The following is a 57,671-nucleotide window of genomic DNA, read 5'->3' as shown; positions in this document are numbered from 1 at the left end:
CGCCGCCCTGGACCTGTATGCGGGACCTATCACCCATGACAGCCATCAATACCTCTATAACACCCTGTTTCGGGTGCTGCTCACTGAGAGCGTCCTGCTGGGCCTGCTGTGTGCCCTGTATCTGGTGGGGTATGAGGGCCTGAGCGGTACCCAATCCCTGACCTGTTCCAGCCGGACGGGAAGGGGATTGTGGCGGAGCAAGACGCTGGCCGCTCTGGCAGCCGCCCTGGGGCTGTATGCCCTGCTGGCGCTGCTCACCCTGGGGCCCTACCTGCTGCTGTGGGACTACGGCGGCATCTGGGACAGCAGCGTATCCAGCCAGTTCAACTATTTTGTGGATATGCTGTACTCCCGCCCCTTCCTTACCTGGACGGACTTTACGGTGGGGAGCTATTTTGCCGCCATGATCGCGGCTGGGGGAGGGCTGGTAGCGATCTTTACGCTCATGGGGGCTGTGGCGGGGCTGCTCATCCGGCATACCTATGGGGCGGCCATCGCTGCGGCAGCCTTCTGTGCCCTGCTGCTGGGCCTGTCTTCCGCTCTGGCCAATCTGGGGATGTGGAGCGCCTATTTGCTCACAACCTTTTCCCCAGTGTGCCTGTGGCTTGCCATCAACGGCTGGTTTACCGAGCTGGGGCAGAGCGGACTGGTGCCCTGGCAGGAGACGGTGGGTCTTGCCCTGAACCTGCTGATATGGGCTGGGCTTGTTCTGCTGGCCCTGAGGCGGTTTGGACGAAAGGATGTGGCGTGAATGGCCCTGTTGAGATGGGAACTGAAAAAGATCTGGCGGCCCGGCCTGCTGCTGGCCATCGCCCTTATCGGAGTGGTGTTTTACCAGGTCCGCACCGGCTTTTATTTGGAGCATTTCAGTACCAGCAACGACCGGGGAGGGACCCAGGTCCAGCTGGCCTCCGGTTGGTTGGAACGCTATGGTACCACCATGGAGCCGGAGGAGCGGGCAGAGTTGGACGGCCAGCTGGAAGAGCTGGAGGCGGAGTTTGCCCGGCAGGTGGCCCAGATTCCGGGGGCGGCAGAGGCGGGGATCACCGATTATGAGAGCTATGGGGCCTGGAGGGAGGCTTACCATGACCGTGCCCGGGCGGAGGAACGGACGGAGGAGGAATCCGACCTATATTGGAGCATTTACTATGACACCAACTTAAACATGGTGGAATCGCTGCTCCAATTTATGCAGGAGTATGACAACCTGGCCGGTGGAGGGTCGGCGCTGGATTGGGGCGGAGATGTAGGGTCCTATTCTCCGGCCCATGAGGCCAGTATCCGGCGGATCGAGGGGATAGAGGCGGAGGGAGTCTACGGTTTTTTGTCCAGTACCATGATCAACAACACGGATGAGTTCTTTCACTATTTTGCCATCTGGTGTGCCTTCAGTGGGGTGCTGCTGCTGTCCCCCACCCTGGTGCGGGACGCCTTACACCGTACCAGGGCCATGCAGTGGACCTCCCGTCGGGGGCGGCGGGTGCTGAATGTCCAGATGGGAGCGGCCCTGCTGTCCGGGCTGCTGCTCACGCTGCTCAACTGCGCCGTCTACCTGGGCCCCTTCCTGGCTACCGGCGCCCTAACATTTTGGGACTGCCCCCTGGTCACCGTGTGGCCGGGGACCTATCCCTGGTTCGACTGGACCTATGGCCAGTACCTGCTGGCCCTGCTGGGGCTGACCGCTGTGCTCACCCTGGCGGCCTGCGGCTTTACCGTGGTCCTCTCTCAGTTCAGCGGCAGTTATGTGGCCATGCTCCTCAAGGCCATTCCGCTGATCGTAGTGCTGTGCTGGGGACTGGTACCCTGGGTGATGATGGGAGCGGGACGGTTTTCCGGGAGTCCTGTCCGGCTTACCGGCCTGCCCGGGACGGAGTTTGTATGCGGCGTGCTGGCCGCCCTGGCGGCGCTGGGGCTGTGCGGCTGGACCTGCCTGCGGCAGCGGCGGCGGGAGCTGATGGAATAAAGCATGGTTTGCACCACAAAAAGAGGTCTCCCTTCATGGGGAGACCTCTTTGTTTCTGTGTAAGATATTTTGGATGTTCAGGTCAGACTGCCAAGAGCGGCAATGATCCCGGTATAGGTTTCTTCCAGAACCGGCATCCTGGCCTGGGCCGCCGGAAGGTCCTGGCTGCGCAGATCCTCCACCAGAAGGCTCACCTGCCGAAACAGGCCGGTCATGGCCAGGTTGCCCGCCACGCCCTTGAGGGTATGGGCCGCCTCAAAGGCACGGGCGGTATCTCCGCTGTCCATGGCCTGTTTGAGGAGGGGAAAATTTTGATCCTCAGGGAAGCGGAGCAGAAATTTGAGCATCAGCCCCTCGTTGTCCATGAAGCGGGCCAGGGCGTCCGCCACGTCGATACCGGCCTCCTCCAGCCGCTGTTTTTTCTGTTGGTCCACGTCAGCCCACCCCTCTCATAGGCGGATAAAATTTACGCAGCAGCGGCTCCGCCTGCTGGAAGTATTTCAGAAGTTTGGGATTGAAGACGCCGCACTCTCCCCCCAGAATCATATTCATGGCGGTCTGGGCGGAGAAGGCGTCCTTGTAGCAGCGCTTGCTCACCAGCGCGTCGTATACGTCGGCCAGGGAGACGATCTGAGTCCAGATGGGGGTCTGGTCGCCCACCAGATGGTGGGGATATCCGCCGCCGTCCCAGCGCTCATGGTGGTGGAGGGCGATGTCGTAGGCGTAGGCATAGGCGGCGTGCTCCCGCATCTGGGGGATCCTGGAGAGCAGCTCGGCCCCCTTGACGGTGTGGGACTTCATCAGCTCAAACTCCTCCGCCGTCAGACGGCCTTTCTTGTTGAGAATGGCGTCGGGAATGGAGATCTTGCCCACGTCGTGGGTGACCGCCCCCAGGCCGATCTGGCGGATCTGATCAGGGGACAGCCCCTGGCCCAGGGGCGTGTTCTGCAGCAGGTAGCAGGTGATGTCGTGGATGCGGTGTACATGCTCCCCCGACTCATCGCTGCGGAACTCGATGGCGGTGGCCAGGGCCTCCACCATGCCGATGCCCATTTCAGCCAGCTGCTGGGCCTGAAGCAGCAGCTGATCCCGCTGCCGCTCCACCTCCGCGTTCAGCCTGTGCCGGGCCCGGAAGAGCTCCACTACCGAATTGACCCGCCGCCGGACCACATAGGGGACCACGGGCTTGAGGATCACATCCATGACCCCCAGGGCGTAGGCCTCCCGCATGGTTTCGCTGCCCACGTCGGCGGTGATGAGAAAAACCGGGATGCGCTCGGTCAGTCCTACCTGGTGGAGGCGGCGAAGCACCTCGATGCCGTTGAGCCGGGGCATGACCACATCCAGCAGGATGGCACTCAGCGTGTTTGTGTTGGCGCAAATGGCGTCCAGACCGGCCTGCCCGTCCTCCGCCTCCAAAATGGTGTACTCGGAAGAAAAGATGTTGGCCAGTATGGCCCGATTGATCTCCTCATCGTCCACAATCAGGAGGTTATCTCCCTTCGCGTCGCTCAATTTGCCCGTCCTCCAATCTTGTGCATGGCTGTGCATTACTGCGGAATATGCCGCTGGGACTCCCACTCTGAGATCAGCTTTTGCAGAAGCAGCTTCAGATGCTTGGTGTCGATAGGCTTGGACACATGGTCGTTCATGCCCGCCTGGGTGGTGCGGGAGATGTCCTCTGCAAAGGCGTTGGCGGTTACTGCAATGATGGGGATTCCGTCAGAATCCGCCCGTCCGGAACTACGGATGGCGGCCGCTGCCTGACAGCCGTCCATCTCCGGCATCTGCATATCCATCAGAATGGCGTCGATAGAAAAGGGCGGCGCGGCCAGGAAGGTATGCAAAGCATCTGCGCCGTTGACCGCGGTGAGCACCTCGGCCCCGAACTGGTGGAGAACCTCGGTGATGATCTCCCGGTTGAGCTCGTTGTCTTCCGCCGCCAGAATGGTCCTGCCTGTCCAGTCGAAGGAGACGTTCAGCTCCTCCAGGCTGTGATCGGGAGAGGCATCCTCCGACCGGTGTATGGTCTTCAGCGGGATGGTCACCGTAAAGCGGGTGCCTTCCCCCAGAACGCTGTCCACCGAGATCTCGCCGCTCATCTGCTGAACCAGACTTTTCACAATGGACATGCCCAGACCGGTGCCCACCGTGGGGTGGGAGGAGAAGGTGGTTTCCCGGGAGTAGGGGTCAAACAGGTGCTCCAGGAAGGTGGACGACATGCCCACTCCGGTATCTTCCACCACCACCTGATATTTGTTGTGCTGCTGGAAGGAGAACTGGCGGGCCTCCAGATAGATCCGCCCGCCGGGGTCGGTGTACTTGACGGCGTTGGACAGCAGGTTGTTGATGATCTGGGTGAGCTTTTTCTCGTCGCCCATCACCACCGGGTCGGGGAGATCGATGTTGATTTCCAGCCGCGTACCCTCCTCCTGGGCGCGATCCTGGAAGATATCGGCCACCTTGAGCAAAAGCGCGCTGAGATCCAGCTCCTTCTGATCCAGGTGGTTTTTTCCGGCCTCCATTCTGGACAGCTCCAGGATGTCATTGATGAGACTGAGCAGCTGATCGGCAGAAAACTGGATCTTTTTGATGTACTCCCATACCTTCTGGCTGTTTTCCGTTTCCCGGGTCTTTTCTGCCAGATTGCAGCAGCCGATGATGGCGTTGAGGGGGGTACGCATGTCATGGGACATGTTGCTGAAAAACTCAGACTTGGATTTGGTACTCTTCTGGGCGGCGTCCAGGGCGTCCTGAAGAATAATGGTATGCTGGAGCTCCCGGCGTTTTTCCTCATCCACATCCCGGAAACAGAGGATCACCTCATCGGGCGCCAGCTCCGGATCATAGAGGGTGCGGATATTGACCCAGCGGTAGCTCTCTCCAAACAGGCGCTGGTAGTCGCCGCCGTAGTCGGCCACGCCCTGCTCCATCCGCTGGCTGATACTGTCCAGGGAGAAGGCGGTTACAAAGGCCTGGTAGATGCTGGGCTTCACCACAGGGCGTATGGCCTCCAGCAATGCGGGGTAGGCTCCCTTCATAGGCACTTTGCCCTGGAGGTCTTCATAGAGCTTGAAGCACTCATAGGTGCCGGCCTTGACGTTGACTCTGTAAATGGAGTAAAAGGAGTCACCCAGCATATGGGCGGTGTCGTCGGCCTTTTTCATCACCCGGCTCTTGAGCATGTCCTGGATGGTCATAAACATCAGGATGAGGAATAGGACGATAGCCACACTGGACAGAAGGAGAATGACGGTGCTTTCTTCCCCCATCAGGATCTGCTGGATGGGTATGGTCATGATGACTGTCCAGCCGTTATTCATGTTCTGATAGTAGATGCCGCGGGTGACTCCCTCCGGGTCCTGGACGGTGGCGTCGTAGGCCAGAAGGGAACCGTCCGAGATGCCGGACATCAGATAGTCCATATAGGACTGCATGCGCTGGTTTTCCACGTTCCATTTGGTCATGGAATAGAGCAGCACGCCGTTTTCATCGCACAGGTAATAGGAGGAATCCTCGGGCAGGATCTGGGCGTTGTTGTGAAGGGAATCGTTCTGGATGTACACATCCATGGCGAGCACATTCTTTTCGCTGTTCAGCGATTTGGAGATGGTAAAGATCAGCTGTCCGGTGATGGCGTCCTCATAGATCTTTCCGTGCACGATCTGGCCGTCCGCCGCCAATGCGTCCCGGTACCAGTCCGACTCTTCATAGGGATAGGTCTCGCCCCCCTCCCAGGGGTTGGATGCGATGATCTTTCCGTTTACCACGGCGTAGAAGCCGGCCACGTCCATGCCCATGGTGTCGGCGAATTTATGAAAGTAGCCTGTCAGCCAGGTCTGAAGCTGGTCGCAGCTGTTTCCGGCGGCGATCATCTCGTCCAGATATTTCCCTGCAATATTGAAGTGAGTTTCCAGAGCGTGGATATTCATTTCCTCTTCCAGGGCATAGCTGTGGACCAGCGCCATACCCAGGTCCTGGGCATTCTGCAGCAGCTTGGTGCGTACCAGCACAACGGCAAATACCAGCAGGGCCGCCACAAAAACCAGCAGGACGCCGTTCAAAATAGGGCGGAGTCCTCTGAGATGGATTTTTCGCTTCATCATGTCGAAGATACTCCAATCACCTGCCTGCTACTGCGTACCGCCGCCGGGACCCATCCCGCCGGAGACACTCAGATAGAAGGCCTTTTTCTCCTGATACATAGCCCGGTCCATATCCTGAAAGAACTGAAACAGGTCGGACTGGCGCAGCTCTGAGATCCCGGCGGAGAAGGAGACCGGAAGGGGAGCTTCACCGGAGTTATTGTATTGGCAGAGTTCCTGTTCAATGCTGTCTTTGATGCGCTGGACCTCCGCGGGCTGTGAGGCAGGCAGTAGAACGAGAAATTCATCGCCGCCGTACCGCACTACCGCTGCGCGTCTGTCACTGGCGGCACGGAGCAGGATTTTGCCCATGGCACAGAGAACGGCGTCTCCCTGTATGTGCCCGTAGGTGTCGTTGATCTGCTTGAAATTATTGATATCCAGCAGAATCCCTGTGATATGCATTCCAGCCCGGGTCTGTCTGGGGATCTGGTCCATGTAGTGCATGAGGTAATTGCGGTTATACAGGCCGGTCAGGGGGTCCAGGTAGGTGTCCTCGCTTTGCAGGCTGATGTACAAAAAGGTGAGGCCCAGGGCCACCGACACCCAGATCAGGGCGATGCCGTAGCAGAGCAGCTGAATGATGCTTCCCAGATACACGGGGATCAGGAAGGAGAGGACCGGCATGAAGATATATTTGTCCGATTGTCTCCGATACCGGTAGGACAGCACAACCCCGTAGGTGATGTAGCAGTACATCACCGCGCAGGGCAGCAGGAACAGGGAGGTGCGGTAGTAGACGTTATCCTCTGTGACCCAGAAAAATATGCCGAAAAACTGATTGCACACGGCGGCCAGACAGATGAGCACGGCGGGAATGGCTGCAAAGGGATAGTACTTTTTCAGACGGACATGATCCTGAAACAGCCGGTAATCCACATAGCAGATCCAGAGGAAGGAGAGAATGGCCGCCAGGCACAGGTTCAGGACACTGCACAGAATAGACAGCTGACGGGCGCCGGAAAACAGCCGCTTTTCCAGCAGGAAGCCCGCCGTTTCCGATGTGCAGAGGATAGTACAGAGCAGGCACATGATGTAAAAGAGTTTTCCATCGACGGAGGTCATTCTGGTTCGTCTGTGCTTGCTGAGCAGGACGGCCAGCATGAGGCAGCCCCCAAGCCCGTTTGCCACCAGGACAGCGGGCATGTTGATCTGAGAAAGACTGTAATTTTCAAACACGGGAGCGTCCTTTCCCCACGCATAAACTGTTAGAAACTCTGGCTTCTTATACAGAAAATACGAAGAATAGGTGGTTTTCCCTGAGCCTTTCCCCGATGAGCTTCGGGACAAAGCGGGATGACAGAGCGGTTCCGCGCCGGAAGAGCACCGATCTGCAGGGGTAAACGGATGATGAATCCTATTTATAAATATAGCATAAAAATTAGACCTTGGAAAGGGATCTTCCAAATATTACAGGCAGAAAGAGAGGGCAAACTGCTCCGCTTTGGAGCGGGAAGAGATCTCTTGACAAAGCCAGGCGTCCGTGATATAAAAGAATATCATATGACTGACGGATAATGTGGAGCCTACCACATGGAGTATGATAGTTGAAGCCGACCGTCTGGGCGAGAGAAGCCCGGATTGTCGGCTTTTCTTTGTGCAAAAAAGGAGGTATGGTTCCACATGACACAGGGGAGGGTCCACTCCCTGGAATCCATGGGGCTGGTGGACGGCCCCGGCATCCGCACGGCGGTCTTTCTGCAGGGCTGCGCCCTGCGCTGCCGCTACTGCCACAACCCGGACACCTGGTCAGGGGAGGGGACGGCGGAGACGCTTACTCCCCGGCAGCTGGTGGAGCGGCTGGAGCGGTTCCGGCCCTACTACGGCCGTGAGGGCGGGGTCACCTTCTCCGGCGGGGAGCCTCTGCTCCAGCCGGAGTTTCTGGCCGAGACCCTGGCGCTGTGCCATGAGGCGGGCATCCACACCTGCCTGGACACGGCGGGGTGCGGCCTGGGGGAGTACGGGGCCATTCTGGCCCACACCGACCTGGTCCTGCTGGATGTAAAGCACTACACCCCGGAGGGCTGGCAGCAGGTTACCGGGGGCTCCATGGCGGCCTTTGACCGGTTCCTGGAGCAGGCCCAGCAGGCAGGGATTCCCCTGTGGGTGCGCCACGTGGTGGTGCCCGGCCTCACCGACGGGGAGGAGCACCTGGCAGGGCTGGAGGGATATCTGAAGGGGCTGAAGCACATTCAGCGGGTGGAGCTGCTGCCCTACCACACCCTGGGAGTCCACAAGTATGCCGCCCTGGGCCTGGCCTATCCCCTGGAGGGAGTGCCCCCCATGGACGGAAAGATTCTGGAGCAATGGAACAAGCGCCTGAACCGTACCTGCGTCCAGGCGGACAGGTCATGAGAAAAGGAGTCAGCATATGAGCATTGATGTAAATTGCACCGCCTGGCAGGGGTTTCGCACCGGCGAGTGGCGGCATTTGGTGAATGTCCGTAATTTTATTCAGAAGAATTACACTCCGTATTCGGGTAACGGGGAGTTTCTGGCCCCTGTTTCCACAAAAACGGAAAAAGTGTGGAAAAAAGCCGAGGCCCTCATCATTGAGGAAGTGAAGAAGGGCATCATTGACGTGGAGACAAACGCCGTCTCCGGTATCGATAATTTCGCCCCCGGCTACATCGACAAGGCCAACGAGGTCATCGTGGGCCTCCAGACCGACGCCCCCCTCAAGCGGATCGTCAACCCCTTCGGCGGCATCCGCAACGCCACCTCCGCCCTGGAGCAGTACGGCTATCAGCTTAACCCGGAGATCGAGCGCCACTTCCGGCTCTACCGCAAGACCCACAACGAGGGCGTGTTCGACGCCTACCCCCAGCGCACCCGCCTGGCCCGGACGGCTGGCCTGCTCACCGGCCTGCCCGACGCTTACGGCCGGGGCCGCATTGTGGGCGACTACCGCCGGGTGCCCCTGTACGGCACCGACTTCCTCATTGAGGAGAAGAAGGCCGACCTGGACCGCATTGACGGCCCCATGACCGACGAGCGCATCCGCCTGCGGGAGGAGGTCCAGATGCAGATCCGTGCCCTGGAGCAGATGGCCTCCATGGCCGCAAAATACGGCTGCGACATCACCCGCCCGGCGGAGAACGCCCATGAGGCGGTGCAGAACCTGTACATGGCCTACCTGGCGGGCATCAAGGAGAACAACGGCGCCGCCACCTCCCTGGGCCGGGTGTCCACCTTCCTGGACATCTATATCCAGCGGGACCTGGACAACGGGGTGCTGGACGAGCGGGGGGCCCAGGAGCTGATGGACCAGTTCGTCATCAAGCTGCGGCTGGTGCGCCACCTGCGTACCCCGGAGTACAACGAGCTCTTCGGCGGCGACCCCACCTGGGTCACCGAGTCCATCGGCGGCATGGGGGTGGACGGCCGCACCCTGGTGACGAAAAACTCCTTCCGCATGCTCCACACCCTCACCAACCTGGGCACCGCCCCCGAGCCCAACCTGACGGTGCTGTGGAGCCCCCACCTGCCCCAGGGCTTCAAGGACTACTGCGCCAAAATGAGCATCGACACCGACTCCATCCAGTACGAGAGCGACGAGCTCATGCGGCCCATGTACGGCGACGACTACTGCATCGCCTGCTGTGTGTCCGCCATGGCGGTGGGCAAGCAGATGCAGTTCTTCGGGGCCCGGGCCAACCTGGCCAAGAGCCTGCTGTACGCCATCAACGGCGGCGTGGACGAGAAGAAGGGCATCAAGGTGGTGCCCGAGATCCAGCTGGACACCGACGAGGTGCTGGACTACCCCAAGGTGTTGGGCAACTATAAAAAGGTGCTCTCCTACGTGGCGGAGCTCTATGTGGACACCATCAACATCATCCACTACATGCACGACAAGTACGCCTACGAGAGCAGCCAGATGGCCCTCCACGACACCCTGGTGGAGCGGCTGGCCGCCTTCGGCGTGGCGGGCCTGTCCATTGCCGCCGACTCCCTGTCCGCCATCAAGTTCGCCAAGGTGCGCCCCATCCGCAACGAGAACGGCATCGCCGTGGACTTTGAAGTGGAGGGGGACTTCCCCAAGTACGGCAACGACGACGACCGGGTGGACGACATCGCCGTGGAGCTGGTGTCCTACTTCTCCGCCGAGCTGAAGAAGCACCCCTTGTACCGGAACGCCATCCACACCCTGTCCGCCCTCACCATCACCTCCAACGTGATGTACGGCAAGAAGACGGGAGCCACCCCCGACGGCCGCAAGGCAGGGGAGCCCTTCGCCCCCGGCGCCAACCCCATGCACGGCCGGGACAAGAACGGCGCGCTGGCCTCCCTCAACTCGGTGGCCAAGATCCCCTACCGGGCGGTGTGCCAGGACGGCGTGTCCAACACCTTCTCCATCGTGCCCGCCGCCCTGGGAAAGACGGAAGAGCAGCGTGTGGACAATCTGGTGCATATTCTGGACGGCTACTTCCTCCAGGGGGCCCACCACCTGAACGTCAACGTCATGAACCGGCAGCTGCTGGTGGATGCCATGGAGCATCCCGAGCAGTACCCCACCCTGACCATCCGGGTGTCCGGCTACGCGGTGAACTTCTCCCGCCTGAGCCGGGAGCAGCAGCTGGAGGTCATCAAACGCACCTTCCACGAGCAGATGTAACAAGAACAGGCCCCCGGAACTGGGTTCCGGGGGCCTGTTTGATGTGTGGTTCAGCCACAGCCGCCGCAGCGCTGGCAGGCGGAGGGGGTGGCGGCGCAGCCGCCCAGGGCGGTCTCCCGCAGCTCGGCGGGCAGGTAGCGGCCCACCCGGTACATGGCTGCCAGCATCTCGTCAAAGGGAATCAGCTGCTCCACGCCGCTGAGGGCGATCTCGGCGGCAATGAGGGCGTTGGCCACGCCGGCGGCGTTGCGGTTCTGGCAGGGGTATTCCACCAGCCCGCCCACCGGGTCACACACCAGACCCAGCATGTTCATCAGCACGGTGGCGGCGGCGCTGAGGCACTGCTCCGGCTGGCCGCCCATCAGCTCCACCGCGGCGGAGGCTGCCATGGCGGCGGCCACCCCCACCTCGGCCTGACAGCCGCCTACCGCACCCGCCACCGTGGCGTTGCGCATGGCCAGATAGCCGATGGCGCCGGCGTTGAACAGACCGTCCAGCAGCCGCTGGTCGGAGATGTGATACTCATCCTGAAGGGCCAGCAGCAGGCCGGGCACCACGCCGGAGGATCCGGCGGTGGGGGCCGCCACGATGAGGCCCATGGAGGCGTTGACCTCCAGCACCGCCATGGCGTAGGTGATGGCCTTTTGGAGTACCGGGCCGCAGAGGTCCTTCTTCTCCTGGGCCCGGGCGGCCAGTTTTTTGGCCTCCCCGCCGATGAGTCCGCCCATGGAGCGGACGGGACGCTCCAGCGGGATGGTGGCTGACTGGCGCATGATCTCCAGGGCACGGGCCATGCGGCGGTCCACCGCCTCTTCTGTGGTTTCACCCTGGACGATCTCCCGGCGGCGCATGATCTGGGAGATGGGACAGCCCTCCTGGCGGCACAGCTCCAGCAGCTCTTTGGCGTTTTTGAACTCCATGGTGTCCCCTCCTTACGACTGCACGATCATGACGTCCCGGATATAGGGGTTGGCCCGCAGCTCCCAGTCGATGCCGTCGGGCAGGGTGCCGTCGGATTCGATGATGCTGTAGGCGGTGTCCCCCTTGCCCTCCCGGAACAGGCGCATGAAGGCGATGTTCACATTGCGGTCGCTGAGCACGCGGGTGAGGTGGGCCACCACGCCGGGCTTGTCCTGCTGGATCACCACCACCGAGGCGTACTCGCCGCTGAAGTCCACCCGGACGCCGTTGATGCGCACAATGTGCATCTTGCCGCCCCCCAGAGACTCGCCCCGGACGGTCATGACCTGCCCGGCGGCGTTTTCCATGCGGATGTCCACCGTGTTGGGGTGGATGTCGGTCTCGGTCTCATTGGGGGTAAAGGAAAAGGTTAGCCCCCGCTCTTGGGCGATGGAAAAGGAGTCCCGGATGCGCAGATCATCGGTGGAAAAGCCCATGATGCCCCCCAGCAGAGCCCGGTCGGTGCCGTGGCCCTGATAGGTCTTGGCAAAGGAGCCGTAGAGGGTGAAGTCCACCTTCTTCAACGGCGGGGCCAGCAGCTTGTGGGCCACGTTGGCCATGGCCACGGCTCCCGCGGTGTGGGAGCTGGAGGGACCCACCATATTGGGACCCAGTACATCAAAGACGCTGATAAACGACATGGGATCACTCCTTCACGGCGGCAGAAGATTTCTTTAGTATACCATTGCCCAGCCGTGAAATCAAACAAATCTCATATTTTATCCCTCCAGCGGGAAGGTGACCTTCCAGTTCCCTTGGGTATGGCTTCCGCTGAGGAAGAAGTCCCCCGTCAGGCGGCAGCCTGCCGCCTCCTCCGGGGAGAGAGAGAAGACATACTCCTCATAGCTGTCCCCGCTGCCCTCCTCTGCCCAGAAGGAGTAGGAGGCCTCCGGCTCCACCACGGTCCCGTGGGCCCCGGTCAGATAGAGCTGGGCGTGGTTGTCGTTGTCCAGCAGGTCGTCCACCAGCAGCTGGACGTGGAGCCTGCCCTCCACCCAGCCCAGGCCGGTGAGCGTGAACCCCTCCACCGGGCAGGCGTTGTCCCGCAGATTGGGGACCAGGGCCCGGAAAGAACTTTCCTCAAAGGCCTCGCCGCTGCCCCCCCGCAGGTCCACGGCCTGGGTGGCGGGGGCGGTGGAAGCGGCACTCAGATCGGCGGGGAGGTTTACTCCCGTCCGCTCCTCCTTCCGGCTTAAAAATTCCCGGAGGGAGAAGGTGATCTTGTCTCCCGGCATGGCCTGGCCCTCCAGGTGGGTCAGGGTGACCAGGAAGGTGGCGGTGCCGGTAGTTGCGTCATACCCCACCCGCTCACAGTGGCCCGTGGTGTCGTAGGGGGTGCGGATGGTGTAGCTGTCGTACAGGTCGGTGGTGGCGTCCACCCGGTCCCCCTCCAGGTCCTGCAAGGTCAGATAGATCTGGGCGCTGTCCCCCTGGATGCGGGCGGATACTACCTCCATGCGTATGCCGTTGTCCTGGTCGCTCCGCTGTACCGGCTGGAAGGACTGGGCCATGGCGGGGGACACCAGATACATCAGGTCGTAGACCGGCTCCACATGGGCGGCCAGCACAGGCATGGTCAGGGTGAGGGCCAGGGCCGCCGCCAGCACCGCAACGGCGGGGCGGGTCCAGCGGCTGGGGCGGCGGCGAGCGGCCCGGCACAGACGCTGGGTCATGCGCGCCTCCATGGCCCGGGGCATCTCGATGGCCCGGACCGCCTGCTTCAAACGGATCTCTTCCATATTACAGATACTCCTTTCGGTAGATCTCCTCCAGCAGCCTGCGCCCCTTCTGCAGGCGCATTTTTACCGCCGACACCGAGCGATGGATGATGCGGGCGATCTCCTCCATGGGGTACTCCTCCACGTAGTAGAGCACCAGGACCACCCGGAAACGGGGCGGCACCTGCATCAGGGCCTCCAGGATGCCGCACTCCTCCCGGTCCGGCCCGTAGGCCTCCAGGTCCTCCAGGGGCAGCTGGGGGTGGCGGGTCCGCCTGCGCAGCAGGTCCCGGCAGCGGTTGGCCGCCACCGTAATGAGCCAGGCCTTCTCGTGCCCGGCGTCGGCAAAGCTGGGGGCTTTTTGCAGGTATGTCAAAATGGTGTCCTGCACCGCGTCCTCCGCGTCGCTCTCGCTGCCCAGCATCACCAGGCAGAGGCGGAAGAGGGTGCTGCCATAGGTGCGTACCATGTATTCCGCTTCATCCGCCGGCCGTACGGACGATGGCTCCATTCCATCCCCTCCTTTCTACTCTATACACGCACAGGATGGCAGAACGGTCAAGAATTTTTCACAAAAAGAGGCGCGCCCTTCCTTCCTTGCGCCCCGGCGGAGACGGCGTGGAGCAGTTCAACAGCATTGCCCAGTCCATCGTGGACATGGACCCCGACGTGTCCCAGGAAGAGGTGGACACACTCCTCGCCCAGCTGGAGGCCCTGGACCTGGACGGGGAGGAGGAGCAGAATGAGCTCACGGGCAGCATGGTGGGCACCGGGGACCAGAGTATTCAGATGCTCTTTGCCCAGCTCCAGCTGCAGCTGGCCCAGCAGAACAAGCAGCAGGCAACCGACCGGCTCAATGCCATCCAGGCCGCCCAGGAGCAGTCTAGACAGGTTTCGGAGTACATCAATACGGCGCGGCAGCTCTACTCCGACGCCCTGAAGGGCATGTTCGGCAGCGCCACCATGCTGGGTGTGGGCGGTGCGGGGCTGGCAGTGACCGCCCTGGTGGTGGGGCTGGCCGCCGGCTCCCTGGTCACGGTGCTGATCCTGCGCCGGAAGCAGCGTGCCGCATGATCTGGCTGAGACTGGCAGGGGCCTTTGCCGCCCTTCTCTTTGGGCTGTGTACCGCGTTCCGGCCCAAAACCCCGCTCTTCTATAAGATCATCTTTTTTGGTGTGGCCTCCTGCTTCCTGGGCAGCTGCCATGAGGCGCTGGCCAGTCTCCTGCGCCCCAGCGCCGTCCAGGGCTTTCACGTGGGCTGGCTGGGCCATGTGGGTCTGTTCTTTTTCCTGTATTCCTCCTACTACGGGGCCTTTAACAGTCTGGCGGACAGCGGGGAGCGGGAATTTCGCAAATACCGCCTGGCGGCGGCAGCTGTTGCCGCCGGGGTGCTGGTGCTGGGGGTGAGCGGGGCCCTGTGGCGCTGGGAGCACCCCGTTTTGCTGAGCCTCTTTGCCCTCCCGGTTACCATGGCGGCCTATTTTGCCGCCAAGCTGCTCTTTATGCCCGACGTAGAGATGGGCATCATCGCCGCCATGCGGACCTTTCATGCCCTGGCGCTGCTGCTGTGTGTGGTTCAGCTGGCCCAGTTCTGCTGGAGCCCGGCGGGCCTGACCGGCTGGCTTCTGGCGGCGGCGGATGGGGCGCTGCTTCTGGCTGCACTGCCGGTGGCGAGAATGGGGGTGCGCAAGTGGTTTACATAATCTTTATCTGCTTTGCGGTGCCCATCCTCCTGCTGATGACCCTGCTGGACCGCCAGGCCCGGCTGCTGCTGGGCTTTATGCTGTTGGGCATCCTGGTGGCGGTGAGCGCATATGAGATCAACACCATGGTGCAGCTCATCCTGGGGATGAGCGGACAGGACATCTCCATTCGGGTAGCCCCAATCGTGGAGGAACTGCTCAAGGCCTTGCCTGTCCTGTTCTATGCCGCCCTGCTCTGTGAGGATCGGAAGACTCTGATGCCTCTGGCCATGTCGGTGGGCATCGGCTTTGCGCTGATGGAGAACGCATTCCTGCTCATCACCTATATGGACCGGGTGAGCCTGGGCTGGGCGGTGGTTCGAGGCTTTTCCACCAGCCTGTCCCATGGTATGTGTACCCTCTCAGTGGGCTATGGGATGCAGTTTCTAAAGCTTCAGAAAAAGCTCTTCTATACCGGTATTTTCGGACTGCTGTCCCTTGCCATGACCTTCCACGCGGTGTTCAACCTGCTCATCCAGTCCCCCTACGATTGGCTGGGCATGCTTCTGCCCATCGTGACCTATCTGGGCTTCTGGGTGTTCCATGCAAGGCAGCGCAAAAATGGAGCGTGTTCATAAGAACGTTTTGTTCTTATGACACGCTCCATTTTTAGCTTGATTTCCTATTTCCCGGACTTAAGCTCTGGGATTCTTGATGGCAGCCTGGGCGGCTACAGATATTGCTTGGAAATACAAGCTGTCTGATGCGGCACGATATGTGTTTCACAAGGCTTTAGATTTTTAAGCAGTATAATACCTCTGGTTTCTACTCTTTGGCTTCTCAGGTATGGTCATGACCAGCTGACCGGACTCCAGCAAAGGCTTTACATAGTGCTGCATCACATAGAACACCGTCTTGACCCCTAAGTAATCGGCGATTTCCTGCCGTGAGCGGGGTGTTTTACAAAAAGCCAAAAGATCCGGCTCTCCGGAACTTTGTCCGGCAGATGTTTCCGGCTGCACGGGTATATCTGTTCCGTTATAGAGCGTTACCACAAACTCATTGCGCCGGTTCTCAAACTTTGGCTCCGGCAGGCCGTATTCCGCCATGGCCCGGCGGATGGTGGGGATACCGGAGTAGCGGTTCTCCGCCCCAGTGAGTACCTCGGTCATTACTGCCAGGGCAGGATTGCGCAGATCTGGCCGGGCAACGCCCAACTGCTCCACCGTTATTCGGCCGTACAAGCTGCCGGGACTGTGGATCTCCAGCCGGTCGGCGAAGAAGTCAATCTGGATAGGTGTACCTTCTGTATAGATGCTGTAGTCCCGGTGAATCAAGGCATTCAGCACAGCCTCGCGAATGGCGTCCATGGGGTACTCTGGCCGGTCGGTCCGCTTTCCGGTATCCTTGTCAATGATGGTGCGCACCTTCATATTCCGTTGACAAAAAACCAGTGCTTCCTCTGCCATAGCAGAGATGGTCCCCTCAATCCGCTTGTTGTTGGTAAAGCGGGCGGAGTCGGCCGCAGTATCCCCAATCTGAGTTCCAGGCACCACAATGGCGGTGATACCCAGCTGAGGGAAGTAACCCTGGGGATAGAGCGCAAAATTGAGCACACCGGCTAATGTAGGCACGCCATCCCGGGTAATGTTCAGCATCTCGTAGGCCTGTGCCTGGGTAAGCTGTGCAAAGCCGGGCCGCTCGATCCGGCGTTGAAGGAGATAGGCGTCCAGCTTATCCCGTTCCATCATGTCCAACGTGGCCCGCTCCACAGGCCGCTCATCGTCGTGCTGATGCTTCCGAAACGCCTCATAGCTGTATAGCTCATAGTCTGTCATAGGTAGGTCCGCATCGCCTACCCGCAGGAAAGAGCCTTTGATACGGCCTGCGCCCTGGTAAAAGCAGGGCCGCTCAGACAGATCCAGACCCGGAATCTCAGCCGAACAGATCCAGATTCCTTCCTGCCATTCCGCAAAAGTAAAAACAGCCCGAATCTTGGGTTCCATCTGGTTACATTGCTCGGTCACTTTCTTTTGCAGATCCTGAGGATCATATACGCCTACTACCCGATAGCCGGCATCTTCATCGATGCCAAAAAGCAAAATACCCCCGCTGTCCTGATTGGAAAAGCTGGACAACGTATCGTAAAGGCGTTTTGGGCAGTCCACATGGGCGCATTTTAGTTCCAGTGTTTGCGTTTCTGCTTTTTGCTTGCAAATACTCTTTGCTAATTCCAATAACTCAGCGGGCAGCATTTTGCTCACTCCTTGAAAATAAACTAATAACTTGCTTTTGTATACTAATAATAGCAGTGATTATTTGTAAATTCAATCGAAAATTGCAAAAAAGAAATGCGGCTTTGTAAAACGCACTATAAACCCAGCGCTGTAGTGGTGGAGCTACAGCGCTGGGTTTGTCTGTCAGATACTGATGATTACGGTTTTATCATGCCATTTTTTGGCGAAGAATTTCATTCCAAGAGAGCGGCAATAGGCTTGCGCCTCTTCTTTTGTGATAGTAATGGTAAAAAGGGTTTGCGGGTCTGCACTGTGCCGATCCGGCAGCGTATCCGTAGCGGCACACTCACATCTCCGGTATTGCGGCATAGCCATTTCATTGGGTTGTAAGCGTGTGCTGCCTGTCTTATGAGAGGACAGATCCAGGGTCCAGTTAAAGGTATTATCATCGATCAAAACGACCTGCAGAATAAATTCTTCGATCAGTTCTTCTGAAATCCTGGGCCCGGAAAAGTCCAGCCAGCTGTCCAATGTGCGCTTGATCTGCGCTATGTTCAAAGCGGGAACAGGGGATGGTGACAGAGCAGAAAGATCTCTGATCCGTGTTTGAAGCTGGTCGATCTCAGCCTGTATGTTTTGCTTGTCGTGGAGGAATTCTTCTCTCGTAATATCGCCCATCGCACGCATCCCTCGAAGGCCTTCCAGCTTTTCCTGAAGACGGTCCAACTGCTTTTGAAATGACTCTGTAAGGGTGGAAGATTGCTGCTGCTCCTGTACGGAGCATTCCTCCAGCATTTTGCATGCCATAAGAATGGCCTCCTTCTGGTCCTTCCAGACAGTCTGAAAGACACGCAGAGCCATATATCAATTATTATTTTATCGACGACACAAATTATCAAAAGTGCTTTGATGACGGCTATTTGACGGTTATCGGCTATTGTGAGACCTCCGGGGATTTCTTTCAGCTCAAAAACTGTATTTTTGTAGGCTCTGAAGAGATTACGTACAATGAGCCCACTGCCCCCACTTATGAGAATGGGTATGCCCCCAATTATCAAATTGATCCGAACAGCGGTGTACCATTGGATGATCAGATCATTGACGGCATGAGTAATGTGTACCGAGGTGCTGCCAATGATCCCAATATCTCACAGGAAGCAAAGGACGCCTATAATGACTTTGCTAATGCCTGGGATTTTGTGGCTGGATTAAAGCGAGCGGGATATTGACTTTCATATGTGAAATATATTGTTCTTTTTTATCTACAGACGCAAAAATACCACTAAGATCTAGTCTGGAGCAGCTTAGGCCTTGTTTGAATATTGTCAACAAGCCCAATCGCCGGGTCTTTTGCCCCCTGGGTGGCACAATTTTTCCTTGAAATCCGTCAGGATTCCTGCAAAAAAATTGCTTGCCAGCGGCCAAAATTTCTCGCCGCTGCGGCTTTTTCTATTCACTCAAGGGCTCCCGCCAGCACCCACACAGACCTTTGGGATGATAAAACTTCATACTTTCTATTTTGGAAAAAGAAGTTATACTTGTTTTACCTGAAGATTGGGGCAGACTCCCCATACATAATCATGCAGTTTATCACGCGTAAGAAGGAGCGAAGAGAATGGAACAGAAGAAGCAGTCCCTGGCAAACCGGATCCCGCCAAAAGTCTGGTTGCTCATCTCTTTTGCGGTGGCTATGCTGGTATGGTACATCATGTCTATCATCCCCACCACCGCCCGTGCATTCCCCAACATTGTTGTGACCTTCGAGGGCCTGATGCGCATGGTGGAGCGCGGCGCCTTCTGGGAGGACCTGAGCAGCAGCTTGATCTCCGTTGCTCTGGGCTATGTCATCGGCTTCGTCATTGCTCTGCCTGTGGCCATCCTGATGGCCTGGTATGTGCCGGTGCGTAACATCCTGGAGCCCTGGATCCAGTTCATCCGCAACATTCCCCCTCTGGCCTATGTGCCCCTGATCGTGATCTGCGCCGGCGTCGGCCGGCTGCCCCAGGTGATCGTTATTACCATCGCCTGTTTCCTCATCATGTGCGTGACCATCTATCAGGGCGTCATTAATGTGGATGAGACCCTCATCAAGGCCGCCCGTGTGCTGGGTGCCACCGACCGAGACATCTTTGTCCGGGTCATCACCCCTGCTACCCTGCCCTTTATCCTCACCGCTGTCCGGCTGGGCGCCTCGGTGGCCCTGACTACCCTGATTGCCGCCGAGTCCACCGGTGCCACCGCCGGCTTGGGCATGCGCATCCGGTCTCTGAACAACAGCTTTGACGCGGCCCCCATGCTGGCCTACGTCATCATCATCGGCATCATCGGCATCACTGTTGAAAAAATCATCAAATTTATGGAAAGGAAGCTGACGGGATGGCAGGAGAAGAGAGAAATCTGATCGTCAAGATCGATAACGTCCGCAAGGTTTATAATACCCGCAACGGCGAAATGGTAGCCCTGAACGGGGTCGACCTGGACATCTATGAGAACGAATTCATCTGCGTGGTGGGCCCCTCCGGCTGCGGCAAGTCCACCCTGCTGAACATCATCGCCGGCCTCCACGAGGCCACCTCCGGCGCAGTCTACTGCAAGGGTAAGAAGGTCACCGGCACCGGCACTGAGCGCGGCGTGGTCTTCCAGCAGTACGCCCTGTTCCCTTGGCTCACCGTGAAAAAGAACGTCATGTTCGCCCTGGAGATGAAGGGCATCAAGGGCAAAGAGGCCGAGGAAGAGGCCATGAAGTATCTGGCCAAGGTTGACCTGACCAAGTTTGCCGACCACTATCCCAAGGAGCTGTCCGGCGGCATGAAGCAGCGTGTGGCTATCGCCCGCGCTTACGCCGCCGACCCCGAGGTGCTGCTGATGGACGAACCCTTCGGTGCCCTGGACGCCCAGACCCGTACCCAGCTGCAGACCGAGTTACTGGAGACCTGGGAGAAGGATCGTAAGACCTGTTTCTTTATCACCCACGACGTGGAGGAGGCCATCATTCTGGCCCAGAAGGTCATCATCATGTCCGCCCGTCCCGGCCGCATCAAGTCCATCGTCAACATCGACATTCCCTATCCCCGCACGCAGGAAACCAAGATGACCCCCCGTTTCCTGGAGCTGAAGAACGAGATCTGGAGCCAGGTCTACCAGGAGTACCTGGAAGTCCGGAAGTAATTGGGTTGGAACGGCCAAGGCCGTTGCAATAAATACCACAATGAGGAAAGAACCCACAAGTTTATTACAGGAGGAATGAACGTGAAAAAGTTTCTTGCTATGCTTCTGACCGTTGCCATGCTGGGCGGCGCTCTGGCTGCCTGCGGCGGCAATCCCGCGCCTGCCAACAGCCCTGCTGGCGGCGGAGAGACCGCTTCCGGCAACAGTGAGACTCCCAGTGTTGAGACTGTCGACATCAACATCGGCTACATGCCCAACTACGGCGGCATGTGGAGCATGATGACCGCCGCTCAGAAGGGCTTCTTCGAGGAGGAGGGCCTGAATGTCTCCTTCACCGAGTTCCAGGACGGCCCCACCATCATCGCCGCCATGGAGAATGGCTCCGTGAACTTCGGCTACATCGGCCAGGGCGCCCATAAGCTGTGCGTCCAGGGCAACGCCACCATCATCGCTCTGTCCCACATCTCCAACGGCGACGCCCTCATCGGCGGCCCCGGCATCACCACTGTTGAGGACCTGAAGGGCAAGACCGTTGCCTACTCCTCCGGCACCTCCAGCGAGGACATCCTGCGCAACTCCCTGGCTGCCCACGGCATGACCATGGACGACATCACCGCTATGGATATGGACGCTGCCTCCGTTGTGACCGCCATGATGTCCGGCGGCGTGGACGCCTGCGCCACCTGGTCCCCCAACAGCCTGACCATCCTCGAGGGCATGTCTGACACCACCAAGCTGGCCGACAACATGACCTTCTCCGACACCAGCGTGTCTCTGGCCAGCTGGATCGTCACCCCCAAGTACCTGGAAGAGAACCGCGACGTGGCCGTCCGTTTCGTCCGCGCTCTGTTCAAGGCTATGGACTACGCTGCTGACGAGCATCATGACGAGGTCGCTCAGTGGTGCGCCGATAAGGCCAAGCTGGACTACGACACCATGTACAACCAGCGCGGCGACGCCGACTGGCTGACCGGTAAGGAAGTCGTGGACGGCGTGTCCGACGGCACCGTGAAGGGCTACTACGAGCTGCAGCAGAAGAACCTGCTGGACGGCGGCTCCATCACCGAAGAGGACGTCTGCCCCGTGGAAGACTACGTGGCTTTCGACCTGATGACCGAGGCCGGCAACTACTAATAGGACCCCAGGAGGGGCGGCGGCGGAACACCGCCGCCGCCCCTTTGTGTATAACTGACATTTACAAAGTGCGGTATTCCCGGTACAATAGCACCGAAGGCTGAGAACAGAGGAGGATATTGCTATGCTTCTGCTGTTGGCATTGGGGCTGCTCATTGGCTCCATTTTGGTGCTGAGTGTCAAAAAAAACTGGGAGTCTCTGCTGCTGGTAGGACTGTGTCTCAGTCTGACAGTGTACTTCGTGGGGCTGATGCTCTTTATCGCCAAAAAGGGCGGCTTGTCTCATGAGGTCATGAACTTTCTCTTTTTGACCCCCTCCATCCGGAGCTGGGTGCAGTACCGCTTTATTACCCTGGGGCAGCTGGGCTACTTGGTGGCAGTGGGCCGCTACCTGTTTCCCCTGTTCCTGCTGGAGCTGGCCTTTCAGTATTCTATGCTCTCCGCTCTGCGGAAGGCACCCCTGGTACGGCGGCTGGCACTCATCCTGCCGGCGGTCTCCTTGGTACTCTATTACCCAAACATATACCGTTCCCTGGTGGTACTGCTCCCGGCAACAAAAGATATACTGGTCCAGTTCTCCTACGTCTGGATCATGTGTTATGTGGTCCTGGCGGTAGGCCTGCTGGTGGTAGAGTACTGCTCCACCACCATGCACTTTTCCCGGCGGAAGTTCCTCCCTATCGTCATCTCTCTGGTGGCGCTGGCCGCCCTGTACGGCCTCTACTGCGGCCAGGATCCGGGCCAGATCTACCGCTTCTACAGCTATGACTACACCTGGATCAAGGGTGTGGGATATCTCCAGTTTGCCCTCAGCGTGGGGGGCTATGCGGTCCTGGTAGCCATCAATTTGGTGTGCGGCATCCTGGGTCTGGGCAGCCTGCTGCGCTACACCCAGACCAGCTTTGTCAGTGACCGGGATGAGGTGGTGCTGGAGCGCAAGTTCGACGTGGCCCGTACCGGCGCGTCGGTCTTCGTCCACAGCATCAAAAACCAGCTTCTGGCCAACCGGGTGCTCTACAAGCGCATCCGGGCAGAGCTTCAGAAGGAGGAGCCGGACCTGGACCGGGTACGGAACTACGCCGACAACCTTTGTGACAACAACGAATTGCTCATCAGCCGCTCTGAGGAGCTTTACCGCACGGTAAAGGCCAAATCGGTCCGGCTGGTTCCGGTCACGCTGGGCCGGCTGGAGGAGATCACCATGGAGCGGTTCCGCAAGAAATACCCGGACGGCCGGGTCCGCCTGATGATGGACCGGGACATCCAGGTCCTGGCCGATGAGAATTACCTCAGCGAGGCCCTGTATAACCTGCTCACCAATGCCTGGGAGGCCACCATCGAATACGAGGAGGCCAGACCGGTGGAGCTGGTGAGCCACCAGGAGCGGCTGTACACCGTCCTGGAGGTGAAGGACCACGGGCCGGGCATCCATTCAGAGGAGTTCAAGCACATCTTTGAACCCTTCTATTCCAGCAAGAACACCAACTTCAACTGGGGCATGGGCCTCTACCATGTCCGCACCATTGTGCGCAGCCACCTGGGCTCTCTTCGGGTGGAGAACCGGCCGGAGGGCGGGGCCTCCTTCTTCGTGTTGCTGCCCCGCTATGGTACCACCCGCCGGGAGCAGGAGGGAAAGAAGCATGATTCGCATTTTGGTCGCCGAGGACTTTGAGCTGATCCGGGAGGATCTGTGCGATGTCCTCAATCAGCAGGAGGATATCACCGTGGTGGGCAGCGCCGGCAGCGGCAAGGAGATCGAAGCCCTGGCCATGGACACCGACTTTGATATCGTCCTGATGGACATCGAGATGGAAACCACCAACGCCGGCATCCATGCCACCGAGCACATTCTGGAGAAAAAGCCGGAGGTCAAGGTCCTTTTCCTGACGGCTCATGAGACCGACAATATGATCCTCACCTCTATGGGCGCAGGGGCGGTGGATTACATCGTCAAGGGGTGCGAGGATGAGGAGCTGCTCCAGCACATCCGCAGCGCCTACGCCGGCCAGCCCATGCTGGACGGCAAGATCCAGAACCTGCTGCTCAAGGAGTATTCCCGTCTGCGTACCTCGGAGCGCTCCCTGCTCTTCTTCATCAGCACGGTCTCCCAGCTCACCGCCGCAGAGCGGGACCTGGTGCGGCTGCTGCTGGAGGGCAAGAAGATCAAGGAGATCGCCGCCCAGCGGTGTGTGGAGGTGGTCACCGTCAAGACCCAGATCAAAAGCCTGCTGCGCAAGTTTGGCTGTACCCGCACCAAGGAGATCGTGGATACCATCCGGGATCTGAACGTGTCCCACCTGTTTTAACGTTGTTATTCCGCCAATAGAAAGGAAGATCCACATGGACTATTATCACATTTCTGCCCAGGATCTGGGCAAGGACGCCAAGATTCCCGTGGTCAAGCTGGGGGACTCCGGCGAGGTCTTTTACGAGATTGCCATGGAGATGATCAACACCATCAAGGCCCACAATGAGAAGGGTGAGAAGACCGTCTTCATCTGCCCTGTGGGCCCCGTGGGTCAGTACCCCATCTTTGTCCGCCTGGTGAACCGGGACCGTATCAGCCTGAAGAACTGCTGGTTCATCAACATGGACGAGTATCTCAACGATGACGATACCTACATCGACAAGGAGAGCCCTCTGTCCTTCCGGGGTTTCATGGAGCGCACCGTGTACACCAAGGTGGACCCCGAGCTGCTGATGCCCCCTGAGCAGCGGGTGTTCCCCAACCCCGCCGACCCCGGCTACGTGGACCGGCTCATTGAGGAGCTGGGCGGCGTGGACATCGCCTTCGGCGGCATTGGCATCAACGGCCACCTGGCCTTCAACGAGTCCCGCGAAGACATGACCGCCGAGGAGTTTGCCGCTCAGGGCACCCGGGCCCTCACCCTCAACCCCGAGACCCGCACCGCTAACGCCATCGGCGACCGCTGCGGCGCCATCGACGCCATGCCCCACCGTGCTGTCACCATCGGCATCAAGCAGATCCTGGGTGCCCGCAAGGTCCGTCTGGGCGTGTTCCGCGAGTGGCACCGCTCCGTGGTCCGTCAGGCCGCCTACGGCGAGGTGACCGCTCACTTCCCCGCCAGCCTGCTGCAGAACCATCCCGACGCCATCATCTTCACCAACTCCCTGGCTGCCGGCCAGCCCTTCTGAGGTATCCCATGAAGAGAACGCTCTTTACCAATGGCCGCATCTATATGGACGGCCAGTTCCAGGACGTGGACCTGCTGGTGCAGGACGGCCGGGTCGCCGGATTCGGCGGCAAGGCCGATGACGTGGTGGACCTGGGCGGCAAGCTGCTGGTCCCCGGTTTCCTGGACCTGCACACCCACGGCGGCGACGGCGTGGATGTGAACGCTGCCACCGCCGAGGACCTGGCCAAGATCGGCCGGTTCTTCGCCAAAAACGGCACCACCGGCTGGCTATGCTCCATCCTCACCGATACGCCGGAGCAGACCCTGTGGTGCATCGACCAGGCCAAGGCCGCTATGAAGGCCCCCATCACCGGCGCCCAGCTCATGGGCATCCACCTGGAGGGCCCATTCCTGTCGGTAGAATACAAGGGAGCCATGCCCGAGCATCTGCTGCAGAAGGGAAATGCGGAGCTCTTCCGCAAATACCAGCAGGCCGCCGACGGCGCGGTACGCTATATCACCGTCTCTCCCGAGGTGGAGGGCGTGGTGGACATGATCGCGGAGATCGCCGGTCACACCACCGTGGCCATCGGCCACTCCGGTGCCGACTACGAGACCTCCTGTGCCGCCATCGACGCGGGAGCCGCCTGCTGCACCCACACCTTCAACGCCATGGGCCTGTTCCACCAACATCGGCCCGGCATCATGGGCGCCGTGCTGGAGCGCCCCGTGTGCTGCGAGGCCATCTGTGACGGCCGCCACCTCCACCCCGGCTCTGTCCGGATGCTCCTGGCCTGCAAGGGCTGGGACAAGGTGGTAGCTGTGACCGACTCCATCCAGGCCGCCGGCCTGCCCGACGGCCACTACAAGCTGGGCGTCAACGACGTGGTGGTGGAGGACGGAGACGCCAAGCTGGCGTCCAACGGCGTCCGGGCCGGCTCTACCCTGACCACCGGTCAGGCCCTGAGAAACCTTGTGAAGTTCACCGGGGAGAGCGTGGAAAAGGTGCTCCCCCTGTTGACCTGCAATCCTGCCCGCCTCATCGGCATGGATTACCGGAAGGGCTCCATCGCCCCCGGTAAGGATGCCGATCTGGTGGTTCTGGATCAAGATCTGAATGTAACTGCAACCTATGTGGCCGGCGAGTGTGTTTTCGCCGGAGAGAATTAAGGAGGAACTTATTATGCCGCTGGTACCCCTGAGACCTTTGATGGAAGCCGCTGAGAAGTACAACTACGCCCAGGGCGCCTTTAACGTCAACGCCGTGGCCCAGGCCAAGGCCGTCATCGAGATGCACGAGACCTTCCGTTCTCCTGCCATCCTGCAGGGCGCCGACCTGGCCAACGCCTTCATGGGCGGCCGTGTGGACTTTGCCAACGGCACCCTGGAGGACAAAAAGAAGGGCGCCCGCAACATCGCCAACGCCGTGAAGAAGTACGGCGAGAACTCCCCCATCCCCGTGGTGCTCCACCTGGACCACGGCAAGGACTTTGATTCCTGCGTGGCTGCCATCGAGGGCGGCTACACCTCCGTCATGATCGACGGCTCTTCCCTGCCCCTGGAGCAGAACATCGAACTGACCCGCGAGGTGGTCAAGTATGCCCACGCCCGGGGCGTGTCCGTTGAGGGCGAGCTGGGTGTGCTGGGCGGCCAGGAGGACCACGTGTTTGCCGCCACCTCCACCTACACCAACCCCCTGGACGCTGTGGAGTTCATCCAGAAGACCGGTGTTGACGCCCTGGCCATCTCCTACGGCACCCAGCACGGCGCCAACAAGGGCAAGGACGCCAAGCTCCGCAAGGAGATCCCCATCGCCATTAAGGAGTGCATCAACCGTCTGGGCATCTTCTGCGCCCTGGTGTCCCACGGCTCCTCCACTGTGCCCCAGTACATCGTTAAGGAGATCAACGACCTGGGCGGCGACATCCAGAACGCTTATGGCATCAACGTGGACGAGCTGATGGCCGCTATCCCCTGCGGTATCCGCAAGATCAACGTGGACACCGACATCCGTCTGGCCGTGACCCGCAACATGAAGGAGCTGTTTGCTCAGAAGCCTGAGCTGCAGAAGAGCCCTTCCATCGGCGGCGTGTACACCCTGCTGGAGGAGAAGAAGTCCGCCTTCGATCCCCGCGTGTTCTTCCCCCCCATCATGGATACCGTCCTCACCGGCAACGTGCCCGACGATGACGTGGCCCTGCTGATGAGCCGCGTGGAGGCCGGCGTGAAGGAGGCTGTTGGCTCCCTGATCGTCAACTTTGGCTCCTACGGCCGTGCTCCTCTGGTGGAGCAGAAGTCCCTGGAGGACATGATCGACTTCTACAAGAAGTAAGAGGTGGCCGGAATGAAGCATCTGTATCTGAATCTGAAGCGGTTTGACGTGCCCGTGGAGTTTGGCGGCGTCAATCGCATCGCCCCGGTGGCTGACTGGGGCAAGTATATCGTGGAGCACACCCAGGAAGGTCTGAAGCACTACGATCCCACCGAGGTGGAGTTCGTCCAGTACTTCCCCGAGGCCCACATCCTGGGAGCTGTGGCCGCTCAGTGCGAGAACAGCCCGGTACAGGTGGGCTCCCAGAGCGTCTACCGCATGAACACCGCTGTGGGCGGCAATTTCGGCGCTTTCACCACCAACCGTCCCGCTTCCATCGTCAAGGCCATGGGGTGCACCTCCACCATCATTGGCCACTGCGAGGAGCGCAACGACAAGATGGGCGTGCTGGCTGAGGCCGGCGTCACCGACACCGCCGCCGTCAACCGCCTGCTCAACCAGGAGATCAAGCTGGCCATCGAGCAGGGCCTGACCGTCCTCTACTGCATCGGCGAGAAGAGCGAGGAGCAGGAGCAGTGGCAGCAGGTGCTGGGCGACCAGCTGAAGATCGGCCTGGACGGGGTGGACACCTCCAAGGTGGTCATCGCCTATGAGCCCATCTGGTCCATCGGCCCCGGCAAGACCCCTGCCGACAAGCCCTACATCACCAAGATCGCCAAGTTTGTCAAGGAGCAGACCGGCGGTCTGGACGTGGTGTACGGCGGCGGCCTGAAGGTGGACAACGCCGAGATGCTGGCCTCCATCGACGAGATCGACGGCGGCCTCATCGCCCTGACCCGCTTCCAGGGGGAGATCGGCTTCTACCCCGACGAGTACCTGGAGATCATCAAGACCTATCTTGGTAAGTAAGGAGAGCACACATGAAGCTTGATTTTGAATACGGCCATGGCCTGATGAGCGCCAACCTGCCCGACAACACCGACGTGTTTATCCCCGGCACAACCGTGCCTGATCCCGAGTGCCTGCCTCAGGACTGGGACAGCCTGTACAAGGCCACCCTGGAGTCCATCCGCAACCCCATGGGCATGCCCTCCCTGAAGGAGCTGGCCGGCCCCGGCAAGACCGTGGTCTTCGTCATCCCCGACATCGTCAAGGGCGGCTGCCAGCCCACCGCCCACCGGAAGGTGTCCATCCGTGCCTGCCTGGACGAGCTGTATGCCGCCGGCGTGGAGAAGAAGGACATCCTGCTGCTCTTCTCCAACGGCCTGCACCCCCGCGCCACCGTGTCCGAGATGAAGCAGATCCTGGGCGAGGAGCTCTTCAATGAGTTCTACTGGACCAACCAGATCACCAGCCACGACTCCGAGGACTACGACCACATGGTGGACCTTGGTACCACCGGCCGCGGCGATCCCGTGCTGATGAACAAGTATGTCTTTGACTGCGACATTCCCATCCTCATCGGCCACACCCAGGGCAACCCCTACGGCGGCTACTCCGGCGGCTACAAGCACTGCGCCACCGGTATCACCCACTGGCGGAGCATCGCCAGCCACCACGTGCCCAAGGTCATGCACCGGGATGACTTCACCCCCGTGTCCGGCCACTCCCTCATGCGCACCAAGTTCGACGAGATCGGCATGCACATGGAGGAGAAGATGGGCCATCCCTTCTTCTGCTGCGACGCTGTGCTGGACACCTACTCCCGCCAGATCGCCATCTACTCCGGCTACGCCAAGGTGATGCAGCCTGAGTCCTGGAAGCTGGCCAACAAGCGTACCTACGTCCCCTTCGCCGAGAAGAAGTACGACGTGATGGTGTTCGGTATGCCCCAGAACTTCCACTACGGCAACGGCATGGGCACCAACCCCATCCAGATGATGCAGGCTCTCTCCGCTCAGGTCATCCGCCACAAGCGCGTCATGAAGGACAACTGCGTCATCATTTGCTCCTCCATCTGCAACGGCTACTTCCACGACGAGCGGTGGCCCTACCTGCGGGAGCTCTATGAGATGTTCCAGCACGACTACATGAACATCCTGCCCGACATGGACCGGTACGGCGAGTACTTTGCCACCAACCAGGAGTATATCCGCAAGTACCGCTTCTGCAACGCCTTCCATCCCTTCCACGGCTTCTCCATGATGAGCTGCGGCCACATCGCCGAGATGAACACCTCCGCCATCTACATCGTTGGCGCTCAGGAGCCTGGCATTGCCCGCGGCATGGGCCTGAAGACCCGGGCCACCTTCGAGGAGGCTCTGGAGGATGCTAAGAAGAAGTTTGTGGGTCCCAACCCCAATATCCTGGCTCTGCCCCAGACCTTCAAGCTGGGTGCCGTCCATCTGTGCATGAAGGACGACGATCTGAGCAACGTGTAAGGAGGGCATTGTCATGCTGAAAGGAAATATGCTGATCGCCCACGGCGGCGGCCCCACCCCGGTCATCAACAGCTCCCTGCTGGGCGCTGTCCGGGAGGCCAAGGCCCACGGCGAGATCGAGACCATCTACGGCGCCCGCTTCGGCGCTGAGGGCATCCTGGCCGGAGACCTGATCGACCTGGGCAAGTTCAGCGACGAGGACCTGGCCCTGCTGGCCAAGACCCCTGCTTCCGCCCTGGGCTCCTGCCGCCGCAAGCTCACCGACGCCGACTATCCCGCGGTGCTGGAGTGTTTCAAGAAGTTCAACATCCGCTACTTCTTCTACAACGGCGGCAACGACTCCATGGATACCTGCAACAAGATCTACAACCTGTCCGTGGAGACCGGCTATGAGCTGCGGGTCATCGGCATCCCCAAGACCATCGACAACGACCTGGACGTCACCGATCATTGCCCCGGCTTCGGCTCCGCCGCCAAGTACGCCGCTGTCTCCGCTCTGGAGCTGGCTCAGGACGCAGCTGCTCTGCCCATCCACGTGGTGGTGATGGAGATGATGGGCCGCAACGCCGGCTGGATCACCGCTGCCTCCGCCCTGTATGCCGATCTGATGCCCTGTGAGCATCTGGTGTATCTGCCCGAGGTGGCCTTCGACAAGGAGAAGTTCCTGGCTGCCGTGAAGGAGAAGTGGGCCAAGGGCCGCGGCCTGCTGGTGACCATCTCCGAGGGCATCCACTATGCCGACGGCTCCCCCGTGGCCGACTCCGGCGTGGTGGACGGCTTCGGCCACAAGGTGCCCGGCGGCGCCGCCCAGGCCCTCAGCGACATGATCATGCAGGAGGCCGGCCTGAAGTCCCGGTCCGAGAAGCCCGGCCTGCTGGGCCGTGTGAGCGTGGCGCTCATGTCCGAGATCGATCAGAAGGAGGCCGAGGAGGCCGGCGCCTGCGCCGTCCGCTCTGCTGTGGAGGGCAAGACCGGCTTCATGGTGGGCTTTGAGACCACCCGGAACCCCTACTCCTCCAAGACCTGCCTGATCCCCCTGGAGAAGGTGGCTAACGCCGAGAAGAAGTTCCCCCTGGAGTGGATCGGCGAGGACGGAGCCAGCATCAAGCCCGAGTTCAAGGCCTACTGCGAGCCCCTGCTGGGCGCTTACGACAGCCGCTTTATCTCTCTGCGGTAAGCCGCCATGCAGATCCTCTTTAATTTTCTGGTCTGTATTCTGGCAACCACCATCGGCGGCATCAGCGGCGTGGGCGGCGGCGTCATCATCAAACCGGTGATGGACGCCGTGTCCGGCCTGCCGGTGGCTACCATCAGCTTCCTGTCCGGCTGCACCGTGCTGGCCATGACCATTACCTCCATGCTCCGCAGCATCGGCGGCGAGGTAAAGGTAGAGCCCCGGCGGGGCACCCTGCTGGCCATCGGCGCCGCTGTGGGCGGCATTGTGGGCAAGCAGCTCTTCGACATCGTGAAGGACGCCGGCGGCTCCGCCGTTTCGGTGGCCCAGCAGGTACTGATGATCCTGCTCACCCTGGGCGTGCTGGCCTACACCCTGAACCGCCCCCGCATCCGCACGCTGGACGTGAAGAACGGGGCGGCCTGTGTGGTGATCGGTCTGGCTCTGGGCGTGCTGTCCTCCTTCCTTGGGATCGGAGGCGGCCCCATCAACCTGGCCGTGCTCTACTACTTCTTCTCCATGGACTCCAAGACCGCCGCCCTCAACTCCCTGTATGTCATCCTCTTCTCTCAGGGTGCCAGCTTCCTGAACACCCTGATCGGACGCACGGTGCCTGAATTTGAGTGGCCCGTCCTCATCGCCATGGTGGTGGGCGGCGTGGTCGGCGGCACCGTGGGCCGCAGTCTCAGCCGCCGCATGGACAACCGGGCGGTGGACAGACTCTTTTTCTGGCTGCTTCTGGTAATCACTGGTATCAGCGTCTATAACCTGATCCGGTGTTTCCTGTAGCACGTTCATCTCCTTTTTCCGCATCAGCGCTGCAGGCAGATCGCCTACGGCGCTGATGCATTTTCCCGCAGCAAACGTGGGTGATCTGCTCGTCAGATTTGTATTGTCAGATGGGCTGCTGGAGCAGGTCAAAGCAAGGAGATATGCGCAATGAAATACCAACACGGCTACCGCTCCTTATTTTTATCCAGACATAAAAAAGTAGACACTCACACTGATGTGAGTGTCTACTTTTATTTTACAGATTTACTGGATTATGAGAGCCTGGGATGAAATCTGAATTACCTCGGATTTTTGATAGCGGCCTGCGCCGTACATACCTTGTGTATATAACGATGTACATTTTGAATTAGAGCTGTCCGGGCAGCTCACCGACGCAGGCTGCCCGGAAAAGGGATGGTGTGCCCCTCCTCATCAGCAAAAGGACCAAAGTGTAATTTACTATCCATAGAGCAGGTCGTGTACTTCCTCTGACCGGCTAAATTCAGAAAGGCAACTGTGGGCTGCGGAGAAAAGTCCAAGCACCAGGCAAAGCGGGAATCAGACAGTGGTGTAACCTGTGAAACAAAGAGATCAATGAAATCCTCGCTTACCAGACCGTCATGCATTTCAACTGCTTCGCACAACGCTGCCTCAATGGCTTCCATATCCAGGCGTCCGGGATTGTAGTCCTCTGAAGCAATTTGAGCTTTGCTCTGACGAAGGGCCTCCATCTGCTGCTGAATTTCTATGGTCCGCTGGAGGAACTTATCCTGCTCAATCTCTCCACGGGCACGGACCACAACCAAGTCATCCAGCTGTTGTTGGAGCAACTGAATAGAGTCATCTTTCGCTTTCATCAAATCTGCTCGACGATCTGCGTCTGGCTTGTAGCAAGCATCCAGCATTTTGCAGGTCTGGAGGACGATTTCTCTTTGGTCTCCCCATACCCTCTCAAATATTTTGGAGGCCATCAGTTCCAGCTTGCTTTGTCCAACCGGCTTGATCTCACAGATAGGTGTTGGATTGCCTTGTTCATTCTGAAGGCGGATGCGGGGGGTATCATGGTGTCGTTTGCATTCATATCCATAGATAGGCTTTCCTGCATTATTGGTTCTCCAACGATGTCGAAGCATGGGAGAACCACAACGACACCTCATTTTTCTACCCCACACATTCTGAGCCTGCTGAATACCAAAACTCCGTGTACGGCCTTTCTCATCGGTCAGCCGTTTGGTCCTACTGCGACGAATGGCGTTACACCGCTCGTACTGTTCCTCCGAGATAATCTGAGGGAAGCCACCTTTTACATAGACAAACTCACTCTCGTCACGCTTGATTCTCTTTTGCTCCAAATAGTTATTGGAATACTGTCCCTTGAGCGTGTCCAGGTATTGCCGCAAGATGGTCTCACGGCTCATGGCGTTCACCAGGGAGACCTCCATGCCGGAGAGCTGGATGTCGGCAGGCATCAGGTCAACGCCTTCCGGGTGGTGCAGGATGCCCTCGCCGGGGCGCATCGGCTCGTCCATCAGGATACGGCCCATCGCGTCGGACAGAGTAAAGGGCAGCTTGTCCGGCTGGGGATGGCCCAGGCTGATGGTCAGGCTGCCCTGCGGGTCTCCGTCGATCAGCAGAACTTTCTTCCCCGCCTGCGCCAGCCCGATACCCAGATTTGCGCAGGTGGTTGTCTTGCCAACGTCGCCTTTCTGGTTGGCGATGGCGATAATTTGTGTGTTCATTTCAGTTTCCTCCTGTGTCTTGGACAGAAGATGGAATGTAAAGAGGGTAAACTACCCCCTTGGGTTTTCTTAAAATCAAGAACATTTCGGCATCCTTTTGATTTAGGATTCATTTATCACGGTTCTGTACCGGACACTCCCATTGCCTGCGACGCTTTTAACGCTCGGACTGTGGCTGAGTGTAAGTTTTCCCCCTGTCCCTGGATCGTGGCCTCAAGTTATCAAGCTCTTTACCGGCGATAGGGAAGATGCGCTGGCCAGTTAATCAGTATAACTTCTAGCATCCAACATTGCGGCACCCGGGGTCTATCCCGGGTGCCGCAATTTAACATCACCCCAATGTATGTCGAAAAAAATCGGATTATTGTGTACGGATAATTTCTCGCTTCCATACATTCTTTTCTTGGCCGGGTGAAGACCCACAGCGGCTGTGCCGCTGTTCTTGCAAGCATCGCATTTTTGTACAAAAACGCACTTGTCAGGGGATACCCCTGAAACCCCAGTGCATAGCAACAGGAAAGAGGTGAGTATTTTTGCATCAGCTGCACGTGATGCTCAGTGAGAAAGATTATGCCCATTTAAAGGAGCAGCAACGGCGCAGTGGCCTCTCTGCCAGTGCATTGATCCGTTCCTTACTAGCTGACCTGGAGATCAAGGAGCGTCCCACTGAAATGGTCATGCAGGTTTGCCGGGAACTAAACGCAATTGGAAATAATTTAAATCAACTGGCCTGGGCCGCGAATCAAGGTGCACCTATCAGTGTGGAACAACTGGCGGCAATCCAACAGACGTTGGAGCAACTGTGGCATTGGGCAAAATTTGATTCTGAACTGGCCGAAGTACCCAGGAAATGACCATTGGTACATGTAGATGCTCAGGCAGAATTCTATAATCAATAAATTATCTTCAGACGGTAAAACCACGGCTGGTTGTGATGCCTGTGATCCCAGTTTTCTGCTTGGGTCATCTCTTTTATCTCATCTATGGTTGATTCGCAAATGGGAACGGCTTTTGCAGATATGCGGTTTATCCTCAAATTTTCATTAGACTGAGAGGCTGACATTCCAAATTTCCGCACTGTTAGTCTGCGTCAGCCCCTTCGTAGGCAAGCGATGATCTGACCGGCCCGGTCAGCAGTAATCGGATTCCATAAATGGTGGGACGGCATGCGCGTCGCTTGTAGCGTGACTGCCTTCCTAACCACCTAGGAATTCTATTGACGCAAATACCGCGAACAGGAATCTTGTTCTGCTTCCTGTTCGCGGTATTTGTTTCAGGTGCTTGTCTAAAATGCACCATTGGCGACCGGAGACGTTTCTATCCGTAAAACTTAAACTTCACTGCGCTCAAAGATATGGTGTCTTTTCTCATAGCGGTATAGCAGAATACTGCAGATAATAACCATGGCGACACCCGCCAAAGACAACAGTAGCACATACTGGTATCCGGTATTTCCGTAATTGTCCAGCCAGTTTCCAATCAATGTATACGACCAGATATCGGTGGAATAACCCACAGCAGAGCAAATACCCATAGCGGTGCCGGTAATGGCCATTGGGATTTTTGCTTCAGGGATAGGTGTATACATACCGCTCCGCGCAGTAGACATAAAAATCAAGATTAGGAATGCTATGATAACTGCGATCACCATGGATCCGCTGTTTTGGGGAATTACAAACATACCAACAATGGCGGCTGAGAGAAATACCATGCAGATAATCATGAACTTGGGGGTTTTCCATTTGTCAAGCAGCATGCCTCCAACACCGACGACGCAGAGGCGTACAATGCACTTATTCATGATGGCAAAGGATGTGGCAAAGGCTACGCTCGTTCCGAAGACCCCATTCAGATAGGGATTCAGATAGGCGGAGCCGGTGGCGACAATAAACATGCCCATTACAATCAGGCCGTTCAGCCAGGTGACCGGATGCGCAATCGCCTGCTTTACCATTCGCACATTGAAATCGTTGTCGTTGATGCCCTTAACGTCCTTGAGCAAAAAGATAACCAGCAGGGCGATGATTACCAGTATGGTTGCATACAGCGCAGTCGCGATTTTAAAGGAGCTGACATATCCCAGCAGCGCCAGCAGTCCGTAGCTTGCCACTGCACCGACAAGTGCGTAACACCATTCAAATGTGCCAAACGTGCGTCCCTGGTCATCTTTGTCATCCGCCTGTGCACGAATGAGTTTCATGAAGGCGCTCCAATGGATAAAGGTAGTGGAGATGCCAAATCCAAAGTAGCATACCATCAGGACGGTATAGCCGCTCATAAAATACATCGCATAGCCAAGAGCGGCTGTCATCAGCAGGGAAAGAATGATGAGTTTCTTTGGGCTGAATTTGTCAGCCAACATTCCGCCAAACAGATAGCCAGGAGTTGCTGTCAGAGAGAAAAAAGTAATCAGTATACCAGCCTGGGTATTTGACAGGTTAAATGCCTCCAGAAACTGTGTATAAAATGTGGAACTGAGGTAAGGCAAATTGTAGATTAGGCAAGTAGATGTTAACAATAGAATTACGCCAAATTTTTTCGTTTTAAACATGGCCTTCATCCTTTCTTACCTTATTTGTAAGCACCGATATGATGCAGATCGTCCCTGCGCTGACAGCCAGTCCAAAGACATTGGACGGAATCTGTGCAAGCGCACTGATACGAAAAGATGGAAAATACTCCCACAACAAACTCAGCACAACAGTCATGACCATACTTATCAGCGCAGCTTTGCCTGTGACAAATTTGGAGTACAATCCTAACACCATTGGAACAAAGGCAGAAACACCGTAGAACAAGCCACCAATATAGCAAATATTTACAATATTGCTGGAGAACATCGATATGCTCAATGCGAACAGTGCCACGGCAAAAACACAAATGCGACTGGTTACCAATATACTTTGATCATTTCGCTCTGACTTCCCAAGCGGAACATAGATATCGTTGACAATGAGTGTTGCCGTCGCGTGCAGCATTGATGTTCCGGTGGATATTGTTGCCGCAAATACAGCGGCCAGCCCTATGCCCAGCAGGCCGTGAGGGAAGAAGCGGACCAGCATGGTTGCAAATATCATGTTAGAATCTTCTATTCCAGGTAAAAGCACATAGGCAGCTATTCCAATCAATCCTAATGCCATTGAAATGATCACATAGAAACCGGCAGTGAAGAGCGCACCGAATTTTGCAGTTCCTGTGTCTTTTGCACTGACCATTCGCTGGATATAGTTCTGGTTCGTGGAGTAATTGAGCATGCAGAGCAGGATCCATGAGATTGGAGTCCACGCGCCCAGCTGATCAAAACGGAAGAATTCAACCGGCACATTTGCTTTTAATGTTGCATACCCGCCAGCCGCCCGAATCGAAAACGGCACCATTAGCAAGATGCTGATCACAATTATGATAAACAGCACAGCATCGGTGTTTACAACTGCCCGCAGGCCGCCGGAGGTGAGAAAGAGAACGATTAGAACGGAAATCACAAGAGAGACATTGATATTGAATCCTGTGACAATATGAAGTACTGTGCAAGAAACAGTATACTGGACTGAAAGGGCGGCAATATTGGTCAGAATATGGAGTATACAGGATAGAAGTTTAACTCCTTTGCCGTACCGTTTGCCAAAATACTCGGGAAGTGTGGCACAATCCATGCGATTAAACTTCTTTGCCAAAAAGAGTCCCACCAGGATAAATGCTGGAGCTGCCGCTAAATTCCACCATATGCCGGAAATCCCGACAAAGTAGCAGTAACCAATTGCACCGACCAAGCCGCTGCCTCCAAAGTCGGTAGCCGCCATGGAAAAGCCTGCCTGCAGTTTATTAATCCCTTTTTCTGTCAGCAGAAACTCTTTGGATGAATCGGTGCAGCAGGTATTTCGGCCGCTAAGCCATCCAATGAGTATCACGACCAGAATCGTGCTGAACAAAACACAGTAGTCTATTATCTGCATAGAAATGTCCCTCCATAGGAAACGTCTCAGTCTCTGAACAAAACGCCTTCCTTCCACACCATAGCAGGATATTTCATCATGCAGGAGATATCTTCATCGGGTGCACCGTCTACAACCACAAGATCGGCCAGTTTGCCAACGCAGATAGTACCCAGCTTGTCATCCATGCGGAGGATCTTTGCGCTCTCAATGGTGGCTTGTTTCAAGATGGTCTCATTGTCCACGCCATAGGATGCTCTTGCCTGAAACTCGATGCCCGGATATTTCGCCGCATTTTCCATATCCAGATCGGTACCGAAACCAATCGTGATGCCAGCGGCCTGGCAGAGGTGAATACCCTGCGCCATATGTGCGATACCATCTTCCGTCTTGCTCTTAAATTCAGGAACAACGGGGCCGGAGAGCTCAGAAACTAACGAATACGCCACCGCAAACGTAGGAACTGTACAAATATCATTCCCACGCTTGAGGATCAGCTCCACACACTCCTCATCCATATAGGAGGCATGTTCAATGGTGCGGACGCCGGCCTTGATGGCTTCTTTGATCCCCAACGTGCCGTGGCAATGTGCGGCAACATAGGTCCCAAGGCCTTCCGCTGCTGCCACAATAGCGCGAAGCTCTTCGGGTGTGGTTACAATCTGACCAGGTACGCCGCCAAGATTCAGCATCGCCCCTGTGCACATATATTTGATAAAATCGACCCCTGCGGCACACTCCTCACGGCAGGCCTTCAGCATGGCGTCTGCACCGTCAATTTCCTTATAGAGCGTTCCAAAGCTGGAGTTGCCCCGTGTAGTGGGTGTCAGAATTTTGCCAGAGGTGATAACACGTGCGCCGGTCAGAACGCCGCTGTTGATGTTGTCGCGTACGGTTACAGAGGCATAATAGTCATTGCCAGCATCACGGATGGTGGTGTAACCCAATTTCAGATAAGTCTTGGCGTAAGCGGCGCTGTCCATTACATATGTGCTCTCACTGCGGTGCATTAAATACTCCCAGTTCTGGTTGGTAAACATCAAATGTGCATGCAGGTCAAAGTAACCCGGGATCACCGTTTTGCCGTTCAGATCATAGCACTCAGCATCTTCACAAGATTGTGTTCCACAGGGATAGATTCCTTGGATGTGTTTGCCGTCAATAAAAATGTCTGCGGTGGGATTGCTGTATCCATCCGTCAGGTATGGGATAAGACGACAGTTTTTTAATACAATCATTATAATTGCCTCCATGTTTTAGGATGTCCTTATCATATATTTTTCACAAAGAGGAGGCAATTTTGCAAATTCCTGCTTCGCCGGATTTGTGATTCAAAAATTCCGCTTGCACCGGAATTAACAATCCATTATAATTAAAAAGTCAAAGAAACAAAATATTTTATTTGTGCATTTTAGCAGATTTCCGTTTGAAATGGAATTGTTGGGGGATGTGCGATGAATGAAATCAATATTTGCAAAGAAGTGGGTGCAAAAATCCGCTATTTTAGAAAATTGCAAGGCTATACGCTGGAGTCTTTTGCCACTATTTTGCACAGAAGTAAATCCGTCCTTTCTCAATATGAGCGGGGTGAGATTTCTATCGATTTGCTGACACTTCAGCAGATCAGTAATGCGCTGGGTGTTTCTATCGGCGCGCTCATTGACAACTACTGGAACGCATCAAACCTACTGATCACAAGTGGTTCTGCCAACCAAATTTCCATGGAAAATATGCGGCAGGAGTACATATATACGTACTTTTCCCACGCAAAAGCGCCGATCCTTAGAGTGCATCAATTATGCTACAACGAGAGTAAGACCCATGCGGCCATCTACACATATTCCTCAGAGAAATTAGATGGAGCCTCTTTTGAATACTTTTATACCGGGAAAATCGTCTGCGGCCAATCTTTTACGCGGCTGCTGCTTTCAAACCCGCTGATAGAAGATGATTTGCTGTTTCTTGAATTTCCCGCACGCTTTCGCGGCTCAGGGGCTGTCTTGGGTTTCCTAAGTACCTATTCAGTCGGTTCCTGCTTTCCTCTAGCAGCGATGGCTTTGCTCTCAAGTACAATTATCAGCGACAGGGAGTGGCTCATCTCTTGCCTTAGTTATAACAGAGATGATATGAAACTTAACAGGCAGTGCAACTGTTTCTTTGTTAATCAGGAAAAAAACCACTTCTTACATGAAAATATGGAGCTACATAAAAAGCTACATGGTAAATATTAGGACAACCAACCTTCCTGATTTTTATTTAAGCCACCTAGAATATAGTTGCGGCCATAGACACGGCTGGCTACCATGTCTATGACCGTAACTATATTTTAGGCGCGTATAAACGGGTATCCAATGAGGTGGAAGGCTGTAAAACGAGGAAGTTGCCTGTGCAATGAAGCTGCTGCTGGATGAGTATCACCAAGTAATAGTGAAACGGCTGGAGTATCTGATTGATTTTTATGTACAATTTGAGCACATCCGTCCGTTTCAGGACGGCAATGGCCGGGTAGGACGATTGCTTTTCTTCAAGGAATGTCTGAACCATAGTATTGTTCCCTTTGTGATCTAGGATGACCTGAAGATATTCTATTACCAGGGATTACGCCAATGGGGCCGCGAAAATGGTTATCTGATGGACACCTGCCTGACGGCACAGGATCGTTTCCGGGCGTATCTGAAGTACTTTAATATCCCTGCCTGATCCTGTGTGCCGAGAGTAGATTTTTCAGATGACGTTTCTCTTGAGTTTGAAAGAATACTCTGGTATAATCAAAATAAATTAGACGATTATTTTGCAATAAGTTCTGTTTCTGAATGGTCTTTTGTGAAGTAATTATGGCTTGCAAATGGTGCTGATTTTTGCTTGTTGTTGCAGTAGTAAACCGATGCTATTTTGATACTGGTAAAGTTGGATACCATAAAACTGCAAGCAAAACATTAACAAAAAAGCGAACTTTTCTCCCGCATAAAGAACATGAATAGCGTTAGAATTGTAAGAATTTGCCGTATGTAAATAATGGGCGAGGGATTTCACTTTATCGGTTATGCAAAACGAGACAAGAGGAATATAATAATTCCCCTTAGCCGATCGTTAGAACATAGCTCCAAATAGTGGTGGTATCCGCTTCTAAATATGGTATCTCTTTATGTCACAAAACGCAGCCCCGGCTCAAATGAGCCGGGGCTGTTGTCATGATCCTATGCGCTCCGAGGGGATTTTAATTCCTCGGATTTTTGATGGCGGCCTGGATAGCGGCAGGGCGGAGATTTCCGGTACAACTCATGGCATTGGGGCATACTTCTGGGCCTCCGACAGTGCAATGATATCCATCAGTATAACCGGCGGCGATATGACCCTGGAGGGTGAAAACAGCGTCTGCTTCGGAGCGCAGACCCAGATCTCACCCGCCTTTGAGTATCGCATCGAAGCTGTGGGCGGAGTCAGTGAAGAGGACGCGACCACGGTAGGCAGCTTCCCGTTTACAGAGGAAGGCCAGGTGGATTTTTCTGGGATGAAATATGCCCACCTGTATGCCAAGGAGTTGTCCAGCCCCGCAATTGTAAACACCGCGGACCTCAACATCCCCGCCGGCATTGTGGGCGATAACTATAAAAAAGACCATTCCGTGATGATCGAAGGCGGGACCAGCCCCTATACCGTTAGCTTCTCTCCCCAGGTGAAGGGGCTGTCCATTGACGCATACAACTATCTGGTCTATGAGCGCCCCGGGGAACCCGTAGAGGCGCAAACCGTCACCATTACCGTAACGGACCAATATAAAATGACGGGCACCGCCACAATTACAGTGGGCGCGGTGGAGGTGCCGCGCTATCAGGTGGCAGTGAACAGTGGTCAAGTCTTGAACGGGCCCGGATCGTACAAGGAGGGTGACACGGTTGAGATTCAGTCCACTCCATCGGCCGGTACGCGTTTTGACCACTAGGAGTCGGAGTCTGCCGACGTCAGTTTTACAGATGCGTATGAGGATCCAACCACCTTACCATCCTGCTGGAGGGCGAGAATGTGGTCACCGGTGCAGACGATGAGTATGAGAGCTATGGGATCCCTCTGCGAAAACGAGCTGATTCTGGAGGGCGACGGCACGGCCAAACTGAAGGTGAGCAGCGGCCAAAGCGAGGAATACAGCAATGGGATCTATGCGTGGACGTGCATTACCATCTCCGACTGCACTGTGGAGGCGGTGGGTGGAACGCCTTCTGACGGCGCCGAGGTTGATTCTTTCGACAGCGCTGCGATTTCTTGCGAAGAAGATATGACGCTGGACAACTGCACCGTCATAGCCACCGCCGGCACCGCAGACAGCATGGGTATTGATGTCTATGGTATGGTTTCTATCCTGGGTACGGATAACCGGCCTTTTGTGGTAAAGATGGGGGCGGATGCGGACAGCGCAATAGAGGTGGAGGGCTCTCCCTTCGCGGAAGAAACGAATCTTTGGGACATCCCAGAAGTCTATGACTATGACTGTGGGTATATGTTTATCGCCGCCCATACCCACATGTATGGGGATTGGGAATATGACGCGGCCCAGCACTGGAAGGCGTGCGAGTGCGGGGAGATCACTGGGACTGCCGCCCACACCGCCAGCGGCTGGATCACGGTGACCCCGGCCACCGAGACCACCGAGGGTCTGCGCCACAAGGTGTGTACCGTGTGTGGGTATGAAATGGAATCCGAGACCATCCCGGCCCTTGTGGTCATCCGCGGGGTAGATGCCGGCGGAATCCAGCTCACCCTGACCAATCGGACAGCGGGCACCTGTCTGGCGGCTCTCTACGACAGCAGCGGCAGAATGCTCACCGCCGGTTTCCTGAATGTGGCCGCCAACGCAGGGGATATCTCCCTTTCCTTCCCCGCCTTTGAGGGCGACCCTGCCACTGTCAAATTCTTCTTCCTGGATGAGAGCTTTGCCCCTATCTACCGCTGCACAACAAGGGATTATGCGTCTGAATAAAACCCATACAGCACAAAAGGAGCGCTGCAGAGTTTCCTCTGCAGCGCTCCTTTTTACGCATACGACAGAATCAGCCCTCTCCGCGAAGCATGACCTGGGCGCGGAATACCTTCCCGTCATATTGAAACTTACAGTAGCCGCCATTCTTTGCCGCGATGCGGCGCACTGACTGCAGGCCGATGCCATGCCCCGGGCGCTTGGAGGAGCGAATCCCGGTATTGTCTTCCTGGATCTCGCCGGTATAGGCGTTTTCCACCCCCAGCAGCACTACGGCATCTCCATGGACCTCCCCCCGGACCCGGACCCAACGCAGGGAAGGCGGCAGGCGCAGGCTGGCCTCCAGCGCATTTTCCAACAAGTTGGAGAGCACCACGCACACATCCATTTCGTCCGCAGGCAGCAGGCGCGGCAGATCCAAAATATACTCTGCCGGCACACCCTCCCGGCGCAGCAGGGCGGCATAGTGGCCCGCCACCCCGTCTGCGGCCGGATTTTCGCACAGATTCAGTTCTGTATGAGGCAGGTTCTCCACCGCGGTGTCCACATAACTGCGCAGCTCCTGCCACTCCTCCCGGCGGAGCAGCGCATCAATGGCAGTAAAATGGTGGCGCAAATCGTGGCGAGCCTGGCGGGTCTCCGCAATGGCCGTTTGCAGCGCTTCATATTGGCTGGTCTGCATCTGGAGAAACTGGTTCTGCTGCTGCAGGCGCATGTTTTTTCCCAGACCCCGCGCCATCAGATAAAACAGCAGGTAGCACAGCAGCAGCATTCCCAGCAGCATCAGCTCAATGACGGAAAAGAGGAACGCCAGCCGGTCAGCCGTCACCTCCCGGCCGGCATCAGGCTGAATGACGATATTCAGCAGGGTAAAGGCCAGGGGCAGCACCCAGAATGCGTACCAGGTGCCCGGCATCTCCGTCTCCCGGAGCAGATGCCGGACGGCGTGGGTGGCAGGGTACCACATGACAAGAACGAATATCCAGCAAGCCCCATTATATGCCAGGCAGACCGGCAGGGAAAACCAGACGCCGGCATTCCCCCGCACCGCCCAGACATCTATGGCGCTGCACAGGTTGGACAGGCAGGAAAAGGCGCCGCAGACACCCAAGAACACGCTGACGGGCTTCCAGGCAGGCAAATCGCACAGCCGTAGCAGGATCAGGGCAAAAATGGGCAGGAAGACCAGCATCACATTGCTTTCCCAGCCCATGCTTCCGCAGACCCATCCCCCTGCCAGAACCCACGCCCCCAGGATCAGGATGCTCAGAAGGATCAGCCGGGACCTGCGGATGCGCACATGCTCCCCCAACGCCAAAAAACACAGCAGCGCCGCGGGAAAGATCACCGCCAGTTCCAGCGTGGGACGCAAGAGCTGATTCATTGCGACAGCCTCCTCTGAAATAAAAACTCACCAAAGGCCGCCCGGGCAGTTTCGCTGCTACTGCGGCTGACGGGTACCTGCGTGCCGTCATCCAGCAGGAAGGAGGCGCCGTCAAAATCCCGGACATGCTCCAGATTGACCAGCACACCGCGGCCGCACACCAAAAAATTCCGTTCTTCCCTGAGCAGATCGGTAAATTCTCCAAACGTCATGCGGACGGCGGCCTCAGTCCCATCCCCCAGGTGGATATGGATCTGATGGCGGAAATGGTCCGCCCACAGGATCTCCCGGAGCACCAGGAGGCGGTCCTGACGGCCGACGTGCAGCCGGATCACCGACTCCTCCGGCGGCAGGCGGTTCAGCACTTCCTCCAGCACCTCCGCCACCTCCTCCATCCGGTAGGGCTTGACCAGGTACTGGATCGCCCGCACCCGATAGCCGTCCAGGGCGTGGTCGGTGGAAGTGGTGGTAAAAACCAGCACGCAGTCGGGATCAAACCCCCGCAGCGTGCGGGCGGCGGTCACGCCGTCCATCTCTTCCATATAGATATCCAGAAAAACCAAATCAAAGTGATCCTGTCCGGCGGCCTCCAGGAAGGAGGCTCCATCCGAAAATTCCAGGCACTCCGCCGGCTTCCGCCGCTGAGCCAGCGCCGTTTTGAGCCAGCTCATCAGTTCTTCCCGATCCTGTGGATTGTCGTCCACCACAGCCAGACGCATTTTGCCCCCTCCTCTCCGGCCCGGCCGCCGGGCCGCAGCTTGCTTTATGATAATAATATAGCAAATTATTTTATCTCTGCCTACAATTCGGGACAGAAAATTACAGTTCGGGACAGATGCCTTGTCCCCCCAATTGACTGAGCATACCATAGTCCTGTCAGTGTGCAGAGGGCCGCAGGGCCTCTGCTGTTTCAGAAAGGAGGGGTGGTATGCACCGGGTCGCGGTATTGTGCCGTTCGCCGGACACCCGGATATGGCTGTGCAGACAGCTGGGAGCGTATCTGGCCCGCATGGGATATTTCCCGTGTCTGGAGGCCCCGGAGGATCTGGAAGGCTTCTATTACACCATGCGCGCCTCCCCGCCGGACGGGGTGGTGCTGTCCATGGACGGAGTCGCAGGGCTGAATGCCGCCGAACACCTGCGCCGCCTCTGTCCCAACTGCGCCCTCATTTGGGGCAGCGACCTGGATTTCTCCCTGCAGGCCTACCGGCTGCGGGCCGATTACTTTGTGCAGGGTGAATGGACTGAGGAAACGCTGTCGGAAGGGCTCTGCCGCTGGATAGAGCGAAGCAAGCAGCAAGAGAAAGGAAGATTTGAGGAATGAAACGAAGAAGGCGCGGGCTCAGTCTGTTCCTGGCACTGAGCCTTATTCTGTCCCTGGTGGGGCCGCTGCCCGCCGGGGCGGCGGAAGCCAGCTATACGCCCGACGTGGCGGGCGCTTACCTGCTTCCCGCCCAGGCGGCCAATGACAGCAGCTTTATCCGCACCAATGTGCTGACTGCAAACGGTCTGCACGTGGACGGCCACTTTACCGAATTGACAACGGAGCAGAACGCTGTCAGCGTCAGCGGCGGAGACAAAACGGTTCTCAACCCCGCCATCACCTATATGCACAGTGAGAACCGCAAGTGGTGGACCACCTACCAGTGGGCCGACATGGGCGAGACCATGAAGGCGCTGCTCTCCTCCATGCAGATCACCGCCACCGTCAGCGCCTCGCTGACCGCGGACCGGCATATGCATATCGGCTCTCACAATGACCTGACCGACCGGGCCCAGGCCTATCTGTATGCCGGCTACAACACCTCCCCCATTGTGAAGGTGAGCAACAGCTCCAACGACCCGGACGGGGTGGCCCGCACCTACACCAGCAGCGGCGTACTCACCTCCGCGGGCAGCAACCTCCGCTTCCGCATGGGCGCCACCGACTGCTCCTGCGGCAGCTCCAAGGTGAGCAAGGTCTACATCTATCTCTCCGATACGACAGCGCCCACCCTCACCGGAATCTACCTCAGCGATGAAATGGGTGAGAAAATAAGCCGCACCGCCTACAAGGGCGGGCAGACCCTCTACCTCACCATGGAAATGAGCGAGCCGATCCGATTCGCCGGCGGCGTGAACCAGGATCTGACCCTCACCCTGCCCCTTATCAGCACCCAGACCGGCCAGAGCACCGACCGGACGGTGGAGGCCCAGCTGGCCTCTCTCAAAGGGAACAAGCTGATCTTCTCCTACACCGTGCCCAGTGGGCAGAACATGGACTACACAGTGGTAAGCGTCAGCCCCAGCCAGCAGGCCTGGATGGACGGCAGCTATGATCTGAAGCTGCTGGACGAGAAGGGTGCACCCCTGAACGTGGGCAGCTTTACCGTCAACAGCCGGATCACCGACCTGGCAGGCAACCCCCTCAGCTGGACCGCCAGCCGGGAGCTGGAAAGCCGGCTCTATCTGGACGACGTGACCCCCGGCTATACCCGGCTCAACGCCGCGGGCAACATGACCCAGGGCTATCAGGCCGACACCAACGGCGACTGGCCGGAGGACATCACCCCCTCCGCCACCTGGGCCGGCACGGGGGGCTACCTGGCCTTCACCCTCACCCTGAATGAAGAAGTGGGGCTGTGGACAGCTGAGAGCTACGCCCAGCTGAACAAGGAAAGCGGCGTCACGGCCGTCCTCAATGTGAAGGACAGTGGCGGAATCCCCATTGAGGTGGGCCTCAGCGCCGTATCGTACGCCATGGACAACGTCAACGACGTGCGCACCAGCACCATCCTGACCTTCCAGTCCTTCCGGCCCGCCGCCGGGATGACCCTGGACGGGGACAATCCCATCCGCATCGTCTCCCTGAAGGCCCCGGACGGCAGCACCCTGGGCGACATGGCGGGCAATTCTCTGAACACCGCCGTGAGCCTGACCCCGGTGGAGAAGCTGGGGCTGGATGTGACGGCTCCCACGGTGACCCTGCTGACGGAAAACATCTCCGTCACCGCGGACGGCCCCGCCCAGACCATCACCTTCCCCTTCACCGTAACCGATGAGGCGGACGGCTCCGGTGTGGACCCCGAGCAGGAGGTCGCGCTGGATATCCTGGCGGACACCGCCGCCGCGGTAACGTACTGTATCACCAACAGTCCCACCCCGCCGGAGAGCGACGGCGGGCTCTACAAGACCCTGTCGGCCCAGCAGCCCACCTTCCCCCTGCCCGCCGGCAGCAGCAATACCTATTACCTGCACGTCTGCTGCGCCGATCTGAGCCAGCGCTTTGATCCGGCCAACGGCCAGACGTCGGTGGAGGTCTCCGTCACCTGCCGGGACTACGCGGGCAACCAGGCCTCCGCCTCCACCTCCCAAAGCCTCCGAGCGGACTGGAGCGAACCCGTCATCACCCTGCCCGACACCTTCACCCTCAGCGGGGAGAACACCCTGTCGGTCCCCTATTCGGTGTCCGACGGCTCCCACCTGAAAAGCGTGACCGTCCAGTGGGACAGCGGCAGCCAGGATGAAATGCTGGGGGAGGGCTACGCCTCCGCCTCCTATTCCGGCACCACCGCCTATACCGCCACGGGCGAGAGCGGCACCGCCACCCTGACGGTCACCGCGGCGGACGCAGCTGGCAACACAAGCACCGCCAGCCGGAGCTATTCCTACTCCCTGGGGGAGATCACCACCCACTATACCCTGGGCAGCGACCCCAGTGTGATTACCGGCCACCCCTCCCTGGTGCTGTACCGCCCCACCGCCCGGGGCGGCGCGTCGGGTGATGAGCAGATGATTTCCGTGCTGGCCATGCGCCTGGAAAACAACGTGACCCATGACAACCGCTACAACATCTATTGGCTGAAGTCTGACGGGATCATCGAAACCCAAACGCCCTTCCAGATTTACAACAGCTATTCAGCCACCTCCGCCACCCTTGCCGTGGACCAGGAAAGCGGCACCGTCACCTTCGGCGGCTATCAGGGATATTTTGGCGGCGGCTGGAACGCCACCTCTGCCTACGGCACGATTTCCGTGGCGCTCTTCACCATGTCCGCGTCGGAGTGGGACACCGCCGTGGAGGGCGCCGTGGACAGCAGCTTCACCGTCAAGCCCGAGGCGCTGGAAGCGTTCGACATGAAGGTGGCCGCAGGGGAGACAGGCTGCGCCAGCAACTACAAGATTCTGTTCTGCACCCCCGAGGATCAGTACGGGAACAAGGTGCCTGACGCCCTGATGGAGAAGAACGGGGTCACTCAGACGGGGGTCGTTCAGACCCTTACCGGTCTGCGCATCCCCATCGAGCTGAGCACACAAACCGGCAAGCCCAGCGACTTCCGCTTAGACGACATAGACTTCACCGCCTCCTATGTATGCCTGTCGGCCTCCTCCGGTACTGAGGTACCCGGGAGCCAGTACTACTTCACCAAGGATGAGATAGTGGAAGGAAAATATCTCTACTACCCCATTACCGTACCCCTCTACGGCCAACAATTGTCCCTGGTGCCCCGCCTGCACCTGGTATGCCTGGATGGCAGCGTCCGGGACGTCTCGGGCAACGCGGATGATAACCTGACCTACAATTCCCTGGTCACCCTCTATATGGACGACGGGCCGTTCCTGACAGACTTCTACCCCAACGGCTATACGCAGAAATATTACAGCGAGACTGTCCGGAGCGAGGACCTGACCGCCGAGACCGCCCAGCTCACCATCGGCATGACGGGCTCCACCGGCGGCACGCTGACCTTCCAGTTCGGCGAGTGCTACCCCAAAGCGCCCACCCTGCTGACCTACCAGCCCATTGAGGTCTGGTGCGAGGACAACCCGGACCAGGTGGTCACCGCCACCTACAACCTCAGCGACTACACCCAACGCCAGGTGGAGCTGAAGGTGGCGGACATCCCCGCCTCCCCCGACAGCCGCACCCTCTATCTCCACGAGGGGGAGAACATCCTGCATTACCGCAGCCCCCATGTCAACGGCGTCACCTATGCGGAAAAGACCCTGACCGTCCTGGTAGTCAACCAGACCTTCTCCATCTCGGCCGAGGTCATCCCCCATGAAGACGGCAGCGTCCGCGTTCAGCTCACCGCAGACGAGTATGCTCAGGAGCAGCTGCTCCTCAACGGCCGGACCGCCTACGCGAAGTTCAGCAAGGAGCTGCGCCCCGTCACCCTGGACAGCAATCTGGGTTTTGAGCTGTCCCTGACGGAAATGAAGGAAAGCTGGGCCGAGGAATTCTATCTCCGGCTGTACGACAGCAACTGGAACATCGCCAGGACCGGCGACCTGCTGGTGGGGCAGGCGGTGGATATCATGGCGCCCACGATCTATCACCGCGATTATGACAGCAGCGCGTCTCCCCAGGGAGGGTACACCCTGAACGCCTCCGTCGCGGAGCCGCTGGGCGATGCGTACAACAGCGGAGTTGATTTGGACAGCTTCGTCCTCACCTTTACCTACGGAGATGGGACGGTGACCACCGTCCCCCTGCCTGAACTCTCCCTCAACAGCATCTGGAGCGGAAACGGCTCTAACTACAACGGCGTTTACCAAATCACCGCCGAAGGTACCGACAACACCTCGGTTGCGCTTACCATCAACGGCATGTTCCCCTACGGCTCGGAAGGCAGCGTGACCATCACCATGGCCTGCCAGGACAACGCCGGCAACGCCGCCGCGGTCAGCCAGTACTCCAAGGAATGGGCCGTGGGAGCTTACTCCAACACCACCTCCGCCCCCACCATCACGGTGGGCGCGGTAAAGAACGGGCTGATTCCCATTACCTCCGACCAGCCCATCCGGGTGCTGGACCCGGTGCCCGCGGATACCGCCGGCACCTTTGCCGTGGAGCATTCCCTGCCCATCTACACCAACTCCGCCACCATCCAGTATGAGGATGCCTTCGGAACGCTGTACACCATGGACATAGCTGCCTCCCCCTTCGGGGAGAACCTGACGGTGTCCCTGTCCGAGACCACCCCCACCCGTGGGCCGGTGACCCTCACCGCCACCGCCACCGGCGGCAGCACCCTCACCAGCGTCACCTCCGGCAAGCACGGTGACGGGGAGATCGCCGGTCCCACCGTCACCCTGGAGCTGAGGGAAAACGACACGGTCACCATCACCATGGGGACGAACACCTACACCGTGCAGGTCACCAACATCGACAACACCGTGGACCCCGTCACCGTATCCTTCTACGGTCCCGACGGCGCGTTGCTGGACACCCAGAGCGGCGCGGAACGTGTGACCGGCCCGGTGACCGCCGCCCTGCAGTGTTCGGAACTGCTGGTAGGCCAGACCAGCCATGTGTTCCCCGTGGGTTCGTCCGCGGGCGACAGCTTCACCTTCAGCATCTCCGACCAGGTGGGCAACACCACAACCGTCACCGCCACCCTGCCCTGGAACGTGGTGAATGAGGCGGGCGGCGTCCAGCTCCCGGAGGACACCACAGCCCCCACCTACCAGGCGGGCCTGTACGTCCAGCAGTCCGGCAGCTGGCAGCAGGTCAACAGCTACGACTCCCTGCTGGGAGGGGAGCTGTCCGTGGACAACATTGCCGGTGCCATGCTGTCCCTCTCCGGTCAGGGGGTGCGGGTGGTCTTCTCCATTCAGGATGACTCCCCGGTGAACCTGATCGTCAAGAGCAGCACCGGTGCCGTCCCCGGCTATACCGACGCCGGCGACTCCATCGCCGGTCTGAGCGTGTCCGCCTCCACCGTCACCTGGACCGGCGGGGAGGTAAGCGGCCCTGTCTACGTCTATCTGGTGGACGCCGCCGGCAACGCCGCCGCGCCCCTGACCCTCACCTTCCCCGGCGTGGACAGCGACGCCCCCGCCGCCACCGTGGAATACGCGGCGGGCAGCGAGGACGGCAGCCTGACCAAGGCTCCCGTCTACGCCTACCTGGTGCCCGGCGGGGAATCCATCACCGTCCTGGACACCGGCAGCCTGACCCTGGACACCAGCGGCAGTGAACACAACGGCCAGTACTACTATACCTTTACCGCCAACGGCAGCTATACCTTCCGCTTCTCCGACGCCGCGGGCAACATCGGGACCGTCACGGCCACAGTGCGCACCATCAACTCCGACGACACGGCTCTGGAACTGGTGAGCGGACCCGTCTGGCTGTGCCGGGGCCAGACCTATACGAGCAACTACAACTGGCAAACGGCCCAGCAAACTCTGTACAGCAACACCCCCGTCACGGCCACCTTTACCGCCAACCTGCCGCTGGCCAGCGCCGAAATCATAAAGGATGGTGAATCCATCCCTACAGAAGGCGTCGACGTAACCGTGTCCGGCAACCTGATTCGGGTCACCTACTCCGTCAACTGCCCCTCCGTGCGGCTGCGTGCGGTTGCCCAGAACGGGCAGACATTTGAATACACATACGGCTCCAGCGGCCTGCTGTATGCGGTCACCTGTCTGGACATGGACGCCCCCACCGTCACCGTGACGGCCAACGACTCCGTAAGCCCTGTGAACGGCGTGTATACGGTGGACGGCAGCGGCCAGCGCTCGGTGCGCCTCACCTTCACCACCAATGAGGAAACTGCCAGCGAGCAGGCGGCCTGCGCCAACTCCACTACCCGGTTTGACACCCAGCACACCTGTACCATTTATCAGAATGGAACGAGCAGCCTGACCTTCACCGACCAGGCAGGCAACGTGACCACCATCCAAATCGCGGTCACCAACCTGGACGACAAGCTGGCCCTGTCCTTCTCCAAAACCGGAAGCGACAGCGACGCCGTCACCGATCCGGCAGAGCTGGGCCAGCTGACATCCGGAAGCACCTTCTATCTCAAGTCCACCCGGAATGTGACGGTGAGCTTCGGCGGGGCAGAGACCCAGGTAGTCAAGAGTACCTGGACGTCCTTCACCGTACCCCAGAGCGGCAGCCTGGCCATTCTGAAAGCGGAAGACGCAGACGGAAACACCCTGTATGCCTACCTTGCCGTGGCACTGCCCGACACCGTGGCTCCCATTATCTCCCTGCCCAGCCAGACGGTGTACGCCCCGGTGGGTACGGAGAACCTGGGTCTGCTCCGGGAGGGGGTCACCGTCACCGACAACCGGGACAGCAGCCTCAGCTTCACCGTGGACACCTCCGGCGTGACCTGGGACGCGGCGGGCAGCTACATCATTACCTACACCGCAGAGGACTCCGCCGGGAACAGCTCCTCCGTCACCCGCACCCTGGTACTCACCGCCCAGAGCATCCTCACCCTCAGGGTGAACGGCCAGACGGTGCAGCCCGGAAGCACCCTTACCCTGGAGAAGGGGACGGCGGAAATCACCCTGGAGGGCGCCGATGCGCCGGTGTACCTCAGCCTGAAGCAGGGCTACAAGACCATTGCCCAGATGAAACTGGGTTCCCAGGTGCTGCTGTCCAATGCCAGCTACACCGAACCTCTGGAGACCGCCCTCACCGCCAGCGGCTTCCACACCCTCTACCTCCGCGCCCAGGACCGGACAGAGTATGTCTTCTATCTCTATGTCAAGGGCTGAGCGTCCGGAAAGGAGCATGAACATGAAAAAGCGAACCCTATCCCGCCTCCTGGCCTGGGTGCTGGCCCTGTGCCTGATCACGGGACTGCTGCCCATCTCCGTCCTGGCGGCGGAGCTGGGGAATGTATATACCCTGTCCAACGAGAACCTGCAGGTGCTGGTGGACAAACGCAGCGGCGGCTTCTCCATCCGCACGCTGGAGGGCGACGCCATCCGGAAGGATGACAACAACAAGAACCTGCTGTTTCCCCTGGGGGATGACGACACCTCCTTTGCCTCCCTCCGGGTCACCCGGAACGGCGAGGCCAAGGACTATGTGTTCGGCGGCAAGTATGCCGGTTCCTCCGATGTGGCGGTGACCGCCACATCGGAGGAGATCCGGGCGGTGTGGTCGGTGGACGGCATCACCGTCACCCAGACCCTCCGCCTGGCCAACCCCGGCGCCACCCAGCACGGTATGGCCTACCTGAGCTACACCGCCGAGAACAGCGGCGAAGCGGCCGACATCCGGCTGCGCCTGCTCATGGACACCGCCCTGGGCACCCAGGATTACGGCGTCTACGAGGTGGCCCAGTCCGGCGGCGGCTACCTGACGGTGGAAAGCGAACGGAGCATTTCCGGCTACCAGAACAGCTTCTTCGCCTATGACGATCCCCAGAATCCCAGCGTATTCGCCTACTTCCTCAACGGCTCCGTGGGCGACGCCGCCAGCACGCCGGAACAGGTGACCTTTGCCCACTGGAACAATCTGGCGGCCACCGTTTTTGACTATACGCCCGACGAAAGCCTGTATTTCACCACCCCCTACAACCGGGACTACCTGACCGCCGACAGCGCCTTTGCCCTGTATTATGACCTGGGCAGCGTGGGACAGGGCGGCAGCGCCACCGCGGCCGGCTACTACGGCGTGTTCTCCAACGCCGCAGCAGCCGAGGGGGACCGGCTCACCCTCAACTTCACCGACCTGCCCCAGGCTCTGGAGATGAACGGCGACCGGACCGGCTACACCGGAAACGGCGACTTTACCGTCACCGCCTCCATGACCAACATCTCCGGCCAGACCCTGGACAACGTGCGGGTGGTGGTCTACCCCGGGGAGAACATCACCCCCTACGACAAGAACGACGACCTTCAGGAAACCGCCAGCTATCTGGACCCCTACTATATCGACCTGACCAACGTGCAGGCAGACGGGTCCCAGAGCCTGAAGTTCAAATTCCACGCCGTACCCGGGGAGGACGCGGCCTACCGCAAACTCACCTTCCAGGCCTATGAAATGGGGAGCGACGGCGCGCTCCAGGCCCAGAACCTGCTGTGCGCTCAGACGGTTTGGCTCCTCTGCCCCGGCACCGGCGGGGATGTGCCGCAGGTAGGCTTCACCAGCTCCTCCCCCGACCTCATTTACATCACCGGCACCCGTCATCTCTACCTGACGGGCAGGAATTTCAGCATGCTGTCCAACCAGAGCGCCTACTCCCTCCGCCTCTCCCGCACCGACGGCGGGAAGATCAACGGCCAGGACAGCCTGACCATCCCCGCCAACCAGTTCATCCTGAACACGGAAGACAATACCGCCGACGTGGTGATCACCGACGCGCTGGCCATCGGGGAATATCAGCTGACCATCGACTATACCGACACCTCCACGGCTGATATCACCGCGCCCGCCCTGCGCTTCCAGGTCACCGACGACCCGGAGTACCGCAACGACGGCTACGGCGTGGTGACGGTGGAAAATGATGGCTCTAACAACTACTCCATCCACACCTACGCCACGGAGGAGCGCTATGAAGCGGCAGGCATGGGGCTTGACGGCGCCGTCCTGCTGGAGTTCCGCGGCTCCTTCACCAAGGAGGAAAAGAACGGAACCACCGTGCTCACCGGCGTCTCTCTGGGCAAGGAAGACAATGTGATGACCCTGAACAACTGCCTGGACATCCGGGAGGGCCAGGTGACCATCACCGACGCCAATGACGAGATCACCGTGGACTTCGACGCCTCCCTCACCGTCTCCGGGGTGGGCACCTCGGTGTGGACCGGCCGGTGCTGCCTCACCGCCATCGAGGACGGGGAGGAGTATTCCCTCACCACCTATGGGGCCAGCGGCGACCGGGACGAGGACGGCAACATCACCCTCCTGTGGCCCAGCGTGGGCCAGGCCGCCCAGAGCCTGCTGGGCCTGCTCTTCGAGTTCAAGTACGGCGAGCTGGGCTATATGGAGGACGTAGGCGGCGTCATCGGCTTCGGCGGCGGCCTGGACCTGTCCTTCCTGATTCCCGCTGCCAAGCAGGCCGACGACACCCCCTCCGCCCTGGATCAGGCCAAGGAGGACCTCATCCGCAGCGGCGAGGACACGCCGGAAAACCTGCGTGCCCTGGAGGAACAGTACCCCCACAACGCCGACACAGTGAACACCAACGCCCCGCCCTTTGAGACCTCCACCGACATGGGGGACGGCGCCGAGGCGGGCGACGGCGACAGCCGCTCGGCCACCATCCAGGTGGACGACATCCTGTTCGGCGGCGGCAAATACCAGGGCGTCAACTTCTCCGTGGCCCTGGGCCTGCCCAGCTACTTTGAAGGCATGCCCGGCATCGAGGGCGTGCTCACCGTCAGGACCGTGGGCGACTGGGCGGTGGACGTGTCCGGCGCAGCCTCCTTCGCCACCTTCGCCATGGAGGCGGAGCTGGCCGTCCAGAGCAAGGACGGCATCCCCTACCCCGATACCCTCCACTTCTTCGTGGGCGGCTTCGTCCCCGGCATCAACCTGGACGGTTTCGGCGTGATCTGGCTCCAGGGCGCCGGCGGCGGCATCAACAACCTGTACGATACCATTTTCCTCACCGAGTCCGTTCCGCCCCTCCAGCTCATTCTGGAGGCGCAGTTCTCCATCCTCCAGATCATCTCGGCCCGGGCCACGCTGGCCCTGAGCCTCCAGGGCATCAGCGCGGAGCTGAGCAACGGCGTGCTGGCCAACTCCGTGGCCGTGCTGGACAGCGCCAGCCTGGAGTTTGACTGGTACCCCGAGTTTTTCTTCCTGTCCTCGGTGGATATGAACATCGCGGGCGTCCTTCAGGGCGGCGGCTATCTGGTGCTGGATGAGAGCGGCATTTTCGAGTTCTTCATCCGGGCCTCCCTGAGCCTGCCCGGCACCCTGCCTCTCATCGGCGGTCTCACCCTGGCCAACGTGGGCATGGGCGTCAACGCGGAAAAGATCTGGGGCGCCGCCGAGGCCCTGGGCATCCAGGTGGGCATCACCTACTACTGGGGCAGCGGCGAGGTCAGCTGGAGCGGCGACGCCGCCACACCCAACCACCCCGACCTGCTGGGTCTGGCCACCGTACCCGTATACACCGCTCCCGACACCGGCAGGACCCTTTACGCCGTGGTGGGCACCAACGCCACCCTGGCCGCCCAGTCCCAGCTGGGCCTGGTGGCCAGCACCATTCCCACCACGCGGGCCGACGGGGACAGCCTGAAAAGCAACGTTGAGGGTACCCGGCACGAGCTGGTCCTGGCTTCCGGCCACACCTCTCCCGCCGCCCTGACCCTCACCTGGGACAGCGCCAGCCTGGAACAGGCCCGGGAGGAGGCCGAGGCTATCACCATCGACAATTATACCCTGACTTTTGTCCAGGATGTGACCAACGCCAGCGCCACCGAAAACGCCAACGCCAAGGTGACCTATGATTCCACGGCCCATCAGGCCAACATGACCGTGACCTTCCAGCCCAACCGGGCCGGTACCTACTCCATCACCACCGGCAAGCCCGCCAGCCTGGCTCTCTACCGGGTGGCGCCCCTGCCGGGCATCGACAGCGTCAGTGTGACGGACGGCAGCGCCACCGTCACCGGCACCGGCCTGGAGCAGTTCTCCCAGATCACCCTGCTGGCGGTGGACGAGGAGAATCCCGACAACTCCCGCATGGTGGGCCATGTGACCAGTTCTGAGGATAAACTCTTTAACCGCACCAGTGTCACCATCCCCATGGACACCGCCGCCCTGCCTTCCGGCCAGTACACCCTGCGGGCCATTGCCGTGGATGGGGATGCGACTGTGACCTCCACCGCGGAAACCAGCTGGACGTATAACAATCCCAACCAACCCGGCGCGCCCACGGTGAGCGACGTGAAGTCCGCCGGGGACTACAAGGTGTCCTTTACCGCCACCGGTGAGGAGATTGACGGCTACCGGGTGAACTTCTATGAAGGCAAAAATCTGGTCTCCGGCGTCAGCGGCCTGATGCTGGAAAAATCCAGCACCGGCAATACCTACACCGCCGGCGGCCAGGCCACCGTGCCGGAATACAAGACCGATGACAACGAACAGCTTGTCTTGGATGACGACGGCAACCTCATCCCCACCGGCAATACCGTCACCGTGGGCCTGGAGGCGGGCAAGACCTACACCATGGGCGTATCTGCCTACAGGACAGTAAATGGCGTTACCCTCTACTCGGAGGAAGCCACCGCTTCCGTCCAAGTTTCCGCCCCCAACCCGCCCGCTTTCTCCTGGAATGCCGACGTCGAAGGCACCACTGTGAGTACCAAGGCCGGGGAGGAGACCTTCTCCACACTTACCTACCGGACCAATGCCCTCACCGTCACCCTGACGGAAACAAAGCGCCAGGCCGTCAGCGGCGTCTGGTCCCTGGACGGCGGCGCGGAGCGGAAGGTTGAAAGCCAGAGCACCATCCAGATGGAGCTGACAGAACTGACCGAGGGCTCCCACACCATCCGGTTCCAGGGCACCAACAGCCAAGGGGATGCCTTCCTGTACACCAAGAGCTTCTCGGTGGACACCACGCCCCCGGCCCTACTGGTATCTTCCCCCATCAGCGGTTCCTTCTTCGGCAGCGACGGCTCCGTTACCCTCACCGGCTGGACCGACGGCACCCTGAGCCTGTTGGTGGACGGCAAGGCTGAATCCATCACCGTTGCGGACGGTTCCTTCTCCCAGCCTCTGGCCTTGGACGCCTCCGCCGTCAGCCACACCCTCACCCTCACCGCCACCGATGCGGTGGGGAATGAGACTACCCGCACCATCCAGGTGGTCAACCCGGCCCTGGGCCAGATGACCCGCCTGGCCATCTATTCCGGCAGCAGGGAAGTGTCTGAGACAGAAGCCCTGACTGTGGGCAACGACGGCTCCACCCTCTCCGTGAAGGCCGTGCTGAGCAATGGCTCCACCCTCGACCTGAGCGGCAGCGACCTGGTGGAGTGGAGCGTCATTCCCGCCATCGGAACCTGCGAGGTGGATGACTTCGGACACGTCTCCCTCTCCAGCGGCGGCAGCGCCGTGGTCAAGGCCCGCATGGCCATTACCGATGATGGCGGCTATACCGCCTTCGCGGCCCTCGGCGCCGGCGAAATCACACCTGTTGTCACCATTACCCCCTGTACAAACGGCACAATCACCGTTACGGGCACCGTAAATGGTGTGGCGAATACTGCGATTCAGAGCGGCGACGCCGTGGACTACGGCTCCGGCGTCACCATCCAGGTCACGCCGGCGGAGGGCTATTACCTGAATAAGCTGGTTGTGAATGGCAGCATCGTCTCTGTCAGCAGCGACGGAACGTATGTCATTGGCAGCCTGACAGAAAATCTGAACGTCACCGCGTCCTTCTCTACCAAAACCAACGCCCAGGTACCCACCATCAGCACCCAGCCCACGGGCGCCAGCTACACCCAGGGCGACACCGCGGCGGCCCTCACTGTGGCAGCCACCGTCACCAAGGGCACCCTGTCCTACCAGTGGTTCCGCAACACCGCCGACAGCGCT

Annotated in this window: 43 protein-coding genes, 2 pseudogenes and 1 riboswitch (1 of these 46 running past the window's edge); of the genes and pseudogenes, 28 read left to right on the top strand and 17 right to left on the bottom strand. The window is 58.8% G+C overall.

Translation table 11 applies throughout. The features are described from left to right. Together B5G34_RS11120 and B5G34_RS11115 are read left to right on the top strand one after the other, a co-directional pair. Positions 1-751 carry the 3' portion of a hypothetical protein gene (locus B5G34_RS11120; protein ID WP_087337270.1) on the top strand. It extends 395 nt beyond the left edge of the window, so the window shows 751 of its 1,146 coding nt (coding positions 396-1,146); its start codon lies beyond the left edge, outside the window; its stop codon occupies positions 749-751. Then, positions 752-1,963, top strand: a complete 1,212-nt coding sequence (locus B5G34_RS11115; RefSeq protein ID WP_087337266.1) for a hypothetical protein — start codon at positions 752-754, stop codon at positions 1,961-1,963. It begins immediately after the preceding gene. A gap of 77 nt (positions 1,964-2,040) precedes the next feature. On the opposite strand, the gene B5G34_RS11110 is transcribed toward B5G34_RS11115, so the two are convergent. Genes B5G34_RS11110 through B5G34_RS11095 form a run of 4 tightly spaced genes read right to left on the bottom strand, consistent with a single transcriptional unit; the run spans position 2,041 to position 7,287 of the window. After that, entirely contained in the window at positions 2,041-2,397 is a 357-nt protein-coding gene (locus B5G34_RS11110; protein ID WP_087337263.1) for an Hpt domain-containing protein, read from the bottom strand. Between the two features lies 1 nt (position 2,398). Then, a complete protein-coding gene (locus B5G34_RS11105) occupies positions 2,399-3,478 on the bottom strand; it encodes an HD domain-containing phosphohydrolase (RefSeq protein ID WP_242956997.1) in 1,080 nt (359 codons plus the stop codon). A 35-nt stretch (positions 3,479-3,513) separates the two neighbouring features. Then, positions 3,514-6,069, bottom strand: coding sequence for a hybrid sensor histidine kinase/response regulator (locus B5G34_RS11100; RefSeq protein ID WP_087337256.1), 2,556 nt, complete (start codon positions 6,067-6,069; stop codon positions 3,514-3,516). A 27-nt stretch (positions 6,070-6,096) separates the two neighbouring features. Beyond that, entirely contained in the window at positions 6,097-7,287 is a 1,191-nt protein-coding gene (locus B5G34_RS11095) for a GGDEF domain-containing protein (RefSeq protein ID WP_087337254.1), read from the bottom strand. A gap of 314 nt (positions 7,288-7,601) precedes the next feature. Continuing rightward, positions 7,602-7,682: riboswitch (ZMP/ZTP riboswitch) on the top strand. Between the two features lie 49 nt (positions 7,683-7,731). Between B5G34_RS11095 and pflA the strand changes: the two genes are divergently transcribed. Next, positions 7,732-8,463, top strand: a complete 732-nt coding sequence (pflA, locus tag B5G34_RS11090; protein ID WP_087337251.1) for a pyruvate formate-lyase-activating protein — start codon at positions 7,732-7,734, stop codon at positions 8,461-8,463. Positions 8,464-8,479: 16 nt separating this feature from the next. Next, the gene (gene pflB, locus B5G34_RS11085) at positions 8,480-10,723 is read left to right on the top strand and encodes a formate C-acetyltransferase (protein ID WP_087337249.1); all 2,244 of its coding nucleotides are present in this window, start codon (positions 8,480-8,482) and stop codon (positions 10,721-10,723) included. 50 nt (positions 10,724-10,773) lie between these two features. Here pflB and sdaAA read toward each other — a convergent pair whose 3' ends face one another. The 4 genes from sdaAA to B5G34_RS11065 form a co-directional block, all read right to left on the bottom strand. Further along, a complete protein-coding gene (sdaAA, locus tag B5G34_RS11080) occupies positions 10,774-11,643 on the bottom strand; it encodes an L-serine ammonia-lyase, iron-sulfur-dependent, subunit alpha (protein ID WP_087337246.1) in 870 nt (289 codons plus the stop codon). Between the two features lie 12 nt (positions 11,644-11,655). Next, positions 11,656-12,324 carry an L-serine ammonia-lyase, iron-sulfur-dependent subunit beta gene (gene sdaAB, locus B5G34_RS11075; protein ID WP_087337244.1) on the bottom strand — a complete coding sequence of 223 codons (669 nt, stop codon included), beginning with the start codon at positions 12,322-12,324 and terminating at the stop codon, positions 11,656-11,658. A 78-nt stretch (positions 12,325-12,402) separates the two neighbouring features. Next, the gene (locus B5G34_RS11070) at positions 12,403-13,422 is read right to left on the bottom strand and encodes a hypothetical protein (RefSeq protein ID WP_087337241.1); all 1,020 of its coding nucleotides are present in this window, start codon (positions 13,420-13,422) and stop codon (positions 12,403-12,405) included. Between the two features lies 1 nt (position 13,423). Further along, complete coding sequence (locus B5G34_RS11065; RefSeq protein ID WP_087337238.1) at positions 13,424-13,912, bottom strand: RNA polymerase sigma factor; 489 nt, start codon at positions 13,910-13,912, stop codon at positions 13,424-13,426. A gap of 107 nt (positions 13,913-14,019) precedes the next feature. Here B5G34_RS11065 and B5G34_RS11060 point away from each other — a divergent pair, with 107 nt between their 5' ends. From B5G34_RS11060 to B5G34_RS11050, 3 genes are read left to right on the top strand one after another with little or no spacing between them, the layout of a single operon-like run. Then, complete coding sequence (locus tag B5G34_RS11060) at positions 14,020-14,475, top strand: hypothetical protein (RefSeq protein WP_162609469.1); 456 nt, start codon at positions 14,020-14,022, stop codon at positions 14,473-14,475. Then, positions 14,472-15,104 carry a hypothetical protein gene (locus tag B5G34_RS11055; RefSeq protein ID WP_087337232.1) on the top strand — a complete coding sequence of 211 codons (633 nt, stop codon included), beginning with the start codon at positions 14,472-14,474 and terminating at the stop codon, positions 15,102-15,104. Before B5G34_RS11060 ends, B5G34_RS11055 begins: the two co-directional genes overlap by 4 nt. Beyond that, the gene (locus tag B5G34_RS11050) at positions 15,092-15,721 is read left to right on the top strand and encodes a PrsW family glutamic-type intramembrane protease (RefSeq protein ID WP_087337229.1); all 630 of its coding nucleotides are present in this window, start codon (positions 15,092-15,094) and stop codon (positions 15,719-15,721) included. The genes B5G34_RS11055 and B5G34_RS11050 overlap by 13 nt, the downstream gene beginning before the upstream one ends. A gap of 162 nt (positions 15,722-15,883) precedes the next feature. Here the strand turns inward: B5G34_RS11050 and B5G34_RS11045 are convergent, their stop codons facing one another. From B5G34_RS11045 to B5G34_RS11040, 3 genes and pseudogenes are all read right to left on the bottom strand, one after another. Continuing rightward, positions 15,884-16,921 (bottom strand): ATP-binding protein, encoded by a 1,038-nt coding sequence (locus B5G34_RS11045; protein ID WP_242957001.1) that lies wholly within the window; start codon positions 16,919-16,921, stop codon positions 15,884-15,886. A gap of 9 nt (positions 16,922-16,930) precedes the next feature. After that, a pseudogene (locus tag B5G34_RS19170) lies at positions 16,931-17,338 on the bottom strand (ATP-binding protein); the annotation flags it as partial. 165 nt (positions 17,339-17,503) lie between these two features. Beyond that, positions 17,504-18,127: a hypothetical protein gene (locus B5G34_RS11040; RefSeq protein ID WP_087337222.1), complete on the bottom strand. Its 624-nt coding sequence runs from the start codon at positions 18,125-18,127 to the stop codon at positions 17,504-17,506. Between the two features lie 113 nt (positions 18,128-18,240). Here B5G34_RS11040 and B5G34_RS11035 point away from each other — a divergent pair, with 113 nt between their 5' ends. From B5G34_RS11035 to B5G34_RS10975, 13 genes are all read left to right on the top strand, one after another. Beyond that, positions 18,241-18,549 carry a hypothetical protein gene (locus tag B5G34_RS11035; protein WP_087337219.1) on the top strand — a complete coding sequence of 103 codons (309 nt, stop codon included), beginning with the start codon at positions 18,241-18,243 and terminating at the stop codon, positions 18,547-18,549. Between the two features lie 386 nt (positions 18,550-18,935). Next, positions 18,936-19,721 (top strand): ABC transporter permease, encoded by a 786-nt coding sequence (locus B5G34_RS11030; protein WP_087337215.1) that lies wholly within the window; start codon positions 18,936-18,938, stop codon positions 19,719-19,721. Then, positions 19,697-20,488 (top strand): ABC transporter ATP-binding protein, encoded by a 792-nt coding sequence (locus B5G34_RS11025; protein ID WP_087337212.1) that lies wholly within the window; start codon positions 19,697-19,699, stop codon positions 20,486-20,488. The genes B5G34_RS11030 and B5G34_RS11025 overlap by 25 nt, the downstream gene beginning before the upstream one ends. Positions 20,489-20,569: 81 nt before the next feature. Beyond that, on the top strand, positions 20,570-21,622 hold the full coding sequence (locus B5G34_RS11020; protein ID WP_242956995.1) for an ABC transporter substrate-binding protein: 1,053 nt from the start codon (positions 20,570-20,572) through the stop codon (positions 21,620-21,622). A 124-nt stretch (positions 21,623-21,746) separates the two neighbouring features. Then, positions 21,747-23,294 (top strand): HAMP domain-containing sensor histidine kinase, encoded by a 1,548-nt coding sequence (locus B5G34_RS11015; protein WP_087337206.1) that lies wholly within the window; start codon positions 21,747-21,749, stop codon positions 23,292-23,294. Further along, entirely contained in the window at positions 23,263-23,928 is a 666-nt protein-coding gene (locus B5G34_RS11010; protein ID WP_087337203.1) for a response regulator transcription factor, read from the top strand. Before B5G34_RS11015 ends, B5G34_RS11010 begins: the two co-directional genes overlap by 32 nt. 34 nt (positions 23,929-23,962) lie before the next feature. Next, on the top strand, positions 23,963-24,778 hold the full coding sequence (locus B5G34_RS11005; RefSeq protein WP_087337199.1) for a glucosamine-6-phosphate isomerase: 816 nt from the start codon (positions 23,963-23,965) through the stop codon (positions 24,776-24,778). A gap of 8 nt (positions 24,779-24,786) precedes the next feature. Beyond that, positions 24,787-25,929 carry an N-acetylglucosamine-6-phosphate deacetylase gene (gene nagA / locus B5G34_RS11000; RefSeq protein ID WP_087337196.1) on the top strand — a complete coding sequence of 381 codons (1,143 nt, stop codon included), beginning with the start codon at positions 24,787-24,789 and terminating at the stop codon, positions 25,927-25,929. Positions 25,930-25,942: 13 nt separating this feature from the next. Continuing rightward, complete coding sequence (locus tag B5G34_RS10995; RefSeq protein ID WP_087337193.1) at positions 25,943-27,091, top strand: class II fructose-bisphosphate aldolase; 1,149 nt, start codon at positions 25,943-25,945, stop codon at positions 27,089-27,091. A 12-nt stretch (positions 27,092-27,103) separates the two neighbouring features. Beyond that, positions 27,104-27,940, top strand: coding sequence for a triose-phosphate isomerase family protein (locus tag B5G34_RS10990; RefSeq protein ID WP_087337190.1), 837 nt, complete (start codon positions 27,104-27,106; stop codon positions 27,938-27,940). Between the two features lie 11 nt (positions 27,941-27,951). Further along, entirely contained in the window at positions 27,952-29,412 is a 1,461-nt protein-coding gene (locus tag B5G34_RS10985; RefSeq protein ID WP_087337187.1) for a lactate racemase domain-containing protein, read from the top strand. Positions 29,413-29,425: 13 nt separating this feature from the next. Beyond that, the gene (locus B5G34_RS10980; protein WP_242956993.1) at positions 29,426-30,589 is read left to right on the top strand and encodes a 6-phosphofructokinase; all 1,164 of its coding nucleotides are present in this window, start codon (positions 29,426-29,428) and stop codon (positions 30,587-30,589) included. Between the two features lie 6 nt (positions 30,590-30,595). After that, a complete protein-coding gene (locus B5G34_RS10975; protein WP_087337184.1) occupies positions 30,596-31,375 on the top strand; it encodes a sulfite exporter TauE/SafE family protein in 780 nt (259 codons plus the stop codon). A 1,259-nt stretch (positions 31,376-32,634) separates the two neighbouring features. Here the strand turns inward: B5G34_RS10975 and B5G34_RS10970 are convergent. Next, positions 32,635-33,096, bottom strand: a pseudogene (locus tag B5G34_RS10970) (AAA family ATPase); the annotation flags it as partial. Positions 33,097-33,629: 533 nt separating this feature from the next. Here B5G34_RS10970 and mobC point away from each other — a divergent pair. After that, positions 33,630-33,950 carry a plasmid mobilization relaxosome protein MobC gene (gene mobC / locus B5G34_RS10965; RefSeq protein WP_087337181.1) on the top strand — a complete coding sequence of 107 codons (321 nt, stop codon included), beginning with the start codon at positions 33,630-33,632 and terminating at the stop codon, positions 33,948-33,950. Between the two features lie 476 nt (positions 33,951-34,426). On the opposite strand, the gene B5G34_RS10960 is transcribed toward mobC, so the two are convergent. Genes B5G34_RS10960 through B5G34_RS10950 form a run of 3 tightly spaced genes read right to left on the bottom strand, consistent with a single transcriptional unit; the run spans position 34,427 to position 38,266 of the window. Further along, positions 34,427-35,647, bottom strand: a complete 1,221-nt coding sequence (locus B5G34_RS10960) for an MFS transporter (RefSeq protein WP_009260860.1) — start codon at positions 35,645-35,647, stop codon at positions 34,427-34,429. Further along, positions 35,640-37,049, bottom strand: coding sequence for a sodium:solute symporter family protein (locus B5G34_RS10955; protein WP_087337177.1), 1,410 nt, complete (start codon positions 37,047-37,049; stop codon positions 35,640-35,642). The genes B5G34_RS10960 and B5G34_RS10955 overlap by 8 nt, the downstream gene beginning before the upstream one ends. Positions 37,050-37,075: 26 nt before the next feature. Then, positions 37,076-38,266 (bottom strand): amidohydrolase family protein, encoded by a 1,191-nt coding sequence (locus tag B5G34_RS10950; protein ID WP_009260858.1) that lies wholly within the window; start codon positions 38,264-38,266, stop codon positions 37,076-37,078. 216 nt (positions 38,267-38,482) lie between these two features. On the opposite strand from B5G34_RS10950, the gene B5G34_RS10945 reads away from it, so the two are divergent. The 4 genes from B5G34_RS10945 (at position 38,483) to B5G34_RS10930 (ending at position 42,003) form a co-directional block, all read left to right on the top strand. Continuing rightward, positions 38,483-39,259 (top strand): helix-turn-helix transcriptional regulator, encoded by a 777-nt coding sequence (locus B5G34_RS10945; RefSeq protein ID WP_087337174.1) that lies wholly within the window; start codon positions 38,483-38,485, stop codon positions 39,257-39,259. A 160-nt stretch (positions 39,260-39,419) separates the two neighbouring features. Next, positions 39,420-39,596, top strand: a complete 177-nt coding sequence (locus B5G34_RS19165) for a Fic family protein (protein ID WP_087337171.1) — start codon at positions 39,420-39,422, stop codon at positions 39,594-39,596. A gap of 577 nt (positions 39,597-40,173) precedes the next feature. Then, positions 40,174-40,971 carry a hypothetical protein gene (locus tag B5G34_RS10935; protein WP_140397236.1) on the top strand — a complete coding sequence of 266 codons (798 nt, stop codon included), beginning with the start codon at positions 40,174-40,176 and terminating at the stop codon, positions 40,969-40,971. Positions 40,972-41,085: 114 nt separating this feature from the next. Then, entirely contained in the window at positions 41,086-42,003 is a 918-nt protein-coding gene (locus tag B5G34_RS10930; RefSeq protein ID WP_087337165.1) for a hypothetical protein, read from the top strand. Between the two features lie 70 nt (positions 42,004-42,073). Here the strand turns inward: B5G34_RS10930 and B5G34_RS10925 are convergent, their stop codons facing one another. Together B5G34_RS10925 and B5G34_RS10920 are read right to left on the bottom strand one after the other, a co-directional pair. Next, a complete protein-coding gene (locus tag B5G34_RS10925; RefSeq protein WP_087337162.1) occupies positions 42,074-43,384 on the bottom strand; it encodes an ATP-binding protein in 1,311 nt (436 codons plus the stop codon). After that, complete coding sequence (locus B5G34_RS10920; RefSeq protein ID WP_087337159.1) at positions 43,381-44,103, bottom strand: LytTR family DNA-binding domain-containing protein; 723 nt, start codon at positions 44,101-44,103, stop codon at positions 43,381-43,383. The genes B5G34_RS10925 and B5G34_RS10920 overlap by 4 nt, the downstream gene beginning before the upstream one ends. Positions 44,104-44,312: 209 nt before the next feature. Between B5G34_RS10920 and B5G34_RS19160 the strand changes: the two genes are divergently transcribed. The 3 genes from B5G34_RS19160 to B5G34_RS10905 form a co-directional block, all read left to right on the top strand. Beyond that, positions 44,313-44,708, top strand: a complete 396-nt coding sequence (locus tag B5G34_RS19160; protein WP_242956991.1) for a response regulator — start codon at positions 44,313-44,315, stop codon at positions 44,706-44,708. Continuing rightward, complete coding sequence (locus B5G34_RS10910; RefSeq protein WP_087337156.1) at positions 44,705-51,886, top strand: immunoglobulin-like domain-containing protein; 7,182 nt, start codon at positions 44,705-44,707, stop codon at positions 51,884-51,886. Before B5G34_RS19160 ends, B5G34_RS10910 begins: the two co-directional genes overlap by 4 nt. 22 nt (positions 51,887-51,908) lie before the next feature. After that, the coding region (locus B5G34_RS10905; RefSeq protein WP_140397234.1) for a hypothetical protein at positions 51,909-57,671 on the top strand (5,763 nt) is incomplete at its 3' end.

This window comes from Flavonifractor sp. An82 (genome assembly GCF_002159265.1).
In the GTDB taxonomy this organism is placed as follows: domain Bacteria; phylum Bacillota; class Clostridia; order Oscillospirales; family Oscillospiraceae; genus Flavonifractor.
The sequence above is the reverse complement of the archived record's forward strand: the minus strand, read 5'-3'. Positions and strand labels throughout refer to the sequence as shown.

Bases quoted from the DNA above. Each gene is read 5' to 3' on its own strand.
- B5G34_RS11115 (WP_087337266.1), top strand. From the start codon at position 752: ATGGCCCTGTTGAGATGGGAACTGAAAAAGATCTGGCGGCCCGGCCTG.
- B5G34_RS11100 (WP_087337256.1), bottom strand. From the start codon at position 6,069: ATGATGAAGCGAAAAATCCATCTCAGAGGACTCCGCCCTATTTTGAAC.
- pflA (WP_087337251.1), top strand. From the start codon at position 7,732: ATGACACAGGGGAGGGTCCACTCCCTGGAATCCATGGGGCTGGTGGAC.
- pflB (WP_087337249.1), top strand. From the start codon at position 8,480: ATGAGCATTGATGTAAATTGCACCGCCTGGCAGGGGTTTCGCACCGGC.
- sdaAA (WP_087337246.1), bottom strand. From the start codon at position 11,643: ATGGAGTTCAAAAACGCCAAAGAGCTGCTGGAGCTGTGCCGCCAGGAG.
- sdaAB (WP_087337244.1), bottom strand. From the start codon at position 12,324: ATGTCGTTTATCAGCGTCTTTGATGTACTGGGTCCCAATATGGTGGGT.
- B5G34_RS11070 (WP_087337241.1), bottom strand. From the start codon at position 13,422: ATGGAAGAGATCCGTTTGAAGCAGGCGGTCCGGGCCATCGAGATGCCC.
- B5G34_RS11065 (WP_087337238.1), bottom strand. From the start codon at position 13,912: ATGGAGCCATCGTCCGTACGGCCGGCGGATGAAGCGGAATACATGGTA.
- B5G34_RS11055 (WP_087337232.1), top strand. From the start codon at position 14,472: ATGATCTGGCTGAGACTGGCAGGGGCCTTTGCCGCCCTTCTCTTTGGG.
- B5G34_RS11045 (WP_242957001.1), bottom strand. From the start codon at position 16,921: ATGACAGACTATGAGCTATACAGCTATGAGGCGTTTCGGAAGCATCAG.
- B5G34_RS11040 (WP_087337222.1), bottom strand. From the start codon at position 18,127: ATGGCATGCAAAATGCTGGAGGAATGCTCCGTACAGGAGCAGCAGCAA.
- B5G34_RS11030 (WP_087337215.1), top strand. From the start codon at position 18,936: ATGGAACAGAAGAAGCAGTCCCTGGCAAACCGGATCCCGCCAAAAGTC.
- B5G34_RS11025 (WP_087337212.1), top strand. From the start codon at position 19,697: ATGGCAGGAGAAGAGAGAAATCTGATCGTCAAGATCGATAACGTCCGC.
- B5G34_RS11015 (WP_087337206.1), top strand. From the start codon at position 21,747: ATGCTTCTGCTGTTGGCATTGGGGCTGCTCATTGGCTCCATTTTGGTG.
- B5G34_RS11010 (WP_087337203.1), top strand. From the start codon at position 23,263: ATGATTCGCATTTTGGTCGCCGAGGACTTTGAGCTGATCCGGGAGGAT.
- B5G34_RS11005 (WP_087337199.1), top strand. From the start codon at position 23,963: ATGGACTATTATCACATTTCTGCCCAGGATCTGGGCAAGGACGCCAAG.
- nagA (WP_087337196.1), top strand. From the start codon at position 24,787: ATGAAGAGAACGCTCTTTACCAATGGCCGCATCTATATGGACGGCCAG.
- B5G34_RS10995 (WP_087337193.1), top strand. From the start codon at position 25,943: ATGCCGCTGGTACCCCTGAGACCTTTGATGGAAGCCGCTGAGAAGTAC.
- B5G34_RS10990 (WP_087337190.1), top strand. From the start codon at position 27,104: ATGAAGCATCTGTATCTGAATCTGAAGCGGTTTGACGTGCCCGTGGAG.
- B5G34_RS10985 (WP_087337187.1), top strand. From the start codon at position 27,952: ATGAAGCTTGATTTTGAATACGGCCATGGCCTGATGAGCGCCAACCTG.
- B5G34_RS10980 (WP_242956993.1), top strand. From the start codon at position 29,426: ATGCTGAAAGGAAATATGCTGATCGCCCACGGCGGCGGCCCCACCCCG.
- B5G34_RS10975 (WP_087337184.1), top strand. From the start codon at position 30,596: ATGCAGATCCTCTTTAATTTTCTGGTCTGTATTCTGGCAACCACCATC.
- B5G34_RS10960 (WP_009260860.1), bottom strand. From the start codon at position 35,647: ATGTTTAAAACGAAAAAATTTGGCGTAATTCTATTGTTAACATCTACT.
- B5G34_RS10955 (WP_087337177.1), bottom strand. From the start codon at position 37,049: ATGCAGATAATAGACTACTGTGTTTTGTTCAGCACGATTCTGGTCGTG.
- B5G34_RS10950 (WP_009260858.1), bottom strand. From the start codon at position 38,266: ATGATTGTATTAAAAAACTGTCGTCTTATCCCATACCTGACGGATGGA.
- B5G34_RS10945 (WP_087337174.1), top strand. From the start codon at position 38,483: ATGAATGAAATCAATATTTGCAAAGAAGTGGGTGCAAAAATCCGCTAT.
- B5G34_RS19165 (WP_087337171.1), top strand. From the start codon at position 39,420: ATGAAGCTGCTGCTGGATGAGTATCACCAAGTAATAGTGAAACGGCTG.
- B5G34_RS10935 (WP_140397236.1), top strand. From the start codon at position 40,174: ATGTCACAAAACGCAGCCCCGGCTCAAATGAGCCGGGGCTGTTGTCAT.
- B5G34_RS10930 (WP_087337165.1), top strand. From the start codon at position 41,086: ATGGGATCCCTCTGCGAAAACGAGCTGATTCTGGAGGGCGACGGCACG.
- B5G34_RS10925 (WP_087337162.1), bottom strand. From the start codon at position 43,384: ATGAATCAGCTCTTGCGTCCCACGCTGGAACTGGCGGTGATCTTTCCC.
- B5G34_RS10920 (WP_087337159.1), bottom strand. From the start codon at position 44,103: ATGCGTCTGGCTGTGGTGGACGACAATCCACAGGATCGGGAAGAACTG.
- B5G34_RS19160 (WP_242956991.1), top strand. From the start codon at position 44,313: ATGCACCGGGTCGCGGTATTGTGCCGTTCGCCGGACACCCGGATATGG.
- B5G34_RS10910 (WP_087337156.1), top strand. From the start codon at position 44,705: ATGAAACGAAGAAGGCGCGGGCTCAGTCTGTTCCTGGCACTGAGCCTT.